Genomic DNA, 57,671 nt, shown 5'->3' on the forward strand with positions numbered 1-57,671 from the left:
TTAACTTAACGTATTTTCTCTTATCTTATCTTATCTTATCTTATCTTATCTTATCTCTACTCTCTCTATCTTCTAACTGGTACTGGTTAACACCATTTTACTTGCATCCCTTACAGTTGAACGGTATGCATCTTATCTGTTTCATCACCAATCTGGCTGAGATAGACTTCGATATTGCTTTTTATCTCTGCTCTATGTTTTATGAGTAAGGTATGGGATTTTTATGTTATTAGTATGGTGTGTGGGGTTATAAGCGTGTTATTTAGCAAAATGAATGAAATGGAAACTAGAAAGATACTTTACTGCTGTTAGCGTATTGTGGAACGAGTATCTTATTCATAGTCGTTGTTTTTATTTACTTCTTATTCAAGATAAAATGAAAATGTTATTAATCACATTAAGAAGGAAATTAGATGCATAATGGTTATATTTTAATTACAGGTGCAAGTTCAGGGATTGGGTATGAGTTGGCTAAACTATATGCTGAACGGGGTAAAAAGTTGGTATTAGTGGCGAGAAGTTTACCACCATTATTAGCATTGAAGAACCAATATAATGAAAATATTGAATTGATTACACTGGATTTATCTTGTTTAGATAATGCAAAAAAACTGTACCAGTTGACGCATGAAAAAGGTATTTTTGTTCATACTTTGATTAATAATGCTGGTGTTGGGGTGTTAGGTGAGTTTGTGAAGACAGATTTAACCAGTGAAATCGCTATGGTTAATCTCAATATTCAGTCACTAATGATCCTAACGAAACTGTATTTACAAGATATGATGAAGGTTAATCAGGGGTATATATTAAATGTGTCATCTGTCGCAGGTGAAATGCCTGGCGGTCCTCTTATGTCTGTATATTATGCAACGAAAGCGTTTGTTACTTCATTTAGTCAAGGATTGAGTTATGAATTAAAAGAAACCAATATTCATGTTTCTATTTTATCACCAGGTCCGACATTAACGAATTTCGTCAAAACGGCAACGCAGCAGAATGAGGCATCTTTATTTGAAAATTTAAAATTTCAGACCGCGGAAGATGTGGCAAAGTATGCAGATAAGTATTTTATGAAAAGAAAAAAACACATTATCCCAGGCATAGTAAATAAGTTAATGGTCTATGGTAGCTATTTTATGCCTAAATTCATTGTTCTTTACTTAGTGAGTCGAGTTCAGCGTTTAAAGAAATGAGCGTATTTACATTTATTTTATTGCCCAAGAGTGATGATCTAATAATTTACCAAAATGACTTTCTACAAGACGCTTGGTGATCTCTGTTTGTGGAACAGTGAAGAGTGTTTTTGTTGGACCATATTCAATCATTTTTCCTTCATCCATTACAAGTACATCATCTGCGATGTGCTTGATTATTCCTAGATGTTGTCCAACATAAATATAAGAAATCCCGAGTTTCTCTTGGAGATGTAGCATTAAGTTAGTGAGTTGGGTTTTTACCGTGGCATCAAGTGCCCCAAGTGCATCATCTGCAATAATAATGTCAGGTTCTAAAATAAGGGCCCTTGCTAGTGCAACACGTTGTTTTTGGCTTGCGGACATCGTTTTGATTTTAACATTAGCGTGATCTGGATATAACCCAACGAGTTTTAAGGTATTAAAAATTTTTTGATTACGATCTTGCTGATCTAAATGCGTTACTAAACGTAATGGGGCATCTAAGATTTGACCAACATTAAGGCGTGGATTAAACGCGGTATTCGGATCTTGGAATACCATACGGATATGTTTAGCACGATATCGATAATCACCAAATTCTAAGGGGATGCCGTTTAATAGAATTTTCCCCGAGGTCTGTGGAATGATACCGACTATCATTTTAGCAAGAGTTGATTTACCTGAACCATTTTTTCCAATAATAGCAAGTGTTTTCTTTTTATCTAAGCTAAAACTAATATTATCTACTGCTTTAAAATGGCTTACACCCAGAAAATTTATCGAATCAGTAAACGATTTAGACAGTCCTTCCACGTCTAGTAGTGCCATATTTCTTATCCTTCTATTCCGATTTCGTGTTTTGCAAAGTTAAAGGTGTTGCGATATGTTTTTCTTTAAATTGTTTTTCTCGCAAATTTAAGGGATAGTGGCAAGAAAATTCATGTTGTTTAATTCTATAGCGTGTTGGTTTGACGATACATTTCTTTTGTGCAAAAGGACAGCGAGGTCCAAGACGGCAGCCGATAGGCATTTGTTCTAATAATGGAACGGTCCCTTTTAATGTATTGAGTTTACTTTTTAAAGGTAGCGGTTGACTAAAATCAGGAATAGAATGGATGAGTGCCTGTGTATAAGGATGATGTGGGTGCTCTAGGATTTCTTCTTTAGGACCAGATTCAGCATTTTGCCCGCAGTATAATACGGAGAATGTGTCACACCATTCACTAATACTCGCTATATCATTACTGGTTAGCAGTATTGTGGTTCCTTGATTTTGATTCATACTAGAAAGTAAGCGGAAAATTTGAACCTTAGTAATTGATTCGATGGAGTTGGTTGGCTCATCTGCTACTAATAGGCGAGGTTGATTAGCGACAGCAATTGCAATCATCACTTTTTGTCCTTCCCCTTCTGTAATTTCTTCGGGGTAACTTTGCATAATATCCTGGTGCTCTTTAATACCAACTTTGTGCAATAGTTCGATTGCTCGACGTTTTTTCCAGCCAAACCATTGCCACCAACGTCCTTTAAATGTCCAAGATGGGATGTTTTGAATAATTTGTTTACCAATTTTTTTACTCGGATCTAAGCAAGTAAGAGGGTCTTGGAAAATCATAGATATTTCTTGCCCGACAAGCTTGCGTCTTTGAGTTGGGGTCAGTTTAAGTAATTCAACGTTGTCAAACCGAAAACGATCTGCGGTGATGATCCAAGAATCTTTAAATGCATTACAAATCACTTTAGCAATGAGGCTTTTCCCTGAGCCTGACTCACCAACAAGACCACAAATTTCGCCTTCATTTAAGGTTAAATTTACATTATCAACGATTTTTATTTTGCCTGTTGGAGTCTTGATTTCAATACAAAGATTACGAATATCTAATAATGCCATGGTCCCACCTATTCGTAATATTTGTCGATTGCTTTACACAGCCCTTGGCTGAAAATAAAAACGACTAAAATTGTCATAATAATTGCGACACCAGGTAAAATTACTGCCCAAGGTGCGAGATAGATAAGTTCTAATGAATCTTTGATCATTGCGCCCCACTCTGGAGTGGGTCTTTGCGCACCTAGGGAAATAAAGCTTAAGGCACTGATATCTAAAATCGCTACAGCAAAGGCCCGCGCAATTTCTTGAATGTAACGTACTGAAATATTGGGTAAAATGATCTCTTTCAGTAATGCACTATTCGCGATTCCATCTAGTTTTAACATTAAGACATATTCTTTTTTGAGTTCTTGTTGTGTCGCTTGATATATCTCATGAATAAAATAGGGCAGTAAGGCTAACGTTGTTGCGATAATGGCACTGAGTAGGCTCGGTTTCATTAGTGTAGCAATAATAATCGCAATTAATAAACTGGGGATTGATAGAAACGTATCAATGAGGTGACTCAATATTTTAGATTTAATACTATGAGAGATCCCAGCCCAAATTCCAATGATACCACCAATAATAAGCGTCACTAAGACGACAATGAGTGAGGCGCCTAGTGTATAAGTTGTACCAATGATAATACGGCTGAATACATCACGACCGAGATCATCTGTGCCAAAGAAAAATGAGATTTGTCCCTCATCAATCCATGATGGCGGCATCAACTCACGTCCAACAAATTGCATATCACTGGAATAAGGAGCAATCCATTGGCTAAAAAGTGCGGTTAAAATAAATATTATAAAGAGATAAAAACTGAATAACGCAATACGATCTTGGCGGAATAAAAGCCAAATATTTTTTAGTGCTGCATTTTCACGAAATTCATCTGGTTCTTTATCTTGCATACCAACCTTTCTTATTAAATGGATCAAGTATAAATGCTAAGCTATCTGAGAAAATATCGACGATAATGATACATAGACCGATCACGATAATTCCAACGGAGATGCTATTATAATCTTGTTGAGTAACGGCATCAATTAACCAACGTCCAATACCTGGCCAACCAAATGTACTCTCTACTAACATACATTGCGTGAGTACGAGTGTAAATAAACGCGTTATTTGTGGTACTAATAAAGGCAGCGTATTACGTAGCACATATTTACGTAAAATGCGATTTTGTGACCACCCTCGTGTTGTGGCTGTTTTGACATAGTTTTTAGTCAGAACATCTTCTGCTCGTTGCTGAACAATACGAGTGATTTCCATTGTGGGTAAAATCGTTAGAACGAGTGTAGGTAAGACTAAATGTTGTAAGACATTTTGTACTACTTTTGTTTTGTAAAACTCTTCCACAAACCACACATCAATAATCGGAAAGCCTGTGATGGGTTTGATGGCATATAATAGGTTATATTGTCCAATTGCTGAAATTTCCCAACTTTGAATGGCCGAAAAATAAAGTGCAATAGGCGCAATCCAAAAGACTGGCATAGATAGTCCAACAGCGGAAATCGTATGAATACTTTTACCGATAAAATTAGTGCGGTTCATTGCACCGAGTAATCCCAGGGGTATTCCAAAAATCACCGCCAGTAAAATAGCGGTTACACAAAGCTCTAACGTTGGAGGCAAAACAGTACGAATGATTTCATTTAGGGCGTCTCCGCCATTGTAGGTAATGCCTAAATCTCCCTGAATAAGATGGCTGATATAAGTAAAATAGCCTTGATAGATTGTTGGTAAGGTAAGTTCTTCGTTCAGGGGATCTTGAATCAAAATGATATAACTGACGAGTGATAACACAAGCAGCGTCATAATGATCAGTAATACTTGGCGTAAAAATGCGGTCACCATTATTTTTGTCCCCGTTTCAATGATAGATTTTCGAAACTGATGCTGCCGAATGGACTCATTTCGACCCCACGTACTTTTGAATTTACTACGAGCATGCGACGGGCATTGGCGATTGGAACGATCGGCACCTCTGATAAGATGAGTTCTTGTGCTAAATTATATTCACTTGCTCTTAAGCGTAAATTTGACGTATTGAGGGCATTATCCATAAAATGATCGAAAAGGGGATCACACCAATTAGAAAAATTGGTAATTTCATTTACAGTTCCACAACTTAAAATAGGACGCATAAAGCTGTCTGGGTCTAAATTCCCTGCAAGCCATCCAGTTAGAATCATGTCATAGTCTTCAGAATGGTCTTTTAAACTTTTAATTAAGTAAGTGCGTGTGACAGGTTGAATTGTAAGCTCTACCCCGACTTTAGCCAGATCACGTTTTATCAGTTCTGCCATTTTGAGTGGAGCGGGGTTATACACTTGCTCTTCATTGATCACCCACATCATTAAACTGAGTTTTTTATCTTGTAAATATGTTTTGGCTTGTTCAGGTTGATAATCATAAGCGAAATCAGGTGTGTTAACTCGAGATGCCCAAGAAATATTAGGGATAATATTGTTCGCAACGGTTGCTGTATTGTGATAAATTGTTTGCACAATACGGTGACGATCGATGGCTTGAGAAATGGCACGGCGTAATTTCGTATTTTTCATCTCAGCTTTTTTAAAATTAAAGGCGAGGTAGGATAAATTCATCCCTTCAACAAAGTTCACGTAAAAATGTTCATTTTTGTCCTGAAGCAGACCAAGTTGACTGACCTCTGGATAAGACGCCAGCTGGCATTCTCCATTTAGGAACTTGATTAAACGTCCTGTACGATCTGTTGAAAGATCAATGATGATATTTTCAATTTGTGCAGTCTTTTTCCAATAATGTTCATTGCGAACAAATCTTACATATTGATTACGAAAGTAGTTTTTGACTTTATAAGGTCCCGTCCCAACAGGAAGGAGGTCAAGTTGTATGAGGTTATCATCTGCATTTAATTGTAAGGCATATTCTTGTGAAAAAATAATGGCATATTGGCTAGCAAGATGCGACAAAATTGAGGCATCGGCTTGGAATAATTCAATTTGTACTTTATAGGGTCCAAGTGCTTTGATTGATTTAATCTTTTGATTTAGCTTGATACTTTCAAAATAGGGGAAGCGGACTTTTTTAGCTTGCTTATGGAAAATGCTGTATTGCGGATTACTGTGATGTACCGATTCATCTTCTAACGTTGGTAAATACGAATGAACGCCTAACATCCTGTTGATTGAAAATACAACATCATCAGCATTAAAATCACGTGTAGGCTTAAACCACTCAGTATGGTGGAATTTGATTCCCTTGCGTAAATGAATAGTAATGATTGTGCCATTATTTGAGAGGGAGTAAGACTCGGCGAGTGAGGGCATGACTGCTGCACTGTTATCCGTTGTTTCAAACAGTTTATTATAAATTTGTTCTGTTATCACATTCATGCTGGTACCCGCATCAGCAGTTTGCGGGTTAAAAGAAAGACCTGTGGCATGGGTACAGTAAATGAGTCCATTTTGTGTTAGTTCTTGGGGGACTTTTGGTGCCGCAATAACAAAATGTGAGACGAGAAATAGAAAACTGGCAAAGATGACTTTTCTAATCAGCATAATTTGTGCATTTGTGATAAATTATCGGAGAATTGTAAAATATATTACACAGATAAGCTATCCTTTTTGCTGTCAGGCGTGTGGAGAAGCATTCACATTAAAGGAAATGTTAAGATTTTTTCGTTATCCTTAGTGTGAGAATTGTTCATTTTGGAAAAGATATTGACTATGTTGAATTATCTACAACAAGAAGTAAATGAGATCATCAATCGTGGTTTTGATCGCACGTTACGTATCGCGGTAACTGGGTTAAGTCGTAGTGGGAAAACCGCATTTATCACGAGTTTTATTAATCAATTATTACATATTAATCGCATTGATAATCAACATATTCCGTTATTTGAGCCTGCTCGTAACCAATCCATCATTGCGGTTAAACGCATCCCGCAATTAAATTTAGCAATTCCGCGTTTTGATTATGACAATCATTTAAATGCGTTAATGCAACAACCTCCAATTTGGCCACAATCGACGCGTGGTGTGAGCGAAACTCGTTTGGCAATTCGTTATCAGCGTCGTTCAGGGGTTATGCGTCACGTGAAAGAAAAAAGTACGCTTTACGTCGATATTTTTGATTACCCTGGTGAATGGTTACTTGATTTACCGCTTTTGGAACAGTCTTATATGCAATGGTCCCAAACAATGCAATATATGACACGAGATCAGCGAGCGGGGTTAGCCAAAAACTGGCTGGACAAAGTGAAGCAATTGGATTTACGCGCTACGGCAGATGAGGAGGTTTTGGCTCAATTAGCGAAAGATTATACGGCGTATCTTTTTGCTTGTAAGCAACAAGGGTTACATTTTATTCAGCCAGGGCGTTTTGTTTTACCTGGTGAGTTAGAAGGAGCCCCCGCGTTGCAATTTTTTCCATTGATTCATCTTGATGAACAAGAATGGCAACGTTTAGCACAGGAGAAAAATACGGGCAGTTATTTTGCGCTCTTAAATCAACGTTATGAATACTATCGTCGTCATATTGTAAAACGTTTTTATCAAGATTATTTTTCAACGTTTGATCGGCAAGTGATTTTAGCGGATTGTTTAACACCACTTAACCATAGTCATCAAGCATTTGTAGATATGCAAGAAGCATTGCAGCAGTTATTTAGTAATTTTCATTATGGCAAGCGGACGTTATTAAATCGATTATTTTCTCCTCGTATTGATAAACTGATGTTTATTGCGACAAAAGCTGATCATATAACGAATGATCAAATACCCAATTTAGTGAGCTTAATGCGCCAATTAGTACAAGAAGGGGGGCGCCATGTAGAATATGAGGGCATTCATACGGAGTATACTGCAATTGCGGCTATTCGTGCGACACAGCAAGTCGTCGTGCAGCAACATGGGCAACATTTTAAAGCACTACAAGGTATCCGTTCTCGCGATAAGCAAAAAGTTACTATTTATCCTGGCTCTGTACCAAGTAAGTTACCCAATATTGAATTTTGGCAAAACCAACCGTTCGAATTTGATCAATTTGAGCCTCAACCACTGGAATCGGGGGAAAACATACCGCACTTACGTATGGATTCGGTGTTACAATTTTTGTTAGCCGATAAGTTTTAAACAGTATTAGAGGAAGCCAATGAACGATAAGCGTATTTTTAAAGATCAAGAAACAGTACAACAAACGGAACAGGTCATCCCTAAACGTGAATTTACCGTGCAAGAGAAGGACGTGATAGCGGATGACATAGAGACAGTAGCTGGAAGTGAATTACTGGATGAGCAATTTGAAAAAATCGTTACGACTAAATCACGTTGGTGGAAAAAAGGGTTGATATTGACTTTCTTTTTGTTTTTCCTTGCAACGATTGCGCAATCTATTCAGTGGTTAATAGATGCTTGGCAAGAGAATCAATGGATTTATTTTGCTTTTTCTCTCGTCACCTGCTTTGCGGTATTTCTTGGATTCTCGGCGTTATTTAGAGAATGGTTACGCTTAGTTAAATTGAAGAAACGAACGACATTACAGCAGCAAAGCCAACAGCTTTTATTAGAAAGTGCGCGGAGTTTTGAGCAAGATTTTTCACCAGAAAAGCATGAACAAGTGAAAGCATTATGTTTAGACATGGCGAAAATGTTGCAGTTATCCTCAGATGATCCAACACTTGTGTTATGGAAAAAACAAGTTCATGATGGACATTCTGCACAAGAGCTGGCTCATTTATTTAGCAAGACGGTTTTACAACCTATTGATAAACAAGTTAAAAAACTCATTAGTAAACATGCCGCGGAGGCAGCGGTTATTGTCGCGATTAGTCCTTTGGCGATAGTAGATATGTTTTTTCTTTCTTGGCGCAGTATTCGTTTAGTGAATCAGATTGCTCAGGTTTATGGAATTGAATTAGGTTATTGGAGCCGACTGCGTTTGCTGAGAATGGTGCTGTTGAATATGGCTTTTGCTGGAGCAACTGAAATTGTACAAGATGTGGGGATGGATTGGCTTTCACAAGATCTGACCGCAAAACTTTCCGCTCGAGCAGCACAAGGTATTGGAGTTGGACTTTTAACCGCTCGTTTAGGAATTAAAGCCATGGAGTTTTGTCGACCTTTGGCGTTTCAACAAGATGAAAAACCTCGTTTACGTCATATCCAGCAAGTCTTGTTAACGCACCTAAAAGACACCATCTTTTCTTCAACAAAAACAAAAGAGAAGCAATCAGTTTAAAATGTAAATTTTTCTTTCCACTTTTTCTTCAATCTTTACAGCATTAATGTTATGATTGATGCAGATTAGTAATAGATGAGAAAAGATGATGGTTTCAGCAAAACAGACCAGCGATGCCTTTGTAGAGATTGTGGCAAAAAGTCCCAAAATGGCAAATCTACTTGAACAAGCTGCAAAATTTGCAGTGAGTGATGCACCGTTATTAATTCAAGGCGAAACTGGAACGGGTAAAGATTTAATTGCCAAAGCTTGTCATCTCGCGAGTCCGCGCTACGCGAAAAAATTTATTGCAGTGAATTGCGCAGGTCTGCCAAATCAAGATGCAGAAAGTGAGATGTTTGGGCGTAGAGAAAATGAAAAAGAGTCATTAGGCTTTTTTGAATACGCCAATGGCGGCACTGTATTACTTGATAGTGTGGCAGAACTTCCTCTTGAGTTACAAGCCAAGTTATTACGTTTCTTAAATGATGGGACCTTTCGTCGCGTTGGTGAAGAAAAAGAGCATTATGCTGATGTACGCGTGATTTGTACGTCACAGATTCCTTTATTACATTATGTTGAAGAAGGGAAAATGCGGAGCGATTTATTTCATCGTTTGAATGTGTTAACGTTGAATATCCCTCCATTACGGGAACGAAAAGAAGATATACCTGAGTTAGTAACCTTATTTATTAAACAGATTAGTCAGCAATTAGGGATTGTGACACCGTGTTTTGATCAGGCATTTATCCAATATCTCCAGAACTATCCTTGGACAGGCAATGTCAGAGAATTGCATAATGCATTATATCGTGCTTGTTCTTTAGTTGAACAAGGGCAGCTTACAATTGCGGGGTTGAACTTAGTTGAACAAGAAAGCTTACCTATCGCACTTGAACAATTTGGGCATGAAACACTGGAAGAAATTATGAATAAGTTCGAGGCGACAGTATTGCGAAAATTCTATGAGCAATATCCAAGTACAAGGAAATTGGCTACACGTCTAGGGGTATCGCATACGGCGATTGCAAATAAGCTACGACATTACGGAATTGGGAAATAATCCTAAAGCAAGAAGGCAAATACTAATTATCGTGTTTGCCTTCTTTATTGGTATTATGTGTTGTTCTGTTGGATAAATCGTTCCAAATCAGAAAATTGTTTGACTAATTTCTGCCACGCTATTTTGTCGATTGTGATCGATAGGACAAACTCGCCTTGCTCATTAATCTGCTCGTTACGAATACAGTCTAGTTGGTAGAGGTGATGTCGGATTTTACCCGCGTAAGTCGGGAGAATTAACGATAGAGTTAAGATTTCATTTTTTAATCGTTCACGGATAGCCGCTAACAATAAATTGATTCCTTCTCCTGTTTGAGCAGAAAGATAGACCGCAATTGGTCTATTGTGGCTATCATAATCAATATGTGGTACTAAGTCTTCGACTTGATCAATTTTATTGTAAACAAGCAGTGTTGGAACCTCGTTAGCTTTAATTTCAGTAAGTACTTCTTGCACTGCCTCAATATTTTCTAAGCGGCGAGGATCTGCCGCATCAATGACGTGTAATAACAAGGCGGCTTCTGTTGTTTCTTGTAAAGTTGATTTAAAGGCTGAGACTAAATCATGTGGTAAATGGCGAATAAATCCAACCGTATCTGCTAGAATAGTTGTACCAACATCTTGAAGTGTGAGACGGCGCAAGGTCGGATCGAGCGTTGCGAAGAGTTGGTCTGCCGCGTAAACATTCGCTTGAGTAATTTGATTAAATAACGTGGATTTCCCCGCATTAGTATAGCCAACTAATGAAATAGTAGGGATGTCCGCTTTTTGACGGGTTTGGCGATTTTGATGACGCTGCTTTTCAACTTTGGTTAAACGGTTTTGTAGTTGTGCAATACGAACTTTTATTAAGCGGCGATCTGTTTCTAATTGTGTTTCACCTGGACCTCGTAACCCAACAGCACCTTTTTGTTGATCTAATCCAGTTTTACGTCGTACGAGACGAGTTGACAAATGTTTTAATTGCGCCAGTTCAACTTGTAATTTCCCTTCATGCGAACGTGCGCGTTGTGCAAAGATATCTAAAATGACCCCTGTACGATCCACAACACGACATTGGCAAATGGTTTCTAAGTTGCGTGTTTGCGCAGGGGTTAAGCTATGATTAACAAGGACAACATTTGCATGATGGGTTTTAACCGCATCAGCAATTTCTTCTGCTTTTCCTGTTCCCACAAAATATTTCGCTTGAGGTGTTGCACGTGTGGCTGTAATTGTCGTTAAAAGGGTGACATCCGCCGATCTCGCGAGTAAGCAAAATTCTGTTAAGTCATCTTCATTACGATTTTGAGCTAAAAAACAGTGTACGACTATCGCTTGATCACTTACTGGAGCAGGAGAAGTTGGCGAAGAGGTTGGTGCTGAGTGAGAAGAAAGTGCGGTGGATTCTTGATTAAAATCCACCGCACTTGAAATCGATTTATTTAACATTCATTCAACTTTAGCTATTCCGCTTTTTCTATATTTGAATCAGCTTGTTGCTCTTGTGTCTGTTGATAATTTTGTTGGGAACTGTTGTTATTATGATGAGACACGGAACGAGCTGGCACAACAGTCGAGATGGCATGTTTATACACCATTTGATTAACAGTATTTTTGAGTAAAATAACAAATTGGTCAAATGATTCAATTTGTCCTTGTAATTTAATCCCATTTACTAAGTAAATCGAAACAGGGATACGTTCGCGACGTAACGCGTTTAAATAAGGATCTTGTAAAGATTGTCCTTTTGCCATTTTTCTTTCCTTCTTTTAAAAATAAAAAGCTAAACACAGAGAACTCTGTATCTCCTCCAAATCTCAATATAACAATAAATTAATTTATTGTCATCATCGTCGTCAAATTATTTTTGGTCTATGCTCTGATTCTTTTTCAAGAGTGAATTGATGATAATTTGTTTAGATTTTTCAATAGCTAAACTGTCTAACCATTCTATTTCGTGCTTCCAACCTCTTAGCCATGTGATTTGGCGTTTAGCGAGTTGACGCGTTGCACAAATCCCTCTGAAAATCATTTCGCTGTGGTCATAATCTCCGCGTAAATATTCCCACATCTGACGATAACCGACACAACGTATTGCAGGTAAATCAGGATGCAAATCAGCACGTTGGTATAATTTTTCAACTTCCTGTTGGAAGCCGCAGTCAATCATTTTATGAAAACGTAAAGCAATACGATCATGTAATATTGTGCGATCTTTTGGAGCAATTGCAAATTGGAGAATTTGGTAAGGTAAACTTTCTCCTTTTTGCTCTGTGAGTTCTGTGAGTGATTTTCCCGTTAAATAAAAGACCTCTAATGCCCGATTAATTCGTTGTGAATCATTGGGATTAATTCGTAAAGCTGAAATTGGATCAATACGTGTTAGTTCCTGATGCAGTGCTGCCCAACCCTGTTGCTGTGCCCGTTCTTCAATTTGTGCACGGAGTGTTTCATTGGCAGAAGGGAGTGGAGAGAGACCTTCAAGTAGCGCTTTGTAGTACAGCATGGTCCCACCAACAAGTAAGGGGATTTTCCCTTGCGCAGTAATTTCTTCCATTTCTCGTAGCGCATCTTGGCGAAAATTTGCCGCAGAATAACTTTCAGCGGGATCACAAATATCGATCAGACGATGTGGAGCTAACGCAAGCTCTGCTACTGTGGGTTTAGCGGTACCAATGTCCATCCCTTTATAAATTAATGCAGAATCGACACTAATGACTTCGACTGGTAAAGTTTGGCGTAGTTGAATCGCCAAATCCGTTTTCCCTGAGGCCGTGGGACCCATTAAAAAAATTGCGAGTGGTTTGTTTGATGACATGTAATTAGATCTGCTCTAAATAAGGTTGCCAATTAATTTGGACTAACAAGTTTGTCAGCTCGTTCGCTTGGTGGTGAGTAAGCCGTTGCTCTGTTTCAGTTAAGAGATTGACCGCATCAGCAAGTACCGTAATCATGCTATACTCAAGTGTATCACAAAGGGCGGTGAGAAATACTGGAAACTCATTTATAGGTTGTGATAACAGTGCGACCAGACATTTTTGTAAGTTTTGTTGACGTAAACAGGTAGGCACACGATTGAGTGTGAGTCGTTGTTGTGTAATGACTTCATGAAACTCAAAGCCGATTTGCGCAAAAAAGGTTTTTTGTTGCAGCCAATTGGTCATTTGCTTTTCGTTTAAACGCAATACAAGTGGAATAAGTAGTGGTTGCTGAGCGATGTGTTTTTGTTGTAAAGATAAACGAATATTCAGTCGTTGTAGTTTCGTTAACGATAATAAATAACATTGCTGATTTTGCTGTAATAACAACGCCTGTGTCTCAATTAATGCCAATGCTTTTAAAATAGAGGGATTGGGAGTTGTATTATCGCGATATGCAGTCTTTGTTTGTGCATGTATTATTGAATGTTTCGTTGCATCAACCGAAGTCACTAATGCAGTATAAGCTTGTTGTTCTTCTCGTGTAACATTTTCTCGGCGGAATGAGGGAACTGCTAGCGTTCTTTTTTCATGATCACTACTTCGTGTTGCTGGTGTTTTTAGGGGTTGTGTATGGCTGAACATATTTTGTCCTGCAGCAGCACGGTTGGGTTTCAATGTATCTGGCTGCCAAACGGGGACAGGCTCATGAACAACATGGGGGATTGATTCATTAAATATAGTGTCTTGTTGTACTTTGGTTGTCTGTTCAGTATGAAGTGCATGGCTAATTCCTTGACAGATAAAATCATGAATTAAGCGTTGCTGGTGGAAACGGACTTCATGTTTAGTCGGGTGGACATTGACATCAACATCATTGGGATTTAAGTCAATAAAGAGTACAAACGCAGGATATTGATCTGTCGTTAAATAATCTGCATAAGCTTGACGAATAGCATGGTTAACAATTTTATCACGTACCATTCGTCCATTAATATAACAATAATTTAAATCATTTTGTGTGCGAGTGAAGTTTGGTAGTGCAACCCAACCAGATAAATGTAAATCGTCATGTTTCCAGTCAAGGCGTAGGGCATGCTGGACAAAATCTTCACCACAAATGGCCGCAATACGTTTTACTTTCTGACTATCATCGATTGCACTTTTATATTGGCGTAAAACTTTGCCATTATGCGTTAATGTAAAAGCGATATTGGTTTTAGCCAGCGCAATACGCCGAATGACCTCATCAATATGAGCAAATTCGGTTTTATCTGTACGTAGGAATTTACGGCGTGCAGGAGTATTGAAAAAGAGGTTTGCCACTTCTACAGTCGTTCCCACTGGATGTGAGGCAGGAGTGATCCTGGTTTCCATCTCTCTTCCTTGAGCATAGACTTGCCATGCTTCTTGTTGTTCTGCTGTACGTGAAGTCAGAGTTAAACGTGAAACAGAGCTAATGCTCGCCAAGGCTTCACCACGAAAGCCCAAACTTAAAATGGCTTCAAGATCTTCCAAACAACTAATTTTGCTCGTAGCGTGACGTGCGAGGGCAAGACTTAATTCTGCTTTAGGTATACCGATGCCATTATCTCGGATACGAATTAATGTACTTCCACCATTTTCAATATCAATTTGAATGCGCGTTGCCCCAGCATCTAAACTGTTTTCCACTAACTCTTTGACAACAGAGGCAGGCCGTTCGACAACTTCCCCCGCGGCAATTTGGTTAGCTAATTGTGGTGGTAGAACTTGAATTGGCATGAAGATCACTCTCTCAATTTGATTTTTTGTCCAGATAATACTTTACCATTTTTTAAATGTGGATTGAGTTTCATGAGCTGATTTGGTGAAATGTGATATTCACGCGCAATCGCATATAAAGTTTGTCCTTTTTTTACCGTATGGAATTTAGGCAGAGATACTGGTTTGGATTCATCAGATGGATTTTTAATTGAATTATCTGATTTTCTGTCCTCTGCTTTATTGTCTTTTTTCTTGTCTGGCTTATTTGCTGTGCTGACTCTAGTCGTTTCACCAGGAATTTTTAATGTTTCACCAATCCAGAGCTCACGGCGTTTTAAGCGATTTAATATCATAATATCACTGATTTTAACACCATATTTTTTGGCAACACTATTCAGAGATTCGCCTGATTTGACTTTATGACGAACTCCGCTGTCTGTGATATCCGTAGTGTGTCTGTCGATTGTTTTTGCAGTCGTTGATGACGGATTTTTAGGTTCGTTTCCAACAGTTTTCTTGCGGTATTCTACTAAGCTTTCATAAATCATCGAGGCGACTTTCTTACGGTAAGTCAATGTGCTTAATTTTTTTTCTTCATCAGCATTGGATAAAAAGCCAGTTTCAACCAAAATAGAAGGAATATCTGGAGAGCGTAGTACTCCTAAGCTTGCGTGTTGTGGAGTACTACGATTTAATGCGGTGATTTTGGCAAAGCGTTTAAGTACAATTGTTCCTAATTCATAACCGACACGTTGGCTATGACCAAATTGTAAATCGAGCACCGTTTGATCTAAGTATTTTTCTTTGTGTGAAGAAAGGACAGAGCCTGCTCCACCAAGTAATTCAGAGCGTTTTTCATGATCTTCCAACCATTGTCCCATTTCACTGTTTGCTCTTCGATTGGACAGTACCCAAACGGATGCCCCGCGTAGATGAGGAGATAAATTAGAATCCGCGTGGACAGAAATTAATAAATTTGCTTTGTGTTTACGAGCAATTTCTGAACGTTTAGAGACGGAAATAAAATAATCACCAGTGCGAGTTAATACGCCACGAAAATGCGGATCTTTATCTAATAAGATTTTTAATTCTCTCGCAATAGATAAAGTGACATTTTTCTCATACATTTTTAGATTTCGACTAATAGCCCCAGGATCTGTACCACCGTGACCAGGATCAATGGCAATAATCCATGTGTTATTAGCAAGTAATGGACCTGAAATAAAACTGAGCACAGTTAAGAGAAATAAAATAAAAATCTGCTTTTTCATGGTGTTACATTATTGTTTGTTTTAACGCTGCAATAATTTTTTCGCCTTGTAAGGTATGAGCAATTAATTCAACGTTGCGTGCATTATCGGCATAGAGAATGTTGATTAATAAGTCAGCTTCGGCTAATAGACCTTGACCTTTTTCAGCCCACTCAACTAAGCATAAACAATTTGTACTGAAGTAATCACGGATTCCCATAAATTCCAGTTCTTCAGGATCACTGAGACGGTATAAATCAAAATGATAAACTGTCTTGCTGGGGAGATGATATTCTTCTACTAACGTATAAGTTGGACTCTTCACATTTCCTTGGTGACCTAATGCTTGAATGATGCCGCGACTTAATGTGGTTTTTCCCGCACCTAATTCGCCGTTTAAATAAAATGTGAGTGCATTTTGTATATTCAGCTGTTGAATCACATTAACTAGAGTTGCGCCGAATTGACACATCGCGTTTTCATCGGGGATATATTGAGTGTAGCAAGATAAGTCAGCCATAGCGTGATTAAGTTGTACCATTACATTATGTTTAAAATAGCTTGGAATTGTACCGCACTTTTATTTGATTATATAGTTCAAAAATAGATTTTCTTCAGCAGAGTCTGATGGAAACATGAAGATTAATTATAGTCAGAAATGAGAAAAATTTTGGAGCGGGAAACGAGGCTCGAACTCGCGACCCCAACCTTGGCAAGGTTGTGCTCTACCAACTGAGCTATTCCCGCATTGTAGATGTTGTGATTGGAGCGGGAAACGAGGCTCGAACTCGCGACCCCGACCTTGGCAAGGTCGTGCTCTACCAACTGAGCTATTCCCGCATCACATTATTGCTGCTGATTAACAGCGATAGGGCGGTATTATACGAAAAAATAGCTGAGGCGCAAGCCCAAAATATGAAAAAAAATGAGCTTGCTGAGATATTCAACAATTTAGTTGTTTATTCTGATTTTAAATTAATGAAATGTGTACGGTAATACGCTAATTCAGCAATGGATTCTCTAATGTCGTCTAATGCAAGATGCGTATTCTTTTTTTGAAAGCCTTTTAACACTTCGGGTTTCCAGCGGCTTGCTAATTCTTTTAATGTACTGACGTCTAAATGGCGGTAGTGAAAATAATCGGCTAATTCAGGCATATATTTAAACAAAAAGCGTTTATCTTGTGACACGCTATTACCACAAATTGGTGATACCCCTTTGGGTACCCATTTCTTTAAAAAATCGATCGTTTGTAATTCAGCCGCACGTTCAGTTAACTTACTGTTTTTTACTCGTTCAACCAAGCCATTGGCAGTATGCGTTTTAACACACCACTCACTCATTTTATTTAACAATTCATCAGATTGATGTACGGCTAAAACAGGACCTTCGGCTAGAATAGTTAAGTCTTTGTCTGTGACGATCGTTGCGATTTCAATAATACGTTCTTTTTCAGGATCTAATCCTGTCATTTCTAAGTCAATCCAAATGAGATTTTGTTTATCCAATTGCATAATGTTATCCTATAAAAATATTTTTCGTTATTTTAGCGGAAAACGTTTGAAAAAACGACCGCACTTTTTAAGGACAAGCCATTGACTAAACGTAAACTTACGCAAAATCAAAAGCGTCGTATCCAATCCAATAATGCTAAGGCATTACATCGTCATCAGCGTAAAAACACAAAAGAGATTGAATGGCAAGATGAGATGTTGGGGGAATCACAAGATGGAGTGATCGTCACACGCTATTCTATTCATGCGGATGTAGAAGACATGAACGGGGAAATTTTTCGTTGTAATTTACGTCGTACGTTATCTAATGTCGTGGTGGGGGACAATGTGATTTGGCGTAAAGGCAATGAACAGTTACAAGGTGTCAGTGGTGTGATTGAAGCCATTAAACCACGACAAAATGAAATTGCTCGTCCTGATTATTATGATGGATTAAAAGTTATTGCCGCAAATATTGATCGTATTATTATCGTTTCTGCAGTGTTGCCGACCTTATCTTTAAATATCATTGATCGCTATTTAGTAATCTGTGAAACCGCAAATATTCCCGCTGTGATTGTGGTGAATAAAGTGGATTTGCTCACGGATGCAGAGCGGGCTGTTGTAGAAGAGCAATTAACGATTTATCAACAAATTGGCTATCAAACGATTATGTTGTCGGCACAATCAGGTGAAAACATGGAAAAGTTGACCGCACTTTTATCCGAAGGAACAGCCATTTTTGTTGGTCAGTCTGGTGTCGGAAAATCAAGTTTGATTAATCATCTTTTACCCGATGTGAATGCTCAAGTCGGCGACATCAGTGAAAATTCTGGACTTGGTCAGCATACGACAACATCTTCTCGTTTATACCACTTAACACAAGGGGGAAATCTGATAGATTCGCCAGGAATACGTGAGTTTGGTCTCTGGCATTTGGAACAAGATCAGATTACGAAAGGTTATCGCGAATTTCAATATTTTTTAGGAACATGTAAATTTCGAGATTGTAAGCATTTATCCGATCCTGGCTGTGCATTACGTGAGGCGGTCAATGCTGGTAAGATCCATTCGGTGCGCTTTGAGAATTATCATCGTTTGATTGCAAGTCTCAATGAAACAAAGTCACAGCGTCATTTTGCCACAGATAATTAGTCGTTAATTGAATGTTAAGAAAGGAATAAAAAACACTCTTTTTGAGTGTTTTTTTGTGATCTTGCTCAAGTTTTTATTTGATTTACCTTGATTATTTCACTTCTAAGATTGATACTACCTACATATTTATTTTTTATCCAAAAATAAATGTAATATGCAAAAAAATAAGTGAGCCGATAACCGTGTTGCTTATTTTATTTTAATTGTTTTATTTAGAGGAAAAGATCATGTACTCAAAAGAAGTTGAAATTATTGCACCAAATGGATTACATACTCGCCCAGCTGCACAGTTTGTTAAAGAAGCCAAAGCATTTGCTTCTGATATTACCGTCACATCCGCGGGTAAAAGTGCAAGTGCAAAAAGTTTATTTAAACTACAAACTTTAGCACTAACACAGGGGACGGTTATTACGATTTCAGCTGAAGGGGAAGATGAACAAAAAGCCGTAGATCACTTAGTGGCACTCATTCCAACATTAGAATAATTTTTGTTAGCCATAATGTTTAAGATAAGACAGCATTATGGCTATTATTTTTCTTGTATCATCAAAATTTAATATATTTTGGAAGGTTATATATGATTTCAGGTATTCCCGCTTCACCAGGTATTGTTTTTGGTAAAGCATTAGTGCTTAAAGAAGAAAAAATTGTACTTGATCTGCAAAAAATCACGGAAGCTCAAATTGAAATGGAAACTGCACGTTTTTATCAGGGACGCAAAGCGGCAATTGAACAATTGAATGCTATTCGTGAACGTGCGCTTAAATCGCTTGGAGAGGAAAAGGCCGCTATTTTTGAAGGGCATTTAATGATCTTGGAAGATGAAGAATTAGAAGAAGAAATCCTAGATTATTTGCGTACGAATAAAGTAAACGCGGGCGTTGCTGCAAGTAAGATCATCGATCAACAAGTGAGTATGTTGTCTGAAATTGATGATGAATATTTAAGGGAACGAGCTGGGGATATCCGTGATATTGGTAACCGTCTAATTAAAAATATCTTAGGCATGAAAATCGTCGATTTAGGCGATATTCATGAAGAAGCGATTCTCGTAGCGTATGATTTGACCCCTTCTGAAACTGCGCAGTTGAATCTGGACAAAGTATTAGGTTTTATCACCGATATTGGAGGAAGAACGTCTCATACTTCGATTATGGCACGTTCATTGGAACTTCCAGCAATTGTTGGTACAAATAATGTCACTGAACGTGTTCGTACAGGTGATTATTTGATTCTTGATGCAGTGAATAATGCTGTTTACGTTAATCCATCACAAGAAGACATTGATCGTTTAAGAACCTTAGAACAAAAATTAGCAGAAGAAAAAACAGAATTAGCGAAGTTAAAAGATTTACCCGCCTTAACATTAGATGGACACCGTGTTGATGTTGTTGCGAATATTGGCACGATTCGTGATGTTGAAGGTGCAGATCGTAATGGTGCAGAGGGAGTAGGGTTATACCGTACCGAGTTTTTATTTATGGATCGCGACCAATTACCGAGCGAAGAAGAGCAATTTGTGGCTTATAAAGATGTAGTTGAAGCAATGCACGGTCGTTTGGTTATCTTACGGACAATGGATATTGGGGGAGATAAAGAGCTTCCTTATTTGAATTTGCCAAAAGAAATGAATCCATTTTTAGGTTGGCGTGCGATTCGTATTGCGTTGGATCGCCGTGAAATTTTAACTGCGCAATTAAGAGCTGCATTACGTGCTTCAGCATTTGGTAAATTGGCAGTTATGTTCCCGATGATTATTTCAGTAGAGGAAATTCGAGAGCTCAAAGCTGTCATTGCAACGTTAAAACAAGCTTTACGTGATGAAGGGAAAGCGTTTGATGAAGATATCCAAATCGGTGTAATGGTTGAAACGCCTTCCGCTGCAGTTAATGCAAAATTTTTAGCCAAAGAAGTGGATTTCTTTAGTATCGGTACAAATGATTTAACACAATATACTTTAGCAGTAGATCGAGGAAATGAACTGATTTCACATCTTTACAACCCAATGTCTCCTTCTGTGTTGAATTTGATTAAACAAGTGATTGATGCTTCGCATGCAGAGGGTAAATGGACTGGTATGTGTGGCGAGCTCGCAGGAGATGAAAAAGCCACAGTCTTATTATTAGGCATGGGATTAGATGAGTTTAGTATGAGTGCCATTTCTGTACCTCGCATTAAAAAGCTGATTCGTAATGTCGATTATGAAGACGCTAAAGCTTTAGCAGCTCAGGCATTACAGCTACCAACAGCAGCCGAAATTGAACAATTAGTAGAAGATTTTTTAGCTGAAAAAGCATTAAATTAGATACAAGCTGAAAATTTTACGCTAAAATATGAACACATTTACTTAGTAGGAGACTAAAATGGGTTTATTCGACAAATTATTTGGTTCAAAAGACAAGAAAGCTGTTGAAGTGGAAATTTTTGCTCCACTTTCTGGTGAGATTGTAAACATTGAAGATGTACCAGATGTTGTATTTTCTGAGAAAATTGTTGGTGACGGTGTCGCAGTGCGCCCTACTGGCAATAAAATGGTTGCTCCTGTCGATGGCGTCATTGGTAAAATTTTTGAAACGAATCATGCCTTTTCAATGGAATCAAAAGATGGCGTAGAATTGTTTGTTCACTTTGGTATCGATACAGTTGAATTAAAAGGTGAAGGTTTTAGACGTATAGCACAAGAAGGTCAAACTGTGAAGCGCGGTGATACGGTGATTGAGTTTGATTTAGAGGTCCTTGAAGCAAAAGCAAAATCAGTGCTTACACCTGTTGTGATTTCAAATATGGATGAAATTAGTAGCATTGATAAAAAAGCAGGTGAAGTCATTGCTGGCGAATCTGTTGTGTTAGTCTTGAAAAAATAAGTGATAAAAATTAAATAGAAAGTCTGTTTCATTGAAGCAGACTTTTTTATTATCTGTCTTTGTTTTTTATCATATCTACTTCGCCATTTTCATGAATTCTTTTCATTATCTTTATGATTGTTAAAGATTCTTTTTTAAGTTTTCCCAGTTTATTCTTTCTATGATTTACTCTTCACATCTGGAAACAAGATACAGTAAAATATGAGAATAATTTTTATTTCCTTTTATTTGCTGTTTATCATTAAATTTGTTTTAGATTCTTATGTATTTAAAGGGCTTGCTTTGAGAGATAACTGGTACCTCAAAAGTGTTCTTTTTTGTATTTTGTGAGAGAAATCACTATCTTTCTCTAAAAAAATCTAATAATATTTACAAAATTTGTTAAAAATTTGTGAAGTGGCTTTTTCTCAGTGGCGGCTACACAAATTGTATTTAATTTTACTATTCTAGTTATTAATTCATCGTTTAATCTATGACAAGATTAAGCTTACTTTTAACTTAACAAAATAAGGAAAAGACTATGTCAGATATGTTAAAGAATGACGTAGATCCAGTCGAAACTAATGATTGGTTGTTAGCTATTGATGCGGTCATTCGTGAAGAGGGTGTGGAAAGAGCACAGTTCATTATTGAACAATTAATGCAACATGCTCGCGCAAATAACGTTTCTTTACCTACTGGTATCACCACTGACTATATCAACACAATTCCCGCTTCTGAAGAACCTAATTATCCAGGCAACCTTGACTTAGAAAGACGTATCCGTGGCGCAATTCGCTGGAATGCAATCATGATGGTATTACGTGCTTCGAAAAAAGATTTGGAATTAGGTGGTCATATGTCTTCTTTCCAATCTTCCGCAACTATTTATGAGGTATGTTTCAACCACTTCTTTAAAGCTCGTTCAGAGAAAAATGGCGGCGACTTAGTGTTCTTCCAAGGTCATATTTCACCAGGAATTTATGCTCGTGCATTCTTAGAAGGTCGTTTAACTGAAGAACAAATGGATAATTTCCGTCAAGAAGTTCACGGTAAAGGGCTTTCTTCTTATCCTCACCCGAAATTAATGCCTGAATTTTGGCAATTCCCAACGGTATCAATGGGTCTTGGACCTCTGAACGCAATCTATCAAGCACGTTTCTTAAAATACTTACACAACCGTGGCTTAAAAGATACGACTGATCAAACAGTGTATGCGTTCTTAGGTGATGGTGAGATGGACGAAGTGGAATCACGTGGTGCAATTTCAGTTGCTGCTCGTGAGAAATTAGACAACTTAGTATTCGTCATCAACTGTAACTTACAACGTTTAGATGGTCCTGTAACGGGTAACGGTAAAATCATTCAAGAATTAGAAGGTTTATTCAACGGTGCTGGTTGGGAAGTGATTAAAGTTATCTGGGGTCGTCGTTGGGATCGTCTATTACAACGTGATACTTCAGGTAAATTATTACAATTAATGATGGAAGTTGTTGATGGTGACTACCAAACAATGAAATCAAAAGATGGTGCTTACGTTCGTAAACACTTCTTCGGTCGTTACCCTGAAACTGAAGCACTCGTGGCTGAAATGACAGATGATGAAATCTGGGCATTAAACCGTGGTGGTCACGATCCATTGAAAGTCTTTGCTGCATTTAACAAAGCAAAACAAGTTAAAGGTAAACCAGTTGTTTTACTTGTTAAAACAATCAAAGGTTATGGTATGGGGGATGCCGCAGAAGGTAAAAACATTGCTCACCAAGTTAAGAAAATGGATATGTCAGGTGTTAGACACGTTCGTGATCGTTTCAACGTGGATGTCTCTGATGCAGATATTGAAAACTTACCATATATCAAGTTTGCAGAAGGTTCTGAAGAGTACAAATATCTTCATGAACGTCGTCAAGCATTACAAGGTTACTTACCAAGCCGTTTACCACGCTTTACTGAACAATTAGACGTGCCAGAATTAGAAGAGTTTGCGCAATTATTTGAAGCTCAATCTCGTCCAATTTCAACAACAATGGCATTCGTTCGTTCATTAAACGTATTATTGAAAAACAAATCTGTAGGTAAACGTATCGTTCCAATTCTTGCGGATGAAGCACGTACATTCGGTATGGAAGGTTTATTCCGTCAAATCGGTATTTACAATCCATATGGTCAAAACTATATCCCACAAGACCGTGAACAAGTTTCTTACTATCGTGAAGCAATTGATGGTCAAGTCTTACAAGAAGGTATCAATGAGCAAGGTGCAACTGCGTCTTGGTTAGCCGCGGCGACTTCATACTCAACAAATGACTTCCCAATGATCCCATTCTATGTGTACTACTCAATGTTTGGTTTCCAACGTATTGGTGACTTAATGTGGGCTGCGGGTGACCAACAAGCACGCGGCTTTATGATCGGTGGTACATCAGGTCGTACAACATTGAACGGTGAAGGTTTACAACACGAAGATGGTCACAGCCATATTCAATCATTAACGATTCCAAACTGTGTTTCTTATGACCCAGCATTTGCATTCGAAGTTGCAGTCATTATGCAAGACGGTGTACGTCGTATGTACGGTCCAACACAAGAGAACGTTTACTACTACATCACAACCTTGAACGAAACTTACGATCAACCAGCAATGCCAAAAGGTGCTGAAGAAGGTATCCGTAAGGGTATCTATAAATTTGAAACCGTAACAGGCCAAGGTAAAGGTAAAGTTCAGTTATTAGGTTCTGGTGCGATTTTACGTCATGTTCGTGAAGCTGCTCAATTATTAGCAAATGACTTCGGCGTCACTTCAGATGTGTACAGCGTACCATCATTCACTGAAGTGGCTCGTGAAGGTGCTGATGCAGATCGTTGGAACTTATTACACCCAGAAGCAGAAGCGCGTGTACCTTACATTGCTCAAGTAATGAATGATGCACCAGCAGTTGCTGCAACTGACTATATGAAACTCTTCGCAGAACAAGTTCGCGCGTATGTACCAGCTGCAAGCTATCGTGTATTAGGTACTGACGGTTTCGGTCGTTCAGATAGCCGTGAGAACTTACGTGAACACTTTGAAGTAGATGCTCGTTATGTTGCAATCGCGGCATTATCTGAGTTAGCGAAACAAGGTACTATCGAGAAGAAAGTGGTTGCAGAAGCAATTGCTAAATACGGTATTGATGCAGATAAAGTGAACCCACTTTACGCCTAATTTACGATTAACATTCCTCGCTCCCTAAATTTAGGGAGCGTTTTTAGGAATGACTGGAGGATGAAATAAATGTCAAAACAAATTCAAGTGCCAGATATTGGTGGTGATGAAGTTACCGTTACAGAAGTAATGGTAAAAGCTGGTGATACAGTTGCAGTAGATCAAAGCGTAATCAATGTAGAAGGTGATAAAGCTTCAATGGAAGTCCCTTCTCCAGAAGCGGGCGTGATCAAAGAAGTTTTAGTTAAAGTGGGTGATAAAGTTTCTACTGGCTCACCAATGTTTGTATTAGAAGCGGGCGATGCAAAACCTGCAGAAGCACCAAAAGCAGAAGCACCAAAAGCAGAAGCCGCTCCAGCACCAGCTGCGGCGCCAGCAGCAAGCGCAGTGGTTGAAGTTCACGTACCTGATATTGGTGGCGATGAAGTTAACGTCACTGAAATTATGGTGAAAGTCGGTGACAAAGTTGAAGTTGAACAATCGATCATCAATGTAGAAGGTGATAAAGCGTCAATGGAAGTTCCAGCACCCATCGCAGGTGTCGTAAAAGAAATTTTAATCAAAGTCGGTGATAAAGTTTCAACAGGTTCATTAATTATGAAATTTGAAACTGGTGCAGCACCTGCAGCATCAGCTCCGGCACAAGCAGCGGCAGCTCCAGCAGCACCTGCACAAAGTGCGGTTAAAGATGTTAATGTTCCAGATATCGGTGGCGATGAAGTAAACGTAACCGAAATTATGGTAAAAGTAGGTGATACGATCACTGAGGAACAATCATTAATTACTGTTGAAGGCGATAAAGCGTCAATGGAAGTCCCAGCTCCATTCGGTGGCGTGGTGAAAGAAATTTTAGTGAAGTCAGGTGATAAAGTATCAACGGGTTCATTAATTATGCGCTTTGAAGTTGCTGGTGCAGCACCTACAGCGGCAGCCGCTCCATCTCCGGCACAAGCAGCGCCAGCTTCACAAGCTTCACAAGCTTCTGCGCCAGCACCAGTTGCAGCAACAGCGCCAGCGGGTGATGCGGAAGTGACGGGTAGCACAGTATTTGCTTATGCAACACCAGTTGTTCGTCGCTTAGCACGTGAATTCGGTGTTAACTTAGATAAAGTTAAAGGTACTGGTCGTAAAGGTCGTATCTTAAAAGAAGACGTTCAAGCCTATGTGAAAGCAGCAATCAAGGCTGTTGAATCTGGTTCAGTATCTGCAGCACCTGCATCAAACGGTGTCGCAAATGGTGCTGGTTTAGGCTTATTACCTTGGCCGAAAGTAGATTTCAGCAAATTTGGTGAAGTTGAAGAAGTTGAATTAACACGTATCAACAAGATTTCAGGTGCGAACTTACATCGTAACTGGGTCATGATTCCACACGTAACTCACTTCGATCGCGCTGATATCACGGATTTAGAACAATTCCGTAAAGAACAAAACGTACTTGCAGAGAAACAAAAACTTGGCGTGAAAATCACTCCAGTAGTATTCATTATGAAAGCGGCTGCGAAAGCATTAGAAGCGTATCCACGTTTCAACAGTTCGATCTCTGAAGACGGTCAACGTTTAACCTTGAAAAAATATGTGAACATCGGTGTGGCTGTTGATACACCAAACGGCTTAGTTGTGCCTGTATTTAAAGATGTAAACAAAAAAGGCATTATCGAACTTTCTCGTGAATTAATGGAAGTATCGAAAAAAGCGCGCGATGGTAAATTAACTGCTTCAGATATGCAAGGTGGCTGTTTCACTATTTCAAGTTTAGGTGGCCTAGGTACAACTCACTTCGCGCCAATTGTAAATGCGCCAGAAGTGGCTATCTTAGGGGTATCTAAGTCTGAAATGGCTCCAGTTTGGAATGGTAAAGAATTCACTCCACGTTTAATGTTGCCATTATCGTTATCTTTCGACCACCGTGTAATTGACGGTGCAGACGGTGCACGTTTCATTAGCTATATCAATGGCGTGTTATCAGATCTTCGTCGTTTAATCATGTAATCCCCTTATCCGTTCAGGTATAAACTGGACGGATAGTATTTATCAGCCAAGTGTGATGGAAAGTGCGGTTAAAAATCGCAAAATTTCAACGTACATCACATTGTTTAACGAGGTTAAAATGAATAAAGAAATTAAAACTCAGGTTGTAGTATTAGGTGCGGGTCCAGCAGGTTATTCAGCAGCATTCCGTTGTGCAGACTTAGGTTTAGAAACCGTGATTGTTGAACGTTATTCAACGTTAGGTGGTGTGTGTTTAAACGTAGGTTGTATTCCATCTAAAGCGTTATTGCACGTAGCAAAAGTGATTGAAGAAGCAAAAGCCCTTGCTGAGCACGGTATTGTTTTTGGTGAACCAAGTACTGATGTCAATAAAATCCGTGGTTGGAAAGAAAAAGTGATCGGTCAATTGACGGGTGGCTTAGCGGGTATGGCAAAACAGCGTAAAGTTCAAGTAGTAAATGGTTATGGTAAATTCTCTGGTCCTAACACGATTATCGTTGCAGGTGAAGAAGGTGAAACCACAATCAAATTTGATAATGCTATTATTGCGGCAGGTTCACGTCCAATTCAGTTACCATTCATTCCACATGAAGATCCACGTATTTGGGATTCAACCGATGCACTTAAATTAAAAGAAGTGCCTGAGAACCTATTAATTATGGGTGGTGGCATTATCGGTCTTGAAATGGGGACTGTTTACCACGCATTAGGTTCTAAAATTGATGTAGTAGAAATGTTTGACCAAGTTATTCCAGCTGCGGATAAAGATATGGTTCAAATCTACACCAAACGTGTATCTAAAAAATTCAATTTATTACTAGAAACTAAAGTCACTGCAGTTGAAGCAAAAGAAGATGGTATTCATGTTTCAATGGAAGGTAAAGCGGGAACTGAAACTCGCCGTTATGATGCCGTACTTGTTGCGATTGGTCGTGTACCAAACGGTAAATTAATCGATGCTGGTGTAGCGGGTGTTGAAGTTGACGATCGTGGTTTCATCCGTACAGACAAACAAATGCGTACAAACGTGCCACATATCTTCGCGATCGGCGATATCGTTGGTCAACCAATGTTAGCACACAAAGGGGTTCACGAAGGTCACGTTGCAGCAGAAGTGATTGCTGGAATGAAACATTACTTCGATCCAAAAGTGATCCCTTCAATTGCTTATACTGAACCAGAAGTGGCTTGGGTGGGTAAAACTGAGAAAGAATGTAAAGCGGAAGGTATTAACTACGAAGTGGCTAAATTCCCTTGGGCTGCTTCAGGTCGTGCCATTGCCTCTGACTGTGCAGATGGTATGACGAAGTTAATCTTCGATAAAGATACTCACCGTGTCATTGGTGGCGCAATCGTTGGTACTAACGGTGGTGAATTGTTAGGTGAAATCGGTCTTGCGATCGAAATGGGTTGTGATGCAGAAGATTTAGCATTAACTATCCACGCTCACCCTACATTACACGAATCAGTTGGTTTAGCAGCAGAAGTATTTGAAGGTTCAATTACGGACTTACCAAACGCAAAAGCGAAGAAAAAATAAGTCATTTTGATAATTAAATTGAATACCGCACGTTATTGTGCGGTATTTTTTTGTGTCAAAAAAGACAAGTGATGTACCTGATGTTCGTCCAGAATTGAATACATTCACTGGAAAGAGCGAAAAGTGCGGTTCATTTTATTCATGTTTTAACCGCACATGTATTTGATATTAAGCAGCAAAACGCATTTTGCTTTTAGGTTTGATTTGGTGAATGGTATTGGTTACAGTTCCAATAATTGAGAGGGATAACCAATTGTCTGTTTTTATAGTAGCTTGCTTTGAGTCAAGTGAGAGAAAAATAAATTGATTATCTTGATATGCAATAAATTCATAAATATGAAATTGTTCTTGTTGTGCTATGACGATCAAATCACCAATTGAGAGACTCTCATTTTTTTCCACTACCAGCATATCATCGACTTCAATTCCCCAAGCTAATAGATTTGGGTTAGTCACGCGAATGAAACAGGTTTGTTGAGGTCGTTTCACACAATATAAATTCAGATCAAGCTTTTTACTAAAATTAAAGCGGGAATGCTGAATATCATCATAAAGTGGCATAGGACGATAAGACAACACATTGTCATTTTGCGCAACAGTATTATTAGCGTAATTCATCATAGACCTCATTTACTTAACTGGTTATTTATACAGTTTAACTATACTGTGGTTATATACAGTTTGTCAAGTGCCATTTGTACTGTTTTGAAATAAAATCACACAAAATTTGTTTGTTAATTGTTCTTTTTGTTGGTTTTGAATGCTTTTTTTGAATGTTTTTTATTTAAAAAAGCAGGTGTGAAATAATATATTTTCTAACGATGAAAGGCTTATTTTTAATAGGTAAGGGTTAATTTCGTAAAAATAGCAAATTTAATATTTTATTTAAGTAAAAAGTAGGCTATCTTTAGCGCTGTTAGGGGGATCAAGTCTTTGATCTAAGTATTTACAACACGTGCATTTGCACAATATTACGTGATTTAATTATGAACACATCTCGTTTATTTAGCTTATTTTTTCAAGGGAACTTGGTTAAGCGTATTTTTATTGGTCTTGTTTTGGGACTTATCGTTGCATTGATTACACCATCGTTACAAAGTACACTCGGCTTTAACTTAGCCGAAAAAGTTGGGGTATTAGGTACGATTTTTGTACGCTCATTACGCGCAGTTGCGCCAATTTTAATTTTTGTGTTAGTAATGGCAGCCATTGCGAATAAGAAAATCGGCACAAAAAGCAATATGAAGTCTATCGTTGTATTATATCTTTTAGGGACATTTTTAGCCGCTTTGACTGCCGTGATTGCAGGTTTCTTATTCCCAAGTGAAGTGGCTTTAGCCACAAAAGAAGACATGACTTCTGCTCCACAAGGCGTTGGGCAAGTCTTATTAACGTTAGTTTTTAATGTGGTGGATAACCCATTAAATGCGTTATTTAAGGCAAATTTCATTGGGGTATTAGCTTGGTCTATTGGTTTAGGTTTGGCTTTACGCCACGCTTCTGAAAGTACGAAAGTCATGGTGGCGGATCTCGCTGAAGCTGTGTCAAAAATTGTTTATGTGATTATTGCGTTTGCACCGATTGGGGTATTTGGTTTAGTGAGTGAAACCTTGGCTGATAAAGGTCTAGCTGCATTAGGCGGTTATGTACACTTATTAACCGTGTTAATCGGCTCAATGGTATTTGTGGCTTTTGTGATCAATCCAATTTTGGTTTATTGGAAAATTCGCCGCAACCCGTATCCATTAGTTTGGACGTGTGTACGTGAAAGCGGTGTTACTGCGTTCTTTACACGTAGTTCTGCAGCAAATATTCCCGTAAATATCAATCTTGCAAAACGTTTAAATTTAGATGAAGAGACTTATTCTGTTTCTATTCCATTGGGTGCAACGATCAATATGGCTGGCGCGGCGATTACTGTGACTATTTTAACTTTAGCTGCAGTACATACTTTAAATATTGAAGTGTCATTTTTTAGTGCCCTATTGCTAAGCGTTGTCGCAAGTGTTTGTGCTTGTGGTGCATCAGGTGTTGCGGGTGGATCATTATTATTAATTCCATTAGCTTGTAGTTTATTTGGTATCTCTGATGATGTGGCGGCGCAGATGATTGGCGTTGGCTTTATTATTGGCATCTTACAAGATTCAACTGAAACGGCTTTAAACTCATCCACTGATGTACTCTTTACTGCAGCAGCTTGTATCGCAGAAGAAAATAAACAGGCTTAATCATTATTGTTTACAGTTAAAAGCGGATAAAATATCCGCTTTTTTTATACCGATAAATGAGCTCGGTGATGAGATATCGAGAACAACAAGGTAATGACATCCTAGATTCTTCACCCTTAAAATGAATCAGAGATTGCCTACACCTGTAAATTCTATTCCATCATTCTCAAGTTGATGGTTCAATAAGTTGCTTGGATGACGCATATATTTGAATTGATTGCGGAATCTAGGCAATATTCTTATATACAAAGTGCGCGTGAATTTGTTAGACTTTTGTGTGAATTTAACGCATTTAGGAGGATGAATAATGGACTTTATTGATGGTTTACCTATCGCTACAATTTTTTTTATTGTATTAGTGATTGTGGTGTTATATTCAACGCTTAAAACGGTACCACAAGGGTATCATTGGACAATTGAACGGTTTGGTCGTTATACACGAACGTTAACACCGGGCTTAAATTTTGTGGTGCCCTTTATTGATCGTGTTGGGCGTCGAATCAATATGATGGAACAAGTGCTGGATATTCCTTCTCAAGAAGTGATCTCAAAAGATAATGCTAACGTATCGATTGATGCGGTATGTTTTGTGCAAGTGATTGATGCACGTAATGCCGCTTATGAAGTCAATCATTTAGAACAAGCGATCATCAATTTAACAATGACGAATATTCGTACTGTACTCGGTTCCATGGAATTAGATGAAATGTTATCGCAACGTGACTCGATCAATAGTCGCTTATTATCGATTGTTGATGAGGCCACAAACCCTTGGGGGATCAAAGTAACACGTATTGAGATTCGTGATGTTCGTCCACCACAAGAATTGATTGCAGCCATGAACGCACAAATGAAAGCAGAACGTAACAAACGTGCTGATATTTTAGAAGCAGAAGGGGTGCGTCAAGCAGAAATTCTACGTGCAGAAGGGGATAAACAGGCGCGTATCTTAAAAGCAGAAGGGGAGCGCCAAGAGGCGTTCTTGCAAGCAGAGGCTCGTGAGCGTGCGGCAGAAGCGGAGGCCCGCGCGACGCAAATGGTTTCAGAGGCGATTGCGAGTGGTGATACGAAAGCAATTAACTACTTTATTGCACAAAAATATACCGAAGCGCTTAAAGAAATTGGTGGATCAGAAAACAGTAAAGTGGTGTTAATGCCATTAGAAGCCGGGAATTTAATTGGTTCTATTGCGGGAATTGCCGAATTGCTAAAAGGCGAGAAAAAGCCTAATTAATCGAGAAAAGTGAGGTTGATGATGGAATGGTTGTCCAATTGGAGTCTGTGGCATTGGCTCATTTTAGGTTTTGTACTGCTAATCGCGGAATTGGTTTTACCTGGTGTATTTTTACTTTGGTGGGGACTTGCTGCAATTGTGATTGCAGGTGTGATGGCGATATTTCCAAGCTTATCTTTAACCGCGCTTTCCATTAGTTATGCTGTATTGGCATTGATTCTTAGCGTAGCATGGTGGAAATATCAGCATAGTAAAGACAAAGTCGATCAGTCTCATTCTTCTCTAAATCAACGTGATCACGCGATGCTTGGTGTGAAAGGAACGGTACAAGAAATTGCCGCAAATGGTATTGGACGCGGTCATTTTGGCGATACCACTTGGCGTATTCATGGGCATCACCTTGTCGTGGGTGATGTCATTGAAGTGGAACGCGTTGAAGGGATTACATTACACGTGAAAAAAGTGAATTAAACATGATGAATCATCTGATTATCTTTGCGCATCCAAATACACAGACTAGTTTTAATCGTGCGATATTGGATGCGGTTGTACAAGCGAGTCAACAACAAAATGTACAGACGGTAATACGTGATTTGTACACGCTTAATTTCAATCCCGTGTTATCTTGGGAGGAAATGCAGGCAGTCTATCAAGGTATTGTGCCTGCTGAGGTGAAATTTGAGCATCAACTTATTCAACAGGCAGATTTGATCACGTTGGTTTATCCTGTGTGGTGGATGGGGTTTCCTGCGATTTTGAAAGGTTACTTAGATCGTGTATTAAGTTACGGATTTGCTTATAAAATGGGTGAAAATGGACAATCTGTTGGCTTATTAGGTGATAAAAAAATGCAACAATTTATCACTATAGGCAATAATGTAGAGAATTATCAAGGGTTGGGCTTTACTCAATCTTTGAAAGATTGTTTAGTGGACGGCTTATTTAATTATTGTGGTGTGACAGATATTCAACATGAATTTTTAGGTGATATTCACATCATTGATGATGCCGCTCGCCAAGCCATGTTGCAGAGCGTCATTGAAAAAACACAGCAAAATTTGACCGCACTTTTCGCAAGAAATCTTTTAGAGAAAAAGCATGACAACTGAGAATCAATTAAATCACTTTTCTATGATTAGCCGCCTTTTCGGCAATTTATTTTATCGTTCACCTTGTGATCCTATTTTGGTCAATGTATTTGCGTGGCTACAACAAAAAGGTCTAACTTCACTTTGGGCATTAGACACAGATACACAAAGCCAACAAGCGATTGATAGCGTACAAATGCCGTTAGATTTGACCGCACTTGATAAAGAATATCAAAAGTTATTTGGTGGTGAGAATCCACAAATTAGCCCTAAAATTAGCGCCTATGGTGTTGATGTTGATGCATTTGTGAACTTCAGAAAAACGCGTGGAATGCCTGAAGTGGAAAGTGCGGATCATTTTGCGTTACTTTTATTAACCACTTCTTGGATTGAAGACAATTTAGATTCAGTTGCAGCACAGCACGAGTTTTTTGAGAAATTTTTATTGCCTTGTGCCAGCAAGTTTCTTACACAGGTCGAAAGCAACGCGACCTTACCGTTCTATCGTTCATTAGCGTTATTGTCGAAAGAAATTTTGGCGGCAATGGCGGATGAATTGGAAGAGGAAAGTGCCATTAATGCAGAATAACCCAAGGGAATCATGAGAACAAAAAAGCAGAGGTAAACATCTGCTTTTTTGTTACTAGGTTTATTGCGATGTTTGCTTAAACTTATTCGTCATACAGGTTGGATGGGTTTTCATCAGGACGTGTTTTAAAGCGACGATGTAACCACATATATTGTTCTATACCATGCATAATTTCTGTTTCTACGACATTGTTCATTCGAATAGCAATGTTGGCTTCATCCGTAATATCAGTAAAATCGACGGGAGGTGAAATTTTGACAGTATAGCCTGAGCCATCAGAATTGCGTAGGGGGGCAAAAGGGATTACTTTGCTGTTTGGAGAGGCTTTTAACAAGTAATAACTTCCTGTTGTTGTTGCTGCATCAGGAACGGCAAAAAATGGCACAAAGACGGCATTTTTGCGACCATAATCGTGGTCAGGCGCATACCAAATAATTTCCCCTTGACGTAGTGCGCGAATCATCCCACGTAAGTCTTTGCGATCAAGCATATCTTTATTAGAACGTAGGCGACCACGGACTTGTAACCAATCCATTGCAGGATTGTCATTTGGTCGATAAACGCCGATGCCAGGTTGATGCAAGCCGACAATGCGCGCCCCTAATTCTAATGTAAGAAAATGTACGCCAACTAGAATAACACCATCTTGTTGGTGCTGTTTTAAATATTCTAAGCCTTCAATTTTGGACCATTTTTTTATACGGGCATCAGACCAAAACCACGCCATTCCTGTTTCGATAATTGCCATGCCTGTTGCTTTTAAATTGGCTTGTAATAAGGTTTCAATGTTTTGTTCTGAATAATGCGGAAAACAGAGCTGTAAATTACGTCTAGCGATTTTTGCACGGCGTTTACCCACACTTAATTTCGTGAATAGCCAGCCGAGCCCGTTACCGATTTTCAGCAGGATTGGGTAGGGTAAACACAGGATTAAACGCCATAAACCAACGCCTAACCAAAATCCCCAATAGTTTGGTTTTAAGAAAGCTTTTTGAAATGTAGGTAATTTAAAATTTGCCATAAAATCGTTTGAGTATCTTAAGTGATGATGACCTGAAGACTATCTGTAATGTTGCCTATTATGGCATAAATAGGACGTGAATATTACTAGTTATCTCATAATAAGTATCCCTATCTTGTAAAAAAGTGACACTATTTCATTGAATTTGAGGGGAAATTGCCTTTTTCCTATGTTAAAATCAGTAAAATTTTTACACAGAGAGAAATTCAAATGTTTCAATATTCAGCAGAGTTTCATAAAGCAAAAGTATTGGTGTTAGGTGATGTGATGCTTGATCGTTACTGGTTCGGCGCGACAAACCGTATTTCACCTGAGGCGCCAGTCCCAGTTGTACGTGTACAAGCACATGAAGAACGTGCAGGTGGCGCGGCAAACGTGGCAATGAACATTGCCTCCCTTAATGTACCCGTACAATTATTAGGTCTGACAGGGCAGGATGAAGCGGGAAGTGCGTTAACCAATTTATTGGCTAAACATCGTATTGATTGCGATTTTGTTCAGTTAGATACACACCCAACAATTACTAAACTACGTATTCTTTCTCGCCACCAGCAATTATTGCGTTTGGATTTCGAAGAGGACTTCCAGCAAGTGACCAGTGAAGCGCTATTAGAAAAATTAGCAAGTGCGGTACAACATTATGGTGCCTTAGTGCTCTCTGATTACGGTAAAGGGACATTAAACCAAGTACAGAATATGATTCAAATTGCTCGTCAAGCTAAGATCCCTGTTTTAATTGATCCGAAAGGAACGGATTTCGAACGTTACCGCGGTGCCACTTTATTAACACCAAATATGTCAGAGTTTGAAGCGGTAGTCGGTAAGTGCCAGTCAGAAGAGGAAATCATTGAGAAAGGGTTAAAGCTGATTGCAGACTTTGATTTGACCGCATTATTAGTGACGCGTTCTGAAAAAGGCATGACATTATTACGTCCAAATCAGCCAGCTTTCCATCTTGCTACCGAAGCAAAAGAAGTGTTTGATGTGACGGGGGCTGGCGATACTGTGATCAGTGTGTTAGCCACGGCATTAGCGGATGGTCGTACTTTTGAAGAAGCATGCTATTTAGCCAATGTTGCAGCGGGTATTGTAGTCGGCAAATTGGGAACATCAACAGTTTCTACCGTTGAATTAGAAAATGCCATTCATGGTCGTTCGAATACGGGGTTCGGAATTATGAGTGAAGCCGATTTAAAAACTGTGGTGGCTCAAGCAAAAGCACGTGGTGAAAAGATTGTGATGACCAATGGTTGCTTTGATATTTTACATCCTGGTCATGTTTCTTATTTAGAAAATGCACGTAAATTAGGGGATCGTTTAATTGTAGCCGTCAATAGTGATGCCTCTGTTAAACGCTTGAAAGGTGAAACTCGCCCAATTAATGATTTACAGGCAAGAATGGCAGTATTAGCAGGGCTTTCCTCAGTGGATTGGTTAGTGGAGTTTAATGAAGATACGCCACAACGTTTAATTGGTGAAATTTTGCCAGATTTATTGGTGAAAGGTGGTGATTATAAGCCAGAAGAGATTGCAGGTAGTAAAGAAGTGTGGGCAAATGGCGGGGAAGTTCGCGTGCTCAACTTTGAAAATGGCTGTTCAACCACAAATGTCATTACTAAAATTAAACAATTGAAAGAGTAAATACCCCACTTATTTAAATAAAAGCAATCAATGGATTGCTTTTATTTTTTATGCGGCAGTGTAAATTAACCGATCTTTTTGAGCTGGTGTAATTGTTGTTCAATTTGTTTTAACCCATTTAATCGAGTTGAGCTAAGCCGCTGTGCAATACCTAAATCTGAAAAATACGTATGAATATCAAATTGTTGCAGCTGTTCAGAGGTTTTTCCATTGATCTCTTCTAATAGGATCCAAAGTAAGCCATTAATAATACGTGCTTCACTGAACGCATGAAATTGAAAAGTGCGGTCATTTTTTTCGATGTGTTGAAACCAGACTTTTGCTTCACAACCTGAAATCAATTGCATATGGCTCAATTGCGCTTCTGGTGGACGCACTAATTGTTTACCTGCTTGGATGATTAAGCGGTAACGATCTTCCCATGTTTTACAAGAAATGAGTTGTTGTTTTATCATTTAAACGAGTAACTCCAGTGCCTTATCGAGTGCATGAAAAAATGCCTCGATATCTGCTTGTTGATTATACGGTGCGAAGGATAATCGCAATGTACTTGTTTGTCCTAAGCGTGCTAAATACGGTTGAGCACAATGTTCTCCTGCACGTAATGCAATATGTTGTTCTGCTAATAATGTCGCGATATCGGATGTGTCAAGATGATCGAATACAAAGCAGACGACAGAACTCGGTTGGGGCGAATTAAATAACCGACAATGAGGATACTGCTGTAGCCGTGTTTTACATTGAGTAGCAAGCTGTATTGTATAACTTTCCGCTTGGTGCTTATCCCATTGTGTTAACCAAGCTAATACCGCATTGAAACCAATGACCCCTGCAATGTTTGGCGTACCTGCTTCTAAACGATAAGGTAAAGGGGCGAAGTTGATGTGTTGTTTGGAGACGCGATCAACCATTTTCCCGCCAAATTGATAAGGCTGGAGAAGCGCAAGGGTGTGTAATTTCCCCGCTAATACCCCGAGCCCATTTGGACCATATAGTTTATGTGCAGAAAATGCGAGAAAGTCCGCATCTAATTGCTGGATATTAATTTCGACATGACTAATAGCTTGAGCGGCATCAACTAACACTAAAGCATCACTCTGTTGGCGAATTAACTGAATTAACTGTTTAATGGGTTGTTCAGTGCCCGTCACATTTGAGACAAAATTCAGTGCCACCAATTTAGTGTGGGGTGTTAACATATTCACTAATGCGGTTTCATCAATTAACCATTGATCTGTTAGCGGTAAAATTCGTAATTTTGCACCGCACTTTTGTGCAATTTGATGCCAAGTGACAAAATTCGCATGGTGGTCTGCTTCACTAATAATAATTTCATCTTGTGTCGTAAAGTGTGGTAAGAGACCTTGGGCAACTAAATTGATGGCTTGTGTTGTGCCAGATGTCCAAATAATGCAGTCACTCGATTCAGCATGAATAAGCGTTTTGACGCGTTCACGAGCTTGTTCATATTGTTCTGTTTGTTGTGCATCATATTGGCTACGGTGAACTGAGCCTGCTGATTGGTAAAACGCGACAGTGGCATCAAGGAGGACTTGAGGCTTCAGCGTTGTTGCTGCGCTGTCTAAGTATGTCACCGCATTTGCTTGTTGAAAATACGGAAAATGTTGTCGAAAATCTGTGGGATGGAAAGCCATTAATGTATTCTCTTTTGTTTACGCCAGTGTTCTGGTGAAATGGGATGCACATCTTGCCATAATCCAAGATGGTGTTGCTGTGCATGGCGTTGTGCTCGTCGATAAATTTCACCAGGTTGATATTTTTCATACGCCCATGCCATGCCGACTTTCACCATCGTTAAATTCACGTTCTTACCTTGAGCCGTGTAGGCAACAGCCAATGTGCGTTGATAGGCATCATAGCCTGAGATATTTAGTTTCACTTGTTGTTGATATATCAATTGGGCTAAAACCTGTTTTGCTTTTGTGCCAAATGGTTGATGCTTCTCAGGCGCATCAATATTAGCGAGTCGAACCCGAATTGACTTGTGATTTTTTAGCAAGCAAGTGAATGTGTCGCCATCGCTAATACTGACTACTTTACAGAGTAAGGGGCGATGCGCCAAGCTACAGCTGCTGAAAAACAAACAAAATAATAGAATAATTCGGTGTTTTAGATACATGAAAACAAAATAAGTGATAAAACTGCAGTATTCTACCTAAAAACTAACAAAATATGAAAAATGCGCGTAAAATATTGCTTCATTTTTATATCAGAAAGTCGCATTTCTAAGTCAACAGGTGAAGGGGAGTAACAATGATTCGGAAAATAGGGGATGTCATGCGTTCTTTCAGCCTTTTATATTTGATGTTATGGGTGGGAGAAAGAATTGCTTCTTATCTGGATATTGGGATCCCAGGAAGTATTTGGGGATTATTGCTATTGTTTACTTGCTTAACCTTACGTGTGATTAAACTCGAATGGGTGCTCTTTTCTTCGAATCTGTTGATTCGCTATATGGCGTTGTTATTTGTTCCAGTCAGTGTTGGTATCATCAAATACGCTGATGTCTTGTTTGGTCAAATGAAAATTTTCTTTATTCCAAATATTGTGAGCACTTGTCTAACTCTTGTGTTGATTGCGTTATTATCTGATTATTTGTTTTCACGAAAATCATTTGCTTATTTGCGTAGAAAAGTTGCACAGAAAAAAGGAGCACGACGTTGATAAATTACGCTAGCCTTTATCTTTATGCTTATTCTTTGCTTACTTTAGTGGTATTTGTGATCGCAGTAAAAATAAGCCAACGTTGGAAATCGATCCTCTTTAATTCTTTTGTGTTGACGGTGATGATGTTGGTGATTCTATTACTGAGTAGTAAGATTCCCTATGATGAATATTTTATGGGGAATGCCCCTTTGAATAATTTATTAGGTGTAAGTATCGTTGCTTTAGCCGTGCCATTATATGAACAATTGCATCAAATTAGCCGTCATTGGAAAAGTATCTTATTTATTACTTTGTTCGCCTCTCTTTTTGCTATGTTATCTGGGGCTATGCTTGCATTACTGCTAGGAGCAACACCAGAAATGGTTGCAACGATTTTGCCTAAATCGGTCACGACGCCAATTGCCATGGCAATTTCAGAAAGCTTAGGCGGCATACCTTCTATTGCTGCTGTGGGGGTGCTCATTGCGGGATTACAGGGGTCTGTATTTGGATTACTTGTGTTAAGAAAACTCAAGACCAAACAGGTTGAAGCTCGTGGTCTTGCAATTGGATCTGTTTCTCATGCATTAGGGACAGTAGCATGTATGGAAAATGATCCAAAAGCAGGAGGCTACAGTTCTATCGCATTAGTATTATGTGGCATTCTTACATCTATATTAGCGCCCCTTACCTTTAAATTCATTTATTTTTTGATGGTATAGTATGAAAGTTCAAGTTGATCCTATTTGGCAAGCTCGTTTTATTGCAGACAAACCACGTGAGAAAGATCATCGTCCTGCCTATTGTCGTGATCGAGGACGTATTCTTCATTCGGCAGCCTTCCGTTGTTTACAAGCAAAAACTCAAATTCATGCAGTAGGTGAAAATGATTTCTACCGCACTCGGTTGACTCATTCTCTTGAAGTTGCACAAATTGGGAGCAGTTTAGTCGCACAAATGCGTTTTGTTGATGCATTTGATAATTTGGCTCACCAAGTGATGCTGGATAAACATGACTTACAAAAGCAATTAAAAGGCTTATTACCCAGTCGTGATTTAATTGAAAGTCTGTGTTTTGCTCACGATATTGGACATCCTCCATTTGGTCATGGTGGCGAGGTGGCGCTAAATTATATGATGCGTTACCATGGTGGATTCGAGGGGAATGCACAGACATTTCGTTTATTAACTAAGCTAGAACCGTATACACTTGAAGCTGGAATGAATCTCACTCGGCGCACGATTCTTGGTATTGTGAAATATCCTACTATTTTAGATCAGTCTTCACCACAATATCCTCAACTGGCTCATACAGAACATCCTGATCCGCGTTATGTCAAAATCACTGATTGGAAGCCTGGTAAAGGACTGTTTCGTGATGATTTAAACATGTTTACTTGGTTACTTGAACCGCTTTCAGAAGCAGACCGCACTTTATTTGGACAGTTTCATTGTGAGCGTTTGACCCCAAATGACAGGTTAAGAACTCGTTATAAATCATTAGATTGTAGTTTAATGGAATTGGCTGATGATATTGCGTATGGTGTACATGACTTAGAAGATGCTATTGTTGTTGGGGTGGTGAATGTGCATCAATGGCAAGAAGCCCTGTTGGAACTAAGAACATGTCCGTCGGAATGGATCCAAAACAATATTGATGGCATCACAGAAAAATTATTTTCCGATCAGCATTATTTACGTAAGCATGCTATTGGTGCGTTAGTAAACTATTTTATTACCAATGTGCATTGGACGTTGACGGCGGATTTTACTGAGCCTTTATTACGCTATAATGCGGCGTTACCAGAAGAAGTCGTGGCTGTCTTAAATGTCTTTAAAAACTTCGTATGGAAATATGTTATTCGTGATGTGGAAACACAGCGTATAGAGTATAAGGGGCAGCGTATATTGACAGAAATGTTCCAAATTTTTGAATCCGATCCTGAACGTCTTTTGCCTCGTAATACGGCAATGCGTTGGAAAAATGCAGAAGACACGCGTAAAAAGCGCATTATTTGTGATTATATTGCGGGGATGTCTGATGCGTATGCACTAAAAGTATATCAGCAGTTATAACCAGCATCAGCTTGTAAAAAATAGTGATGTCAGCTGTGACAATGTAGGTGTTGCAGTCATCAAATCAAATAAGAAAATCGATATTTAAATATTGTGTTGAAATTGTAGTAAAACGTCATTTAACAAAGAGGCATTATGGCATTAATTTCCCTGACTAACGGTTACCTTTCCTTTAGTGATTATCCTTTATTAGATCATACTGAGTTACATATTGAGGCTGGCGAGCGAGTTTGTCTTGTTGGACGTAATGGCGCAGGGAAATCGACATTAATGAAAATTTTGTCTGGTGAGGTACAGATGGATGATGGTAGGCTACAATTTGAAAAAGATTTGGTTGTTTCTCGTTTAGAACAAGACCCACCACGTCATGCATCAGGCAATGTATTTGATTATGTTGCTGAGGGCATTGAGCACTTAGCTGAATTATTGAAAGCATATCATCATCTTTCAGCTAGGCTTGAACAAGATTGTAGTGAGTCCGTATTAAATCAGTTAGCGGGCATCCAAAGCAAATTGGATCATGCAGATGGTTGGCGTTTTGAGAATAAAATTAAAGAAGTATTAGTTAAACTTGCGTTGCATCCAGACACGCCACTTTCTGACCTATCAGGAGGGTGGTTACGTAAAGCCGCACTTGCTCGAGCATTAGTTTGTGATCCAGATGTTTTATTATTAGATGAACCAACAAACCATCTAGATGTAGAAGCAATTGAATGGCTTGAAACATTTTTGTTAAGTTTTAGTGGAAGTATTGTTTTTATTTCACATGACCGTTCATTTATTCGCAACATGGCAACACGTATCGTAGATTTAGATCGGGGACAGTTGGTTTCTTATCCTGGCAACTATGATCTTTATCTCAGCACAAAAGAAGAAAATTTACGAGTAGAAGCCTTACAAAATACACTATTTGATAAAAAACTCGCACAAGAAGAAGTTTGGATTCGTCAGGGGATTAAAGCGAGAAGAACACGAAATGAAGGGCGGGTAAGAGCATTAAAAGCGTTACGTGAAGCACGTCGTCAACGTCGAGAAGTATTAGGGGCGGCTAAACTACAAATTGATAATTCAAGTCGATCAGGAAAGATCGTTTTTGAATTAAACAATGTTAGTTATACCGTTGCAGGTAAAACACTACTGCATAACTTTAGTACCACGATTCTACGTGGTGATAAAATTGCGTTAGTCGGACCAAACGGCTGTGGTAAAACGACATTAATTAAATTATTGCTAGGGGAAATACAACCAACATCAGGTACGATTCGATGTGGGACAAAACTAGAGATTGCTTATTTTGATCAGTACCGTGCGGATCTCGATCCAGAAAAGAGCGTCATGGATAATGTTGCAGATGGCAAACAAGATATTGAAGTGAATGGAATAAAACGTCATGTGTTAGGGTATTTGCAAGATTTTTTATTTCCCCCTAAGCGTGCTATGACCCCCGTTAAAGCTTTGTCTGGTGGTGAACGAAATCGTTTGTTATTGGCAAAACTCCTATTGAAACCGAATAATTTATTGATTCTTGATGAGCCAACTAATGATTTAGATGTGGAAACATTAGAGTTGTTGGAGGAAATCCTGACTGACTATCAAGGTACATTGTTGATTGTAAGCCATGACCGACAATTTATTGATAACACCGCAACAGAATGTGTCATGTTTGAAGGAGAAGGGGTATTGAATGAATATGTCGGCGGGTTTCACGATGCGAAACAGCAGCAAGCAAATTATTTCGCTCATAAAGCTGAACAAGCGAATATAAAGCAAAAGCAGACAAATACACCGCAACCAGAAAGTGCGGTTGATATAACAACGACTTCGATGGCAACAAAGAATTCACAGCGCTCAGGAAAATTATCTTATAAAGAACAGCGTGAATTGGAACAGTTACCGCAGCGACTAGAAGAATTAGAGGCTGAACTCAATACTTTACAGCGCGAAGTGAGTAGTACGACATTTTTTCAACAGCCTCATGAATATACCTCCGCCAAACTTCAAGCTCTCGCAGACGCAGAACAAGCTTTAGAACAAGCTTTTTCTCGCTGGGAAGTGTTAGAGGAGAAGAAAACCAAACATTGATTTTCTTTTATTACTCCTCCTCTACTTTTATTGTTGGTATTGTTTGCAGAATGGAATATCTTTTGTCCACTGATAAAAATAATTGTAATTTTTTCCATATGAATTATTACAAACTTGATTTGGTAGGTGTAATAAGCAAGATAAAATATGTGCATGAAGTCGGCTTGTAATTACTTCATCGTATTTTAGAAATTCGCTAATGACATAGTGGATAATCTCTTTAGTGTAATTAAGCCACATTTTATGAGCAATTTTGCTCAAAAAAGTACTGTTTGTTTTCTTCGATAATTTGAGCAATCTTTTTATTAGTTTATATCTGAGAGAATGATAATACTTTCTGGGTAATAGAGTATCCCAGTCTTTAATACTCGCATTTTCAGGCAATATACTAGTAATTTTTTCTTCAATTTCTGTTTTTTCTATATCGGTGCGTAGGAAATAGAGTATTTTTTTATTTTGTATTGTCACATCACGATATGGAAAATCAGCATAAAGCTGGTGAGCCATATCTGGGCAAAGGTAAACATGTTTTGAAAAATGTTTTAGCAATTCTGCCGACTCACGATCTCTAGCAAATAAGTGACAATCTAGATGTTGAGTAAAAATATTAATACTTTTGGTCATATCTCCTTCAAAAAAAACCGTTTGCGGAAGTACGATCACACGATTATTAGGAAAGTGCCTAATAATTGTTTCTCGGATATTTTGGTGATTAGTGTAGATGTCACCGAAGTTTCCTCCACCGTGACATAATATTGTTGTTTTATCAGTCACTTCTTTTTTTAATCTTGTCATAGAAAAAGAACGTGTGGATTCTCTAAGTTTTATCTTGATGTTATGTTCTAAAAAGAATTCTTCTGTACCATGATAGATTAATAAGTCCCCTACATTGAAATGTAAAGGGATATCAATATAAAACACATCATTTTTATCAATAATGAGCTCTGCTATAATATTTAAGTTGTCTTTTAGTGTAGATAAGGTTGAGTTTTGCATAGTGTTTTTATCTATTAGAAAGTTTGAAGATATCTTAGGTTTAGTTTTTATTCAAATGGAATAATTTTTCTTTTTTTCTTTAAGTAAAGTCTATATGGTTTAGTGATCCCTTTCATGAATAGCTGCCATATATTTAGCTTATTTTTATAAGGGTAGCGCTGTATATTTTTTCGTCTCTCATCAGATAGCTGACTTTTTATTTCTGTGATTTCTTGTTGTTTTGTTTGTATTTGCATACAAATCGCAGGAGTTAATTGATAATATGAGACAATTTTTTTGTTTAGTGCAATATTAAACATCAGGATATCAATAGGTCTCAGCTGCTCATTTTTTAGTTTTTGAAATTCTGATAGTAGTAACTGCGCAGCTTGGTAAGAAATAATATATCCAGCTGTTCCTACATGTTCACTATGTAACTTGTCAAAATATCGGTTTTCGAATGCGGCTATTTTACTTGTTTGTGTATTTACTTTTTGTAAAAACGTTTCTAGTTTGATGATAAACGCTTCCTCTTTTGAAAAGCGTTCATATAACCAATCATATTCGTTTAAAAATTTAGAGGCATTTTCTCCTAATAGCACATCATCTTCAAAGATACTAATAAAAGGCATATTTTCGTTAATACATCGTTGCCAAAGCAACAAATGGCTCATTAAACATGCTTTTTCACCAGGTGTTTGATTTTTATGTTCAAGTAATTCGGGAAGTAGATGACGGATTTCTTCACTTAACTGTTGAGATGGGGTTAACGCATCAAAAAACTCGAAGGATATATTGTGGCGCCCAAATTCTTGTCTGATATGTTCTCGGCGAGCATGAGCATTCGTTAAGCTAATAACATAGTTAGTATGCATGTGACAACCTTAAAGTATGATAATAAAAAAGGTGAACTTTTGTTCACCTTTTCAATCTTACAATAAATTGCTCACAAAAATAACTAAAATAATGAGTGGAACAACAAATTTTACGTAGTTAAACCAGATCGTTGTGAAAGTAGAATCTGGTGTAGGAGAAAGTTCTTTTTTGGCATCTTCTTTTAACACAAATCCAACAAAGATGGCACAACCAAGTGCAGTAAGCATAAAGAGGATATTTCCACTCACATAGTCAAAGGTATCAAAAATACTTTTTCCAAAAATGCGAATATCCTTGAATACATTGTCTCCTAGAATAGAAGGAAGATTACCTAATACGAAGATCACGCCTAATGTTAGCATAATTGCTTTACTACGACGCATTTTGAGCTTTTCTTGTAGCGCAGTAATGATGACCTCATAAATCGTTAATGAAGTGGTTAATGCAGCAATAAGTAATAAACTAAAAAAGATAATAGCAAAGATTTTCCCTAACCATAAATGTGAAAAGACGATCGGTAAGCTTTGGAAAACTAAAGTTGGACCTGAATTAGGGGCGATACCAAAAGTAAATAATGATGGGAAGATCATAAAACCAGCAAGAACAGCAATGATAGTATTGGTGAAGCCTGTAATGATCGCAGTTTGAATAAGGTTCTCTTCTTTATTTAAGTAACTGGACAGCGTGATTAATACACCAAAGCCGAGGCTTAGCGCAAAGAAAACTTGTCCTAATACGAAAACAAACAGCTGTGGTGTAATTTTAGAGAAATCTGGTTTTAGATAAAATGTGATACCCTCCATTGCACCAGGGAGTGTGACGTTACGAATGACCATACCAATCAGAAAAATAAAGAGTAGGGGCATTAAATATTTCACTGCTCGCTCAATCCCGCCGATAATCCCTTTGGCGAGAATAAAATAGTTCAAGAGCACAAAGAGTAACGTATAGAGCGTGATACCCATCGGGCTGTCATTGATATGTGAAGTATAGAAGTCTTGTGCGATTTCTTTTGTGATAGGTTGGGAAATATCGAGTGTACCTGTAATCAAATTGACGATATAAGTAATCACCCAGCCACCTAACACCATATAATAGGCCATAATACCAAATGCACCGAGTAGACCTAAATAGCCCACGATCTTCCAATATTTTGAAATATTGCGTTTCTCGAGTTTATCACCAAATGCATCAATCGCATTCACGCGTAAACGTCGTCCAATGACGTTTTCAACTAAAATCATTGGAATACCAATTAAGAGCATGGCTAAACAGAATAAAAAAACATATGCGCCCCCCCCATTTTCACCAACGAGATAAGGGAAACGCCATGTTGCGCCAAAACCCACGGTTGCACCCGCAACGGTCATGACATAAGTGAGTCGACTAGACCAAGTTTGTCTTTCTTGTTTTGTTGTCATTGTTACATCCAGATTATTGAATACGCCATGTTTTGATAAACAGGATAGGCGAAGTAAGTTCTTGTGATACAGAAATCACGATTTTTTGTGTAGTTGAACACGCTATTTGTTATGTGATTTGGACTAAGAGCAGTCCGTTTTTTCTTTAAATTCACACAAATCTTCTATAATACATGAACCACAGCGTGGTTTACGGGCGATACAAGTATAGCGGCCATGTAAAATTAACCAATGGTGGACATCCACTTTAAATTCGTTCGGTACGACTTTAAGTAATTTTTCTTCCACTTTGATGACATCTTTACCTGGGGCAAATCCTGTTCGATTAGAGACACGGAAAATATGCGTATCGACGGCAATCGTGGGTTGACTAAAGGCTGTGTTGAGTACCACATTCGCAGTTTTTCTGCCAACGCCAGCTAGGGCTTCAAGTGCGGTACGGTTTTGCGGAATTTCACCCCCATGTTTTTCGAGCAAGTCGCGACACGTTTTAATGATATTTTCCGCTTTACTATTATAGAGTCCAATGGTTTTGATATAGTGTTTTAACCCCTCAACGCCCAGGTCTAAAATGGATTGAGGAGTATTAGCGACAGGAAACAATTTTTCAGTCGCTTTATTTACTCCTTTATCTGTTGCTTGTGCAGATAAAATCACAGCAATTAATAGCTCAAAAGGTGAACTGTAGTGAAGCTCAGTGGTTGGATGAGGATTGGCATCCCGTAATCGAGTAAGTATTTCAATCCGTTTTTGTTTATTCATGCTGTTTTATTTACGTTGATCGATAAAATTTTTCATCGCTAAAATGAGCGCTAAACCGATAAAAGCACCAGGAGGTAAAATTGCAAGCAAAAAATGGCTATCCAATTGAAACAGTTCAATTCGTGCTGCTTTTGCCCAGTCACCTAGTAAGTGTTCTAGCCCATCAAATAAAGTACCATTACCTAAGATCTCGCGAATTGCCCCGAGTACAACTAAACTGAGGCACATACCTAGTCCCATAGCAAAACCATCAAACATCGCGTGGCGTAGTGAGTTTTTTGAGGCAAAGGCTTCTGCGCGACCGATAACAATGCAGTTTGTGACAATTAATGGAATAAAAATGCCTAAAGATTGATAAAGCGAGTAAGTATACGCATTCATCAATAATTGTACCATAGTAACTGTCGTAGCAATGATCATCACATAAATGGGAATACGAATTTCATGTGGAATGTGTTGACGAAATAACGACACGACCGTATTACTGCACATTAACACGAGCATAGTTGCCAATCCTAGACCCAGAGCATTAGTGACATTGTTTGAGACAGCTAATAAAGGGCATAATCCTAATAGTTGAACAAGCGTCGAGTTATTTTTCCATACTCCCTGCCAAAACAGATCTTTCCATAAGTGTGTAGCTTGCTTTTCTGCTTGTACCGCAGTGGTTTCGACAACATCTGTTTTTTGATCAGAAAGTGCGGTATGTTTTTCAAAAGTTTCGCTCATGGTTGATTTCCTTGATTGAGTTCATCTAACATACTGAGTGCAGCACGTTTTACTTGGTTAACAACGGCTCGTGGTGTGATAGTTGCACCAGCAAATTGATCAAATTTCCCTCCATCTTTTTTTACTGCCCATTCGTTTGTATTGTCGGCATGAATTTTTTGCTGAGTAAAGCTTAGAATCCAATCTGATATACGGGTTTCAATTTTATCCCCCAGCCCTGGCGTTTCGTGATGTTCTAATACGCGAACGCCTAATACTTCTCCTTCTGGGGTTAATCCTACAAGTAAACGAATTTCGCCAGAATAACCATCACGAGCACTTGTTTCAAAAGCGTATGCCATTTTTTTCCCATTTTTTATTCCAACACAAATTTGGGTGATACGGTTTTCTATGAGTTTAGGGCTGGTGGGTTGATAGCAATGATCAGTTAAGTCATTATCAATATACTGTTGTGGTACCACTTGTAGTAAGAGATCACGTTGTTGCTTATTCATTTCTTGGGCAATTCTCTCTTTCGTTAGAAAATACACCGCAGTAGATAAACTCGTACAAATAACCGCAACAAAGGCTAGTAACGTGGCGTAATAAGCTGAAATTTTAACCGTCTTCATCATTATTCCTTATTTATGATGACCTGCAACACGAGGACGAGTATAGTGATCAATTAATGGCACACAAATATTGCCGAGTAAAATCGCAAAAGCCACACCATCAGGGTAACTACCATGAAAACGAATAATATAGACAAGTAATCCAACTAACGCACCAAATACGAGTTTCCCACGAGGTGTGATAGACGCGGTGACGGGATCTGTGGCGATAAAGAATGCACCAAACATCATTGCACCACTCAGTAAATGGGCGCTAGTGGAGAGGTGTTGTGTTGATGAAAGTAATTCAGTCATGCCGCCTAACATCGTAAACGTCACAAGCATCGCAATAGGAATTTGCCAATGGATGATACGTTTTAATATGAGAAATATGCCGCCTAATAAAAAAGCCACATTCATTTGCCACCAACCGATTGCCAGACCAGATGAAAAAATGGGAGAGTGTAATAATGTGGCATAGTCTGCCTCCTTCAAGACCACTTTCGCGCTGTCTAATGGGGTAGCTTGAGTAATGGCATCAATCGATGTCGTCAGCTGGTGTAAACTGAAACCATCAGTACTAAATCCTGTAAAAATTAACGTGTAGGCATCGGTTATTGTCGGGGGTTCATTTAACAAGCTGACTGGTGGTAACCATGTTGTCATTTGCAGTGGAAAAGAAATTAATAAAATGACGTAACCAACCATCGCAGGATTGAATAAGTTCTGACCTAAGCCACCATAGACGTGTTTCCCCAAGATAACTGCACAAAAAGTCCCAATTAAAATCAGCCAGTAGGGCGCATAAGGTGGAATCGCGATAGCTAAAATGAGTGCTGTTACAACCACACTGAAATCAGAAAGATAAAATAAAGTGGGTTTATTCCGTAAAAGCGTGACACCCCATTCTAAAAAGAGTGCGAATGTTACGGCTAATGCAATTTGGATAAGAACGCCAAAACCAAAATAATATAATTGGATCCAAATCGCAGGTAGCATTGCTAAGATGACCCACAACATAATGCGCATAGTGAGTTTACCTGAATGAGTATGGGGGGAGCTGACCATTTTAAACATTGTTTGGTGTTATCCTTCTTCTTGGTTTTGTTGCGCTATTTTTTTCGCTTTAGCTCTCGCGACTGCTGCAGCAATCGCTGCTTTGCGCGGATCGACTGCTTTTGTATCTGCAGTCTCTGCTAACAATTCATTCTGTTTTTCAACCGCACTGACTTCGCCCTGGACTGCGGCTTTTTTGGCTTTGGCTCTTGCAACGGCAGCCGCAATCGCTGCTTTGCGCGGATCGACATCTTTTGTATCTGCTGTCTCGATCAATGATTCACTCTGTTTTTCAACCGCACTGACTTCGCCCTGGACTGCGGCTTTTTTGGCTTTGGCTCTTGCAACGGCAGCCGCAATCGCCGCTTTGCGTGGATCGACATCTTTTGTATCTGCTGTCTCGATCAATGATTCACTCTGTTTTTCAACCGCACTGACTTCGCTCTGAACTGCGGCTTTTTTGGCTTTGGCTCTTGCAATCGCTGCCGCGAGCGCCGCTTTTTTGGGATCATCTGGCGTTGATTGTTCTTTTTCCTGCATCAAAGTAATATCACTTGACGTGTGTTGTTCCGCCTGTTGACGAGCTAAACGTCGAGCTTTGCGTTGTGCCATGATATCGCTATTGTCAGGTAAAATTTCTCCTTTTGCAGTGACAATCGTTTTGATATCAATTTTTTGTGGCTCTTGTTCCGTTTTTTTCGCTTTTAAACGTGCTAAAGCAGCTTGTACAGGATCTTCACCATTTTCTAATTTCATTTCTTGCCGGCGTGCTTCCATTGCTTTTTGAGAACGTGCTTTACGTTCTTGCTCTTCACGTTCTAAGCGAGCTTGGCGTGCTTCAAAGCGCAGTTTTGCTTCCTCTGCTTGTTTAGCTTTTTGCTTAATTTCCCAAATTTTTGCTTTTTCTTGACGGAAATACTGGATCAGAGGGATATGGCTTGGACAAACATAGGCACATAGACCACATTCTATGCAATCTTTTAGTGCGTATTCTTCCGATTTTTCATGATCTTCACTTCTTGCAAACCAATAAAGTTGCTGGGGCATAAGGTTAACTGGGCATGCATCTGAACACGCTGAACAGCGAATACAAGATTGTTCTGGTGCAGGTGGCGCATATTCAAAATGATCTGGTGCAAGTAAACAGTTGGTGACTTTAGTCACGGGGGCGTGCAGATCGGGCAGAATAAATCCCATCATCGGTCCCCCCATGAAAACAGGGAAACGGGCATCATATTGATAATCAACTTGTTGCAGTAGCTGATAAATCGGAGTACCTAATCGTACCCAATAATTTCCTTTATGATTGACTTTATCACCTGTTAACGTCACAACACGCTCAATGAGTGGTTCATCATTAATTACGGCACGTTTAATGGCAAAAGCTGTCCCCACATTCTGCATCAGTACACCAATGCTTGAAGAACGCTGTCCACTAGGTACTTCTATACCCGTTAATATTTGAATCAATTGCTTGGCAGCACCCGAAGGATACTTGCTTGGAATCACACGAATTTCAATATCGTTTGCTCCATGTAATGCTCGGCGTAATGCTTCTGCGGCTTCTGGTTTGTTGTCTTCAATCGCAATCACCACTTTTTCTGGGCGTAAAATGTAGCGCAGAATACGTGTACCTTCGATAATTTCTTCAGGATAGTCACGCATAAGTCGATCATCACATGTGATATAAGGTTCACATTCTGCACCATTAATAATCAATAATTTGACTTGTTTTTCTGCAGAATGAATTTTGGCAGCTGTTGGGAAAACTGCACCGCCTAGCCCAGCCACGCCCGCTTGATAAATTTTTTCAATCAACTGTTCAGGCGTTTGAGTAAGAAAATCATCAATGGGATGTTGAGTACGCCATGTATCTTGTCCATCAGCCTCAAGCTGTATACAACGTTCAGGTAATCCAGAAGGATGAGGGACAACATGAGGAGTAATTGCGGTAATAAAACCTGAGGTCGAAGCATGTACGGGTAAAACACGCAGACCATCCCCCTGAGTGAGAGGCTGTCCTTTGAAAACATAGTCCCCCACCTTGACAAGCAAATTCCCTTCTGCACCAGCATGTTGTTTGAGTGGAATATAAAATGTATCGACTAATTTTGCTCGGCGAATCGGTTTATGATTTGACTGCGATTTACGTTCAGGGGGATGCACGCCACCTTTAAAATCCCACAGTTTTCCAGAATTAAAATGTGTTAAAATATCCATATTATTCCCCTTTAATGAATTTCTTCTGTGTCGTTGTGGTATCTACGATGGGAATAACAAGTTTTGGGTCAAATTTCCAATTCCAGTTATCGATATTACTTTTTACTTTGGTCATTGAAATACAATCAGTTGGACAAGGTGGAACACAAAGCTCACAGCCTGTACATAAGTCAGGAATAATTGTATGCATCGCTTTGTTTGTGCCAATAATGGCATCTACTGGACAAGCTTGAATACATTTAGTGCAGCCTATGCACATTGCTTCATCAATGAACGCGACCATTGGAACGGGATCACCTTCTACTTCAGTAGAGGGAGGCTCTACCCCCATTAATTCAGCGATATTAATAATGACAGTTTGTCCGCCAGGAATACATTTTGTGATGTCATCACCATGTGCAATGGCTTCCGCGTAGGGTTTACAACCTGGGTAGCCACATTGCCCACATTGGCTTTGTGGAAGTAATGCATCAATTTTCTCTACAATTGGATCAGCATCTACTTTCAGTTTGACTGAAGCAACCCCTAAAATCGCACCAAAGATGAGTGCGAGGAGAGTAATTGCGATTAAGATGAGATATAGGGTTGATGTCATCATAGTCGTACTAATCCAGTAAAACCCATAAAAGCCAGTGACATTAACCCTGCTGTGATGAGGGCAATAGCTGCACCACGAAAAATGATGGGAACATCGGCAGCGGCTAAACGTTCACGTAATGCGGCAAATAAGACGAGCACAAGACCAAAACCCAGCGACGCACCAAAACCATAAATAATAGATTGCGTCAGATTATGAGCTAAGTTGATATTTAATAGTGCTACACCAAGTACGGCACAATTTGTCGTAATTAACGGAAGAAAAATACCCAGTAAACGATATAGTGTCGGACTGGTTTTGTTAATGACCATTTCGGTGAATTGAACGACGACTGCAATCACTAAGATAAAAACCAAGGTACGTAAAAAAGTTGCGTTTAATGGACTGAGAATGTAGGTATCAATTAAATAGGCTGAAATGGACGCAACAGTGAGTACAAACATGGTCGCTAGACTCATGCCAATAGCGGTTTCAATTTTTTTTGAAACCCCCATGAATGGACAGAGTCCTAGAAATTTTACTAGGACAAAGTTGTTAATTAATGCAGTACTAATAATAAGGAGAAGATATTCAGTCATCATGATATTCGCTCGGGCAGTTTTTGTTGCCCACAAGTTAAGTGGCATATTATCGCCATTTCTGGTTTTAAGAACAATAAAAAATTTGGGTTAATTTGTCAGCCTAAGAAGAGATTACTTTGGTTAAAATCAATACGAGATATTTTTACCGCAATATGTTATGTGAAAGCCTGCTTTGGCACAATGCGCGAGATTATCTTCTTCTTTTCTTTACTAAAATACGTTGGCAAAAAAGGTTTTAATGTGAGCAAAAATAGCTTATTTAATGAATTTTTATAGGATGATTTGTGATATAGATCACAAAAATGAAATGAAGTTTAAAAAAGAGGTTGTTTCCCTTCACAAATATTGATGTGAGAGTGTTTTTTTAATTTATTTTTGCTTTCAAATCAATGTGTTATTTTGTTTTACAAAAGTTCATTTTTATTTGTGAGTTGCAATATTTGTGATCTTCCTAACACTTTTTGTAAGCCTTTGTAAAGATGATTTTTTTATAACTCGTTGTTTTTAATGAAAAAGTATAAAACTGCTGTATTTGATATTATTTTGACAACAGATAGGAGCTTTGCTATCTTGCATCTGCAAAAATTATGAGACTAGTAATAGCCTCAATGTCGATTTTAGGTTGATTAAGTGATTTTGGTTACTTAATTAAATGATAAAACTCCAACAAACAAGGTAGTGATTTTATGAAAAAGACAATCGTAGCATTAGCAGTCGCAGCATTCGCTGCAACTTCAGCAAACGCAGCAACAGTATACAACCAAGATGGCACTAAAGTGGATGTAAACGGTTCTGTACGTTTACTTTTACAAAAAGAAACTGACAAACGTATTGACCTAAAAGACAAAGGTTCACGTGTTTCTTTCAAAGCATCACACGATTTAGGTGAAGGCTTAAGCGCATTAGCTTACACAGAATTACGTTTCAGTGACAAAAAATTCGGTGATAGCATCCATGTTAAACGTCTTTATGCTGGTTTCGGTTATGAAGGTGTAGGTACATTAACATTTGGTAAACAATTAACAATTGGTGATGATATCGGTGTTTCTGACTATACTTATAACTTAGGTGGCGTTAACCAATTGGTTACATCTGGTGACAAAGTTATTCACTTCAAATCAGCAGATTTCAACGGTTTCAGCTTTGGTGCAGACTATGTTTTTGCTGAAGATCCAGCTAAATATGCAGCAGATAAGAAAACTGTTAATAAAAATGCATATGTGTTAGGTGCATTATATAACAGAACAATGGGTGATTTCGGTTTTGCACTTGAAGCTGGTTACAGCCAACAGAAAATCGGCGCTAACGTAGACAGCAAAGCATTTACAGTTGGTACGGAATTATCATTTGGTGCTTTAGCGTTAGCTGTTGATTATTCTCAGAAAAAATTAACAAATAAAGCTCAATTTGACGCTTTAGTTTTTGATACGATGTATGATGATGGTTATATGGTTTATCCAGAAATTAAAACTGGTTTAGCATCTAATAAATACAAAACAGTAGAAGTTGGTATTAAATATGAAGTAACTCCAATGTCAAAAGTATACGGTGAGTATATTTGGGGTAAATGGACTGGTAATAGCTTTAAACCTGTAGCTAAAGATGTTAAAGACATTGCAGCTGTTGTTGCTAATGACGTAAAACTTAATGCATTTATTTTAGGTGTGGATTATAAACTTCACAAAAACGTTGTAACTTATGTTGAAGGTGGTTCATTCAAAACTAAATCTGATGTAGCAAAAGTTAAAGACAACAAAGTTGGCGTAGGTTTACGTGTATTCTTCTAATCGTTTTTACGAGAATGAAAGAAAGCCAGTGTTTAACACTGGCTTTTTTTTATATTGAAAAATTTTTGTCAACATAACCGCACTTAAAAGGATGAAATAAAGCATGATTGATGTTTAAGTAATTCTGCTTTTGTGAGTGTAAACACACCTAGTCCGCCATTTTTGAGCTCAACCCAGTTGAACGGGACATCTGGGTATTGTTCAATAAGATGGACCATGCTGTTACCGACCTCACAGACGAGTAGACCATTTTCCGTAAGATAATCAGCCGCTTTCGCTAAGATACGTTTTGTGATCTCAAGTCCATCTATACCAGAACCTAATGCCATATCAGGCTCGTGCTGAAATTCAGCGGGCATTTCGTCTAAGTCTTCTTCATCTACATAAGGTGGATTAGTCACGATCAGATCATATTGGTCGATAGGTAAATCATTAAATAAGTCAGATTGAATTGGATAAACGCGGTGTAACATATTATGACGTTCGATATTAATTTCTGCCACATTCAACGCATCAGCAGATAAATCAACCGCATCGACTTCGGCATCAGGAAATTGTGTCGCACAAGCTATGGCGATGCAACCACTCCCCGTACACATATCTAAAATACGTTTAGGTTTAGTTTGGAGTAGATTGGCAAAACCTGATTGGATTAATGCGCTAATTGGCGAACGAGGGACGATCACACGTTCATCAATATAGAAATTTAAACCACAAAACCACGCTTGGTGAGTGAGATAAGCAATCGGGATACGTTTTTCAATACGCTGGATGACAAGACGAACTAAGACTTCTTTTTCCGATCGGGTTAACCTTGAGGTATAGAGCTCACTTGGAAAATCGATGGGTAAATCCAATGTGGCTAAAACAAGCTGTAAAGTTTCATCCCACGCATTATCATAGCCATGACCATAATAAATATCAGAACGATTAAAGGTGCTGTAAGTCCAGCGTAGGAAATCTTGGATTGTATGTAAATCATGATGCACTTGGTCGGCCATGATCGTTTCAATAAGTTCTTGATTATGTCCCATAGTATGCTCCAGTTATGAGAAGAAAAGTGGCGTAGTTATACCATATTCAACAAAATTTTGGAAATTCACGTAAATCATACTATGCTATATCTTGATTAATTTTTATAGTGGAATGAGAAAAGATGCTAGAGCAAGATGAAATCGATTTGTTTCGTGCTGAAATAAAAGGGGTTAAAGCTCTGAAACAAGATAAACGGGTTATGCCTCGTCAAAAGCAGGTTATCAAACGATCGCCTTTACGTGAAATTCGAGAGAAAGAAGACACGTTGTTTTATTTTTCTGATGAGTATGAACCATTACTGAATGAAGAAAGTGCGGTGAAATATTTGAGAGAAGGAGAAGATTCACATTTATTAAAACAATTACGTCGTGGTGATTTTTCTCCTGAATTATTTTTAGATTTACATGGATTAACAAAAGAGCAAGCTAAGTTAGAATTGGCGAGTTTAATCCAGGCATGTGAACATGAGCACATTTATTGTGCTAGCGTGATGACAGGCTATGGTTCTTATATTCTTAAGCGTCAGATTCCACGCTGGTTAGTGCAACATCCTAAAGTACGAGCATTGCACCAAGCCCCAAAAGCCTGGGGAGGTGATGCTGCAATTTTAATTTTGCTTGATGTCTAAATTAATTTGGTGAAAAGTCGTATAAAGGGAAGGTAAGATCTGACTAATCATATTCAACTGCTGAATAGGCACACTAAATTGCGGTTGGAGTAGATGTTGACTCTGTTCTGCATTAGCCAAGGCTAAATCAGTTTTAATTCGTTCTTGTAATTTAGTGAAGACATCAGGTCGTAGCTTTTCAATGTGCTCTAACACATAGATAATTTTCTTTGCAATAGGGTAAAATCCCGATAAAAACTCGGTACTTTGTTGCAGTTGTTTCATGTTATTACGATAAGCCCCTAGCGTAGAAATATAACTTAATAATGAATAATTAATTTTTAATAATTCAAAGCCTTTGTGTAAGTGAGTCTGATATTTTTGTGGCTCATTATTCATATTCGAAAGTGTTGTACTTAGCGCTGTCGCATTTTCATGGGCATAGCGACGCACAATACGATATTTTAAATTATCTCCTTTACCAAATTGTAATTGGCTAATGACATAAAGTAAGTATTTTGCATCACTTTTAATCGCTTGTCGGCTGACTTTATCTAATTGCAAGTATTTCCAATCTGGCCATAAATAAGAGACGGCAAACCAGGCAATGGCGGCACCAATGAGTGTGTCAATGACACGAGAAAACATCGCATTATGCAAATCAAAACCCATGACATCAAAACTGATTAACACTTGTAATGTAATAAAGAAAGTTGAAAAACTGTAGTTATTGCTTCTAAAAAAGAAGAAAAGGGTACTCGTTGCGACAATTAAGCCGAGTTGAAGCTCCAATGTTGGATTAATATAAGGTAAGAGTGAACCAATGATTACCCCTAGAATTGTCCCAATAATGCGCTGTTTTAAACGCATTTTTGTCGCTGAATAATTGGGTTGGCAGACAAAAACTGAAGTCAGTAAAATCCAATAGCCAAGATTTAAGTGGAAAAACTCCACGATAGAGCAGGCAGTGAAGACAACCAAAGAAAGTCGGACCGCGTGACGAAATAATTGGGAGTTCACATGACAGTGACTTTTTATGGCGTAGAAAATATTGTATAGACCTCGCACTTGCTCAGTATGAATTTGTGCCGTGTCAGACTGTTCATATTGGCTTGACTCTTGATCTAAATGGTTCAATTGCCATTCTGTTGTTTGTAAGTTTTCGATTAAGGTTTTTAAATTGAGTAGTGTTTGTTCGTCTTTGGGATGAGTTTGGCTGTATAGCTCAAATGAGTGAGTTAAGCCAATGATTGCTTTTTCAACCTTATTATTGTAATGATAGGCTTTATTCTGTTGTAAGCTAACACCGATTTCTCGGCATGCTTGCGCTTGCAGTTCAAATAAGCGTTGAATACGAAAAA

General features: G+C 38.6%; 52 protein-coding genes and 2 tRNA genes (1 of these 54 running past the window's edge). 23 read left to right on the forward strand and 31 right to left on the reverse strand.

Annotated elements, in window-relative coordinates; genetic code table 11:
• Positions 1-413: 413 nt before the first annotated feature.
• A complete protein-coding gene (locus tag ACWIT3_RS07505) occupies positions 414-1,193 on the forward strand; it encodes an SDR family NAD(P)-dependent oxidoreductase (protein WP_457162127.1) in 780 nt (259 codons plus the stop codon).
• A 12-nt stretch (positions 1,194-1,205) separates the two neighbouring features.
• Here the strand turns inward: ACWIT3_RS07505 and ACWIT3_RS07510 are convergent, their stop codons facing one another.
• From ACWIT3_RS07510 to ACWIT3_RS07530, 5 genes are read right to left on the reverse strand one after another with little or no spacing between them, the layout of a single operon-like run.
• Positions 1,206-2,003, reverse strand: coding sequence for a peptide ABC transporter ATP-binding protein (locus ACWIT3_RS07510; protein WP_046339952.1), 798 nt, complete (start codon positions 2,001-2,003; stop codon positions 1,206-1,208).
• Positions 2,004-2,016: 13 nt separating this feature from the next.
• Positions 2,017-3,066 carry a peptide ABC transporter ATP-binding protein gene (locus tag ACWIT3_RS07515; protein WP_457162128.1) on the reverse strand — a complete coding sequence of 350 codons (1,050 nt, stop codon included), beginning with the start codon at positions 3,064-3,066 and terminating at the stop codon, positions 2,017-2,019.
• 8 nt (positions 3,067-3,074) lie between these two features.
• Positions 3,075-3,962 carry an ABC transporter permease subunit gene (locus ACWIT3_RS07520; protein ID WP_457162129.1) on the reverse strand — a complete coding sequence of 296 codons (888 nt, stop codon included), beginning with the start codon at positions 3,960-3,962 and terminating at the stop codon, positions 3,075-3,077.
• Positions 3,952-4,917 carry an ABC transporter permease gene (locus ACWIT3_RS07525; protein ID WP_457162130.1) on the reverse strand — a complete coding sequence of 322 codons (966 nt, stop codon included), beginning with the start codon at positions 4,915-4,917 and terminating at the stop codon, positions 3,952-3,954. The genes ACWIT3_RS07520 and ACWIT3_RS07525 overlap by 11 nt, the downstream gene beginning before the upstream one ends.
• Positions 4,917-6,605 carry an ABC transporter substrate-binding protein gene (locus ACWIT3_RS07530; RefSeq protein ID WP_457162131.1) on the reverse strand — a complete coding sequence of 563 codons (1,689 nt, stop codon included), beginning with the start codon at positions 6,603-6,605 and terminating at the stop codon, positions 4,917-4,919. The genes ACWIT3_RS07525 and ACWIT3_RS07530 overlap by 1 nt, the downstream gene beginning before the upstream one ends.
• Positions 6,606-6,773: 168 nt before the next feature.
• On the opposite strand from ACWIT3_RS07530, the gene ACWIT3_RS07535 reads away from it, so the two are divergent.
• From ACWIT3_RS07535 to ACWIT3_RS07545, 3 genes are all read left to right on the forward strand, one after another.
• Positions 6,774-8,180, forward strand: a complete 1,407-nt coding sequence (locus ACWIT3_RS07535; RefSeq protein ID WP_457162132.1) for a YcjX family protein — start codon at positions 6,774-6,776, stop codon at positions 8,178-8,180.
• Between the two features lie 19 nt (positions 8,181-8,199).
• Positions 8,200-9,285 carry a TIGR01620 family protein gene (locus ACWIT3_RS07540; protein WP_457162133.1) on the forward strand — a complete coding sequence of 362 codons (1,086 nt, stop codon included), beginning with the start codon at positions 8,200-8,202 and terminating at the stop codon, positions 9,283-9,285.
• An 88-nt stretch (positions 9,286-9,373) separates the two neighbouring features.
• Positions 9,374-10,327, forward strand: coding sequence for a sigma 54-interacting transcriptional regulator (locus ACWIT3_RS07545; protein WP_457162217.1), 954 nt, complete (start codon positions 9,374-9,376; stop codon positions 10,325-10,327).
• A 53-nt stretch (positions 10,328-10,380) separates the two neighbouring features.
• Here ACWIT3_RS07545 and hflX read toward each other — a convergent pair whose 3' ends face one another.
• The 9 genes from hflX to orn all read right to left on the reverse strand — a co-directional run bounded on the left by hflX (position 10,381) and on the right by orn (position 17,736).
• The gene (gene hflX, locus ACWIT3_RS07550; protein WP_457162134.1) at positions 10,381-11,757 is read right to left on the reverse strand and encodes a ribosome rescue GTPase HflX; all 1,377 of its coding nucleotides are present in this window, start codon (positions 11,755-11,757) and stop codon (positions 10,381-10,383) included.
• 14 nt (positions 11,758-11,771) lie between these two features.
• The gene (hfq, locus tag ACWIT3_RS07555) at positions 11,772-12,062 is read right to left on the reverse strand and encodes an RNA chaperone Hfq (RefSeq protein WP_046339961.1); all 291 of its coding nucleotides are present in this window, start codon (positions 12,060-12,062) and stop codon (positions 11,772-11,774) included.
• Positions 12,063-12,169: 107 nt separating this feature from the next.
• The gene (miaA, locus tag ACWIT3_RS07560) at positions 12,170-13,126 is read right to left on the reverse strand and encodes a tRNA (adenosine(37)-N6)-dimethylallyltransferase MiaA (protein ID WP_457162135.1); all 957 of its coding nucleotides are present in this window, start codon (positions 13,124-13,126) and stop codon (positions 12,170-12,172) included.
• 4 nt (positions 13,127-13,130) lie between these two features.
• On the reverse strand, positions 13,131-14,990 hold the full coding sequence (mutL, locus tag ACWIT3_RS07565; protein WP_457162136.1) for a DNA mismatch repair endonuclease MutL: 1,860 nt from the start codon (positions 14,988-14,990) through the stop codon (positions 13,131-13,133).
• Positions 14,991-14,995: 5 nt separating this feature from the next.
• Complete coding sequence (locus ACWIT3_RS07570; protein WP_457162137.1) at positions 14,996-16,243, reverse strand: N-acetylmuramoyl-L-alanine amidase; 1,248 nt, start codon at positions 16,241-16,243, stop codon at positions 14,996-14,998.
• Positions 16,244-16,247: 4 nt separating this feature from the next.
• Positions 16,248-16,742 carry a tRNA (adenosine(37)-N6)-threonylcarbamoyltransferase complex ATPase subunit type 1 TsaE gene (gene tsaE, locus ACWIT3_RS07575; RefSeq protein ID WP_457162218.1) on the reverse strand — a complete coding sequence of 165 codons (495 nt, stop codon included), beginning with the start codon at positions 16,740-16,742 and terminating at the stop codon, positions 16,248-16,250.
• Positions 16,743-16,893: 151 nt separating this feature from the next.
• Positions 16,894-16,969: transfer RNA gene (locus tag ACWIT3_RS07580), tRNA-Gly, on the reverse strand.
• A 17-nt stretch (positions 16,970-16,986) separates the two neighbouring features.
• Positions 16,987-17,062 (reverse strand) — tRNA-Gly (locus tag ACWIT3_RS07585).
• Positions 17,063-17,181: 119 nt separating this feature from the next.
• The gene (gene orn, locus ACWIT3_RS07590; RefSeq protein ID WP_457162138.1) at positions 17,182-17,736 is read right to left on the reverse strand and encodes an oligoribonuclease; all 555 of its coding nucleotides are present in this window, start codon (positions 17,734-17,736) and stop codon (positions 17,182-17,184) included.
• 81 nt (positions 17,737-17,817) lie between these two features.
• On the opposite strand from orn, the gene rsgA reads away from it, so the two are divergent.
• The 7 genes from rsgA (at position 17,818) to lpdA (ending at position 28,447) form a co-directional block, all read left to right on the forward strand.
• Entirely contained in the window at positions 17,818-18,870 is a 1,053-nt protein-coding gene (rsgA, locus tag ACWIT3_RS07595; protein WP_457162139.1) for a small ribosomal subunit biogenesis GTPase RsgA, read from the forward strand.
• A 227-nt stretch (positions 18,871-19,097) separates the two neighbouring features.
• Positions 19,098-19,355, forward strand: coding sequence for a phosphocarrier protein Hpr (ptsH, locus tag ACWIT3_RS07600; RefSeq protein WP_046339968.1), 258 nt, complete (start codon positions 19,098-19,100; stop codon positions 19,353-19,355).
• A 92-nt stretch (positions 19,356-19,447) separates the two neighbouring features.
• On the forward strand, positions 19,448-21,175 hold the full coding sequence (gene ptsI, locus ACWIT3_RS07605; RefSeq protein ID WP_457162140.1) for a phosphoenolpyruvate-protein phosphotransferase PtsI: 1,728 nt from the start codon (positions 19,448-19,450) through the stop codon (positions 21,173-21,175).
• Positions 21,176-21,233: 58 nt separating this feature from the next.
• On the forward strand, positions 21,234-21,734 hold the full coding sequence (gene crr, locus ACWIT3_RS07610; RefSeq protein WP_457162141.1) for a PTS glucose transporter subunit IIA: 501 nt from the start codon (positions 21,234-21,236) through the stop codon (positions 21,732-21,734).
• A gap of 520 nt (positions 21,735-22,254) precedes the next feature.
• Complete coding sequence (gene aceE / locus ACWIT3_RS07615) at positions 22,255-24,918, forward strand: pyruvate dehydrogenase (acetyl-transferring), homodimeric type (RefSeq protein WP_457162142.1); 2,664 nt, start codon at positions 22,255-22,257, stop codon at positions 24,916-24,918.
• Positions 24,919-24,987: 69 nt separating this feature from the next.
• Positions 24,988-26,907, forward strand: coding sequence for a pyruvate dehydrogenase complex dihydrolipoyllysine-residue acetyltransferase (gene aceF / locus ACWIT3_RS07620; RefSeq protein ID WP_457162143.1), 1,920 nt, complete (start codon positions 24,988-24,990; stop codon positions 26,905-26,907).
• 118 nt (positions 26,908-27,025) lie between these two features.
• A complete protein-coding gene (gene lpdA / locus ACWIT3_RS07625; RefSeq protein WP_457162144.1) occupies positions 27,026-28,447 on the forward strand; it encodes a dihydrolipoyl dehydrogenase in 1,422 nt (473 codons plus the stop codon).
• Positions 28,448-28,615: 168 nt separating this feature from the next.
• Here the strand turns inward: lpdA and ACWIT3_RS07630 are convergent, their stop codons facing one another.
• The gene (locus tag ACWIT3_RS07630) at positions 28,616-29,065 is read right to left on the reverse strand and encodes a S24 family peptidase (protein ID WP_457162219.1); all 450 of its coding nucleotides are present in this window, start codon (positions 29,063-29,065) and stop codon (positions 28,616-28,618) included.
• A 368-nt stretch (positions 29,066-29,433) separates the two neighbouring features.
• Between ACWIT3_RS07630 and sstT the strand changes: the two genes are divergently transcribed.
• From sstT to ACWIT3_RS07655, 5 genes are all read left to right on the forward strand, one after another.
• Positions 29,434-30,675 carry a serine/threonine transporter SstT gene (sstT, locus tag ACWIT3_RS07635; RefSeq protein WP_457162145.1) on the forward strand — a complete coding sequence of 414 codons (1,242 nt, stop codon included), beginning with the start codon at positions 29,434-29,436 and terminating at the stop codon, positions 30,673-30,675.
• A gap of 307 nt (positions 30,676-30,982) precedes the next feature.
• Complete coding sequence (locus ACWIT3_RS07640) at positions 30,983-31,909, forward strand: SPFH domain-containing protein (protein ID WP_457162146.1); 927 nt, start codon at positions 30,983-30,985, stop codon at positions 31,907-31,909.
• 21 nt (positions 31,910-31,930) lie between these two features.
• Positions 31,931-32,380, forward strand: coding sequence for an NfeD family protein (locus ACWIT3_RS07645; protein WP_457162220.1), 450 nt, complete (start codon positions 31,931-31,933; stop codon positions 32,378-32,380).
• A gap of 5 nt (positions 32,381-32,385) precedes the next feature.
• Positions 32,386-33,018, forward strand: coding sequence for an NAD(P)H-dependent oxidoreductase (locus tag ACWIT3_RS07650; RefSeq protein ID WP_457162221.1), 633 nt, complete (start codon positions 32,386-32,388; stop codon positions 33,016-33,018).
• On the forward strand, positions 33,008-33,586 hold the full coding sequence (locus tag ACWIT3_RS07655) for a TorD/DmsD family molecular chaperone (RefSeq protein WP_457162147.1): 579 nt from the start codon (positions 33,008-33,010) through the stop codon (positions 33,584-33,586). The genes ACWIT3_RS07650 and ACWIT3_RS07655 overlap by 11 nt, the downstream gene beginning before the upstream one ends.
• Before the next feature lie 82 nt (positions 33,587-33,668).
• Here the strand turns inward: ACWIT3_RS07655 and ACWIT3_RS07660 are convergent, their stop codons facing one another.
• Positions 33,669-34,607, reverse strand: a complete 939-nt coding sequence (locus ACWIT3_RS07660; protein WP_457162148.1) for a Kdo(2)-lipid IV(A) acyltransferase — start codon at positions 34,605-34,607, stop codon at positions 33,669-33,671.
• A 210-nt stretch (positions 34,608-34,817) separates the two neighbouring features.
• Between ACWIT3_RS07660 and hldE the strand changes: the two genes are divergently transcribed.
• Complete coding sequence (gene hldE / locus ACWIT3_RS07665; protein WP_457162149.1) at positions 34,818-36,248, forward strand: bifunctional D-glycero-beta-D-manno-heptose-7-phosphate kinase/D-glycero-beta-D-manno-heptose 1-phosphate adenylyltransferase HldE; 1,431 nt, start codon at positions 34,818-34,820, stop codon at positions 36,246-36,248.
• Positions 36,249-36,313: 65 nt separating this feature from the next.
• Here hldE and ACWIT3_RS07670 read toward each other — a convergent pair whose 3' ends face one another.
• Genes ACWIT3_RS07670 through ACWIT3_RS07680 form a run of 3 tightly spaced genes read right to left on the reverse strand, consistent with a single transcriptional unit; the run spans position 36,314 to position 38,388 of the window.
• A complete protein-coding gene (locus tag ACWIT3_RS07670; RefSeq protein ID WP_457162150.1) occupies positions 36,314-36,703 on the reverse strand; it encodes a SufE family protein in 390 nt (129 codons plus the stop codon).
• Positions 36,704-37,903, reverse strand: a complete 1,200-nt coding sequence (locus tag ACWIT3_RS07675) for an aminotransferase class V-fold PLP-dependent enzyme (protein ID WP_457162151.1) — start codon at positions 37,901-37,903, stop codon at positions 36,704-36,706.
• A complete protein-coding gene (locus ACWIT3_RS07680) occupies positions 37,903-38,388 on the reverse strand; it encodes a thermonuclease family protein (protein WP_457162152.1) in 486 nt (161 codons plus the stop codon). Before ACWIT3_RS07680 ends, ACWIT3_RS07675 begins: the two co-directional genes overlap by 1 nt.
• Positions 38,389-38,522: 134 nt before the next feature.
• Between ACWIT3_RS07680 and ACWIT3_RS07685 the strand changes: the two genes are divergently transcribed.
• The 4 genes from ACWIT3_RS07685 (at position 38,523) to ACWIT3_RS07700 (ending at position 43,073) form a co-directional block, all read left to right on the forward strand.
• Positions 38,523-38,933 carry a CidA/LrgA family protein gene (locus ACWIT3_RS07685; RefSeq protein WP_457162153.1) on the forward strand — a complete coding sequence of 137 codons (411 nt, stop codon included), beginning with the start codon at positions 38,523-38,525 and terminating at the stop codon, positions 38,931-38,933.
• Positions 38,933-39,637, forward strand: coding sequence for a CidB/LrgB family autolysis modulator (locus ACWIT3_RS07690; RefSeq protein ID WP_457162222.1), 705 nt, complete (start codon positions 38,933-38,935; stop codon positions 39,635-39,637). The genes ACWIT3_RS07685 and ACWIT3_RS07690 overlap by 1 nt, the downstream gene beginning before the upstream one ends.
• Before the next feature lies 1 nt (position 39,638).
• Positions 39,639-40,991, forward strand: a complete 1,353-nt coding sequence (locus ACWIT3_RS07695; RefSeq protein ID WP_457162154.1) for an anti-phage deoxyguanosine triphosphatase — start codon at positions 39,639-39,641, stop codon at positions 40,989-40,991.
• Between the two features lie 135 nt (positions 40,992-41,126).
• Positions 41,127-43,073 carry an ABC transporter ATP-binding protein gene (locus ACWIT3_RS07700; protein WP_457162155.1) on the forward strand — a complete coding sequence of 649 codons (1,947 nt, stop codon included), beginning with the start codon at positions 41,127-41,129 and terminating at the stop codon, positions 43,071-43,073.
• Between the two features lie 27 nt (positions 43,074-43,100).
• On the opposite strand, the gene ACWIT3_RS07705 is transcribed toward ACWIT3_RS07700, so the two are convergent.
• From ACWIT3_RS07705 to rsxA, 10 genes are all read right to left on the reverse strand, one after another.
• Entirely contained in the window at positions 43,101-44,069 is a 969-nt protein-coding gene (locus tag ACWIT3_RS07705) for a polysaccharide pyruvyl transferase family protein (protein ID WP_457162156.1), read from the reverse strand.
• A gap of 47 nt (positions 44,070-44,116) precedes the next feature.
• Entirely contained in the window at positions 44,117-44,923 is an 807-nt protein-coding gene (locus ACWIT3_RS07710) for a glycosyltransferase family 25 protein (RefSeq protein WP_457162157.1), read from the reverse strand.
• Positions 44,924-44,980: 57 nt separating this feature from the next.
• Positions 44,981-46,345, reverse strand: coding sequence for a sodium-dependent transporter (locus ACWIT3_RS07715; RefSeq protein ID WP_457162158.1), 1,365 nt, complete (start codon positions 46,343-46,345; stop codon positions 44,981-44,983).
• A gap of 123 nt (positions 46,346-46,468) precedes the next feature.
• Entirely contained in the window at positions 46,469-47,107 is a 639-nt protein-coding gene (gene nth, locus ACWIT3_RS07720) for an endonuclease III (protein ID WP_457162159.1), read from the reverse strand.
• A 6-nt stretch (positions 47,108-47,113) separates the two neighbouring features.
• The gene (locus tag ACWIT3_RS07725; protein ID WP_457162160.1) at positions 47,114-47,836 is read right to left on the reverse strand and encodes an electron transport complex subunit E; all 723 of its coding nucleotides are present in this window, start codon (positions 47,834-47,836) and stop codon (positions 47,114-47,116) included.
• On the reverse strand, positions 47,833-48,447 hold the full coding sequence (gene rsxG / locus ACWIT3_RS07730) for an electron transport complex subunit RsxG (protein ID WP_457162223.1): 615 nt from the start codon (positions 48,445-48,447) through the stop codon (positions 47,833-47,835). Before rsxG ends, ACWIT3_RS07725 begins: the two co-directional genes overlap by 4 nt.
• Positions 48,448-48,456: 9 nt before the next feature.
• The gene (gene rsxD, locus ACWIT3_RS07735; protein ID WP_457162161.1) at positions 48,457-49,503 is read right to left on the reverse strand and encodes an electron transport complex subunit RsxD; all 1,047 of its coding nucleotides are present in this window, start codon (positions 49,501-49,503) and stop codon (positions 48,457-48,459) included.
• A 9-nt stretch (positions 49,504-49,512) separates the two neighbouring features.
• Positions 49,513-51,702: an electron transport complex subunit RsxC gene (gene rsxC / locus ACWIT3_RS07740; protein ID WP_457162162.1), complete on the reverse strand. Its 2,190-nt coding sequence runs from the start codon at positions 51,700-51,702 to the stop codon at positions 49,513-49,515.
• A 1-nt stretch (position 51,703) separates the two neighbouring features.
• Positions 51,704-52,297, reverse strand: coding sequence for an electron transport complex subunit RsxB (rsxB, locus tag ACWIT3_RS07745; protein WP_457162224.1), 594 nt, complete (start codon positions 52,295-52,297; stop codon positions 51,704-51,706).
• Complete coding sequence (gene rsxA / locus ACWIT3_RS07750; protein WP_457162225.1) at positions 52,297-52,878, reverse strand: electron transport complex subunit RsxA; 582 nt, start codon at positions 52,876-52,878, stop codon at positions 52,297-52,299. Before rsxA ends, rsxB begins: the two co-directional genes overlap by 1 nt.
• Before the next feature lie 689 nt (positions 52,879-53,567).
• Between rsxA and ACWIT3_RS07755 the strand changes: the two genes are divergently transcribed.
• Positions 53,568-54,668, forward strand: coding sequence for a porin (locus tag ACWIT3_RS07755; RefSeq protein ID WP_457162163.1), 1,101 nt, complete (start codon positions 53,568-53,570; stop codon positions 54,666-54,668).
• Positions 54,669-54,751: 83 nt separating this feature from the next.
• On the opposite strand, the gene prmB is transcribed toward ACWIT3_RS07755, so the two are convergent.
• Entirely contained in the window at positions 54,752-55,702 is a 951-nt protein-coding gene (gene prmB / locus ACWIT3_RS07760) for a 50S ribosomal protein L3 N(5)-glutamine methyltransferase (RefSeq protein ID WP_457162164.1), read from the reverse strand.
• A gap of 122 nt (positions 55,703-55,824) precedes the next feature.
• On the opposite strand from prmB, the gene smrB reads away from it, so the two are divergent.
• Positions 55,825-56,331, forward strand: a complete 507-nt coding sequence (smrB, locus tag ACWIT3_RS07765; RefSeq protein ID WP_046339999.1) for an endonuclease SmrB — start codon at positions 55,825-55,827, stop codon at positions 56,329-56,331.
• Here the strand turns inward: smrB and yccS are convergent.
• A protein-coding gene (gene yccS, locus ACWIT3_RS07770; protein WP_457162165.1) for a YccS family putative transporter crosses the window boundary here: on the reverse strand, positions 56,311-57,671 show its 3' portion. It continues 793 nt past the right edge of the window; the window shows 1,361 of its 2,154 coding nt (coding positions 794-2,154); the start codon falls outside the window, past its right edge — the gene reads right to left on this strand; its stop codon occupies positions 56,311-56,313. The two genes, smrB and yccS, sit on opposite strands and share 21 nt — an antisense overlap.

It is taken from the genome of Pasteurella sp. P03HT (assembly GCF_054052285.1).

Coding starts and splice junctions, on each gene's coding strand:
- ACWIT3_RS07505 (WP_457162127.1), top strand. CDS start 414: ATGCATAATGGTTATATTTTAATTACAGGTGCAAGTTCAGGGATTGGG.
- ACWIT3_RS07510 (WP_046339952.1), bottom strand. CDS start 2,003: ATGGCACTACTAGACGTGGAAGGACTGTCTAAATCGTTTACTGATTCG.
- ACWIT3_RS07515 (WP_457162128.1), bottom strand. CDS start 3,066: ATGGCATTATTAGATATTCGTAATCTTTGTATTGAAATCAAGACTCCA.
- ACWIT3_RS07520 (WP_457162129.1), bottom strand. CDS start 3,962: ATGCAAGATAAAGAACCAGATGAATTTCGTGAAAATGCAGCACTAAAA.
- ACWIT3_RS07525 (WP_457162130.1), bottom strand. CDS start 4,917: ATGGTGACCGCATTTTTACGCCAAGTATTACTGATCATTATGACGCTG.
- ACWIT3_RS07530 (WP_457162131.1), bottom strand. CDS start 6,605: ATGCTGATTAGAAAAGTCATCTTTGCCAGTTTTCTATTTCTCGTCTCA.
- ACWIT3_RS07535 (WP_457162132.1), top strand. CDS start 6,774: ATGTTGAATTATCTACAACAAGAAGTAAATGAGATCATCAATCGTGGT.
- ACWIT3_RS07540 (WP_457162133.1), top strand. CDS start 8,200: ATGAACGATAAGCGTATTTTTAAAGATCAAGAAACAGTACAACAAACG.
- ACWIT3_RS07545 (WP_457162217.1), top strand. CDS start 9,374: ATGGTTTCAGCAAAACAGACCAGCGATGCCTTTGTAGAGATTGTGGCA.
- hflX (WP_457162134.1), bottom strand. CDS start 11,757: ATGTTAAATAAATCGATTTCAAGTGCGGTGGATTTTAATCAAGAATCC.
- hfq (WP_046339961.1), bottom strand. CDS start 12,062: ATGGCAAAAGGACAATCTTTACAAGATCCTTATTTAAACGCGTTACGT.
- miaA (WP_457162135.1), bottom strand. CDS start 13,126: ATGTCATCAAACAAACCACTCGCAATTTTTTTAATGGGTCCCACGGCC.
- mutL (WP_457162136.1), bottom strand. CDS start 14,990: ATGCCAATTCAAGTTCTACCACCACAATTAGCTAACCAAATTGCCGCG.
- ACWIT3_RS07570 (WP_457162137.1), bottom strand. CDS start 16,243: ATGAAAAAGCAGATTTTTATTTTATTTCTCTTAACTGTGCTCAGTTTT.
- tsaE (WP_457162218.1), bottom strand. CDS start 16,742: ATGGCTGACTTATCTTGCTACACTCAATATATCCCCGATGAAAACGCG.
- orn (WP_457162138.1), bottom strand. CDS start 17,736: ATGCAATTGGATAAACAAAATCTCATTTGGATTGACTTAGAAATGACA.
- ptsH (WP_046339968.1), top strand. CDS start 19,098: ATGTACTCAAAAGAAGTTGAAATTATTGCACCAAATGGATTACATACT.
- ptsI (WP_457162140.1), top strand. CDS start 19,448: ATGATTTCAGGTATTCCCGCTTCACCAGGTATTGTTTTTGGTAAAGCA.
- crr (WP_457162141.1), top strand. CDS start 21,234: ATGGGTTTATTCGACAAATTATTTGGTTCAAAAGACAAGAAAGCTGTT.
- aceE (WP_457162142.1), top strand. CDS start 22,255: ATGTCAGATATGTTAAAGAATGACGTAGATCCAGTCGAAACTAATGAT.
- aceF (WP_457162143.1), top strand. CDS start 24,988: ATGTCAAAACAAATTCAAGTGCCAGATATTGGTGGTGATGAAGTTACC.
- lpdA (WP_457162144.1), top strand. CDS start 27,026: ATGAATAAAGAAATTAAAACTCAGGTTGTAGTATTAGGTGCGGGTCCA.
- ACWIT3_RS07630 (WP_457162219.1), bottom strand. CDS start 29,065: ATGAATTACGCTAATAATACTGTTGCGCAAAATGACAATGTGTTGTCT.
- sstT (WP_457162145.1), top strand. CDS start 29,434: ATGAACACATCTCGTTTATTTAGCTTATTTTTTCAAGGGAACTTGGTT.
- ACWIT3_RS07640 (WP_457162146.1), top strand. CDS start 30,983: ATGGACTTTATTGATGGTTTACCTATCGCTACAATTTTTTTTATTGTA.
- ACWIT3_RS07645 (WP_457162220.1), top strand. CDS start 31,931: ATGGAATGGTTGTCCAATTGGAGTCTGTGGCATTGGCTCATTTTAGGT.
- ACWIT3_RS07650 (WP_457162221.1), top strand. CDS start 32,386: ATGAATCATCTGATTATCTTTGCGCATCCAAATACACAGACTAGTTTT.
- ACWIT3_RS07655 (WP_457162147.1), top strand. CDS start 33,008: ATGACAACTGAGAATCAATTAAATCACTTTTCTATGATTAGCCGCCTT.
- ACWIT3_RS07660 (WP_457162148.1), bottom strand. CDS start 34,607: ATGGCAAATTTTAAATTACCTACATTTCAAAAAGCTTTCTTAAAACCA.
- hldE (WP_457162149.1), top strand. CDS start 34,818: ATGTTTCAATATTCAGCAGAGTTTCATAAAGCAAAAGTATTGGTGTTA.
- ACWIT3_RS07670 (WP_457162150.1), bottom strand. CDS start 36,703: ATGATAAAACAACAACTCATTTCTTGTAAAACATGGGAAGATCGTTAC.
- ACWIT3_RS07675 (WP_457162151.1), bottom strand. CDS start 37,903: ATGGCTTTCCATCCCACAGATTTTCGACAACATTTTCCGTATTTTCAA.
- ACWIT3_RS07680 (WP_457162152.1), bottom strand. CDS start 38,388: ATGTATCTAAAACACCGAATTATTCTATTATTTTGTTTGTTTTTCAGC.
- ACWIT3_RS07685 (WP_457162153.1), top strand. CDS start 38,523: ATGATTCGGAAAATAGGGGATGTCATGCGTTCTTTCAGCCTTTTATAT.
- ACWIT3_RS07695 (WP_457162154.1), top strand. CDS start 39,639: ATGAAAGTTCAAGTTGATCCTATTTGGCAAGCTCGTTTTATTGCAGAC.
- ACWIT3_RS07700 (WP_457162155.1), top strand. CDS start 41,127: ATGGCATTAATTTCCCTGACTAACGGTTACCTTTCCTTTAGTGATTAT.
- ACWIT3_RS07705 (WP_457162156.1), bottom strand. CDS start 44,069: ATGCAAAACTCAACCTTATCTACACTAAAAGACAACTTAAATATTATA.
- ACWIT3_RS07710 (WP_457162157.1), bottom strand. CDS start 44,923: ATGCATACTAACTATGTTATTAGCTTAACGAATGCTCATGCTCGCCGA.
- ACWIT3_RS07715 (WP_457162158.1), bottom strand. CDS start 46,345: ATGACAACAAAACAAGAAAGACAAACTTGGTCTAGTCGACTCACTTAT.
- nth (WP_457162159.1), bottom strand. CDS start 47,107: ATGAATAAACAAAAACGGATTGAAATACTTACTCGATTACGGGATGCC.
- ACWIT3_RS07725 (WP_457162160.1), bottom strand. CDS start 47,836: ATGAGCGAAACTTTTGAAAAACATACCGCACTTTCTGATCAAAAAACA.
- rsxG (WP_457162223.1), bottom strand. CDS start 48,447: ATGAAGACGGTTAAAATTTCAGCTTATTACGCCACGTTACTAGCCTTT.
- rsxD (WP_457162161.1), bottom strand. CDS start 49,503: ATGTTTAAAATGGTCAGCTCCCCCCATACTCATTCAGGTAAACTCACT.
- rsxC (WP_457162162.1), bottom strand. CDS start 51,702: ATGGATATTTTAACACATTTTAATTCTGGAAAACTGTGGGATTTTAAA.
- rsxB (WP_457162224.1), bottom strand. CDS start 52,297: ATGACATCAACCCTATATCTCATCTTAATCGCAATTACTCTCCTCGCA.
- rsxA (WP_457162225.1), bottom strand. CDS start 52,878: ATGACTGAATATCTTCTCCTTATTATTAGTACTGCATTAATTAACAAC.
- ACWIT3_RS07755 (WP_457162163.1), top strand. CDS start 53,568: ATGAAAAAGACAATCGTAGCATTAGCAGTCGCAGCATTCGCTGCAACT.
- prmB (WP_457162164.1), bottom strand. CDS start 55,702: ATGGGACATAATCAAGAACTTATTGAAACGATCATGGCCGACCAAGTG.
- smrB (WP_046339999.1), top strand. CDS start 55,825: ATGCTAGAGCAAGATGAAATCGATTTGTTTCGTGCTGAAATAAAAGGG.